53 protein-coding genes and 1 pseudogene (2 of these 54 cut by a window edge) are annotated in these 56,151 nt (G+C 72.2%); 42 read left to right on the top strand and 12 right to left on the bottom strand.

Features of this window, described 5'->3' with window-relative positions:
* Window positions 1-825, top strand: the 3' portion of a protein-coding gene (locus tag ACZ4VA_RS35220) for an NAD(P)H-dependent glycerol-3-phosphate dehydrogenase (protein ID WP_355784670.1). The gene continues 186 nt to the left of window position 1, outside the view; only the last 825 of its 1,011 coding nucleotides appear in the window; its start codon lies off the left edge, out of view; its stop codon occupies window positions 823-825.
* Window positions 826-978: 153 nt separating this feature from the next.
* Window positions 979-2,136, top strand: a complete 1,158-nt coding sequence (locus ACZ4VA_RS35215; protein ID WP_356171914.1) for a D-alanine--D-alanine ligase family protein — start codon at window positions 979-981, stop codon at window positions 2,134-2,136.
* Window positions 2,137-2,152: 16 nt separating this feature from the next.
* On the opposite strand, the gene ACZ4VA_RS35210 is transcribed toward ACZ4VA_RS35215, so the two are convergent.
* Together ACZ4VA_RS35210 and ACZ4VA_RS35205 are read right to left on the bottom strand one after the other, a co-directional pair.
* Window positions 2,153-2,644 carry a DUF3515 domain-containing protein gene (locus ACZ4VA_RS35210; RefSeq protein ID WP_355791001.1) on the bottom strand — a complete coding sequence of 164 codons (492 nt, stop codon included), beginning with the start codon at window positions 2,642-2,644 and terminating at the stop codon, window positions 2,153-2,155.
* 20 nt (window positions 2,645-2,664) lie between these two features.
* Complete coding sequence (locus ACZ4VA_RS35205; RefSeq protein WP_121406178.1) at window positions 2,665-2,898, bottom strand: Lrp/AsnC family transcriptional regulator; 234 nt, start codon at window positions 2,896-2,898, stop codon at window positions 2,665-2,667.
* A 206-nt stretch (window positions 2,899-3,104) separates the two neighbouring features.
* Here ACZ4VA_RS35205 and ACZ4VA_RS35200 point away from each other — a divergent pair, with 206 nt between their 5' ends.
* A complete protein-coding gene (locus ACZ4VA_RS35200) occupies window positions 3,105-4,070 on the top strand; it encodes a thiamine-phosphate kinase (protein WP_355785655.1) in 966 nt (321 codons plus the stop codon).
* A gap of 186 nt (window positions 4,071-4,256) precedes the next feature.
* Here the strand turns inward: ACZ4VA_RS35200 and rpmB are convergent, their stop codons facing one another.
* Window positions 4,257-4,442, bottom strand: a complete 186-nt coding sequence (gene rpmB / locus ACZ4VA_RS35195) for a 50S ribosomal protein L28 (RefSeq protein WP_004924906.1) — start codon at window positions 4,440-4,442, stop codon at window positions 4,257-4,259.
* A 258-nt stretch (window positions 4,443-4,700) separates the two neighbouring features.
* Between rpmB and ACZ4VA_RS35190 the strand changes: the two genes are divergently transcribed.
* Window positions 4,701-6,521 carry a DAK2 domain-containing protein gene (locus ACZ4VA_RS35190; protein ID WP_389391731.1) on the top strand — a complete coding sequence of 607 codons (1,821 nt, stop codon included), beginning with the start codon at window positions 4,701-4,703 and terminating at the stop codon, window positions 6,519-6,521.
* A 9-nt stretch (window positions 6,522-6,530) separates the two neighbouring features.
* Here ACZ4VA_RS35190 and ACZ4VA_RS35185 read toward each other — a convergent pair whose 3' ends face one another.
* Both ACZ4VA_RS35185 and ACZ4VA_RS35180 read right to left on the bottom strand, forming a co-directional pair.
* Window positions 6,531-9,491: a tetratricopeptide repeat protein gene (locus ACZ4VA_RS35185; RefSeq protein ID WP_468083999.1), complete on the bottom strand. Its 2,961-nt coding sequence runs from the start codon at window positions 9,489-9,491 to the stop codon at window positions 6,531-6,533.
* The gene (locus ACZ4VA_RS35180) at window positions 9,488-11,332 is read right to left on the bottom strand and encodes an HSP90 family protein (protein WP_355788533.1); all 1,845 of its coding nucleotides are present in this window, start codon (window positions 11,330-11,332) and stop codon (window positions 9,488-9,490) included. The genes ACZ4VA_RS35185 and ACZ4VA_RS35180 overlap by 4 nt, the downstream gene beginning before the upstream one ends.
* 161 nt (window positions 11,333-11,493) lie before the next feature.
* Between ACZ4VA_RS35180 and recG the strand changes: the two genes are divergently transcribed.
* The 8 genes from recG (at window position 11,494) to mutM (ending at window position 18,861) form a co-directional block, all read left to right on the top strand.
* Window positions 11,494-13,701, top strand: a complete 2,208-nt coding sequence (recG, locus tag ACZ4VA_RS35175; protein WP_355788536.1) for an ATP-dependent DNA helicase RecG — start codon at window positions 11,494-11,496, stop codon at window positions 13,699-13,701.
* Between the two features lie 93 nt (window positions 13,702-13,794).
* The gene (gene rsmD / locus ACZ4VA_RS35170) at window positions 13,795-14,382 is read left to right on the top strand and encodes a 16S rRNA (guanine(966)-N(2))-methyltransferase RsmD (protein ID WP_356243171.1); all 588 of its coding nucleotides are present in this window, start codon (window positions 13,795-13,797) and stop codon (window positions 14,380-14,382) included.
* Window positions 14,383-14,408: 26 nt separating this feature from the next.
* A complete protein-coding gene (gene coaD / locus ACZ4VA_RS35165; RefSeq protein ID WP_355786456.1) occupies window positions 14,409-14,888 on the top strand; it encodes a pantetheine-phosphate adenylyltransferase in 480 nt (159 codons plus the stop codon).
* 110 nt (window positions 14,889-14,998) lie between these two features.
* Window positions 14,999-16,072, top strand: coding sequence for an ATP synthase F0 subunit B (locus ACZ4VA_RS35160; protein ID WP_468083996.1), 1,074 nt, complete (start codon window positions 14,999-15,001; stop codon window positions 16,070-16,072).
* Window positions 16,073-16,206: 134 nt separating this feature from the next.
* The gene (locus ACZ4VA_RS35155) at window positions 16,207-16,860 is read left to right on the top strand and encodes a YceD family protein (RefSeq protein ID WP_355786440.1); all 654 of its coding nucleotides are present in this window, start codon (window positions 16,207-16,209) and stop codon (window positions 16,858-16,860) included.
* Window positions 16,861-16,862: 2 nt separating this feature from the next.
* On the top strand, window positions 16,863-17,036 hold the full coding sequence (rpmF, locus tag ACZ4VA_RS35150) for a 50S ribosomal protein L32 (RefSeq protein ID WP_006139588.1): 174 nt from the start codon (window positions 16,863-16,865) through the stop codon (window positions 17,034-17,036).
* A 19-nt stretch (window positions 17,037-17,055) separates the two neighbouring features.
* Window positions 17,056-17,937 (top strand): ribonuclease III, encoded by an 882-nt coding sequence (gene rnc / locus ACZ4VA_RS35145; RefSeq protein ID WP_355786442.1) that lies wholly within the window; start codon window positions 17,056-17,058, stop codon window positions 17,935-17,937.
* Window positions 17,938-18,000: 63 nt separating this feature from the next.
* On the top strand, window positions 18,001-18,861 hold the full coding sequence (gene mutM / locus ACZ4VA_RS35140) for a bifunctional DNA-formamidopyrimidine glycosylase/DNA-(apurinic or apyrimidinic site) lyase (protein WP_355786444.1): 861 nt from the start codon (window positions 18,001-18,003) through the stop codon (window positions 18,859-18,861).
* A 71-nt stretch (window positions 18,862-18,932) separates the two neighbouring features.
* Here the strand turns inward: mutM and ACZ4VA_RS35135 are convergent, their stop codons facing one another.
* Window positions 18,933-19,358 carry a winged helix-turn-helix transcriptional regulator gene (locus ACZ4VA_RS35135; RefSeq protein WP_355786446.1) on the bottom strand — a complete coding sequence of 142 codons (426 nt, stop codon included), beginning with the start codon at window positions 19,356-19,358 and terminating at the stop codon, window positions 18,933-18,935.
* A 132-nt stretch (window positions 19,359-19,490) separates the two neighbouring features.
* Here ACZ4VA_RS35135 and ACZ4VA_RS35130 point away from each other — a divergent pair, with 132 nt between their 5' ends.
* Together ACZ4VA_RS35130 and ACZ4VA_RS35125 are read left to right on the top strand one after the other, a co-directional pair.
* Complete coding sequence (locus tag ACZ4VA_RS35130) at window positions 19,491-20,078, top strand: flavodoxin family protein (RefSeq protein WP_355786449.1); 588 nt, start codon at window positions 19,491-19,493, stop codon at window positions 20,076-20,078.
* Between the two features lie 185 nt (window positions 20,079-20,263).
* Complete coding sequence (locus ACZ4VA_RS35125; protein ID WP_356171934.1) at window positions 20,264-20,698, top strand: NUDIX hydrolase; 435 nt, start codon at window positions 20,264-20,266, stop codon at window positions 20,696-20,698.
* Between the two features lie 36 nt (window positions 20,699-20,734).
* Here the strand turns inward: ACZ4VA_RS35125 and ACZ4VA_RS35120 are convergent, their stop codons facing one another.
* Window positions 20,735-21,061 (bottom strand): hypothetical protein, encoded by a 327-nt coding sequence (locus tag ACZ4VA_RS35120; RefSeq protein WP_388906767.1) that lies wholly within the window; start codon window positions 21,059-21,061, stop codon window positions 20,735-20,737.
* A 139-nt stretch (window positions 21,062-21,200) separates the two neighbouring features.
* Entirely contained in the window at window positions 21,201-22,151 is a 951-nt protein-coding gene (locus tag ACZ4VA_RS35115; RefSeq protein ID WP_452922562.1) for a CAP domain-containing protein, read from the bottom strand.
* Window positions 22,152-22,293: 142 nt separating this feature from the next.
* Between ACZ4VA_RS35115 and ACZ4VA_RS35110 the strand changes: the two genes are divergently transcribed.
* From ACZ4VA_RS35110 to ACZ4VA_RS35095, 4 genes are all read left to right on the top strand, one after another.
* Window positions 22,294-22,575 (top strand): acylphosphatase, encoded by a 282-nt coding sequence (locus tag ACZ4VA_RS35110; RefSeq protein ID WP_355791120.1) that lies wholly within the window; start codon window positions 22,294-22,296, stop codon window positions 22,573-22,575.
* A 380-nt stretch (window positions 22,576-22,955) separates the two neighbouring features.
* Window positions 22,956-23,156 carry a hypothetical protein gene (locus tag ACZ4VA_RS35105; RefSeq protein WP_355791117.1) on the top strand — a complete coding sequence of 67 codons (201 nt, stop codon included), beginning with the start codon at window positions 22,956-22,958 and terminating at the stop codon, window positions 23,154-23,156.
* A 207-nt stretch (window positions 23,157-23,363) separates the two neighbouring features.
* Window positions 23,364-27,032, top strand: coding sequence for an AAA family ATPase (locus tag ACZ4VA_RS35100; protein ID WP_388906754.1), 3,669 nt, complete (start codon window positions 23,364-23,366; stop codon window positions 27,030-27,032).
* 349 nt (window positions 27,033-27,381) lie between these two features.
* Window positions 27,382-28,794 carry a sugar porter family MFS transporter gene (locus tag ACZ4VA_RS35095; protein ID WP_356171944.1) on the top strand — a complete coding sequence of 471 codons (1,413 nt, stop codon included), beginning with the start codon at window positions 27,382-27,384 and terminating at the stop codon, window positions 28,792-28,794.
* Window positions 28,795-28,871: 77 nt separating this feature from the next.
* Here the strand turns inward: ACZ4VA_RS35095 and ACZ4VA_RS35090 are convergent, their stop codons facing one another.
* Window positions 28,872-29,852, bottom strand: coding sequence for an LLM class flavin-dependent oxidoreductase (locus tag ACZ4VA_RS35090; RefSeq protein WP_356171947.1), 981 nt, complete (start codon window positions 29,850-29,852; stop codon window positions 28,872-28,874).
* A gap of 345 nt (window positions 29,853-30,197) precedes the next feature.
* Here ACZ4VA_RS35090 and ftsY point away from each other — a divergent pair, with 345 nt between their 5' ends.
* On the top strand, window positions 30,198-31,403 hold the full coding sequence (gene ftsY / locus ACZ4VA_RS35085; protein ID WP_356171949.1) for a signal recognition particle-docking protein FtsY: 1,206 nt from the start codon (window positions 30,198-30,200) through the stop codon (window positions 31,401-31,403).
* Window positions 31,404-31,511: 108 nt separating this feature from the next.
* Here ftsY and ACZ4VA_RS35080 read toward each other — a convergent pair whose 3' ends face one another.
* Entirely contained in the window at window positions 31,512-32,174 is a 663-nt protein-coding gene (locus tag ACZ4VA_RS35080; protein WP_355793679.1) for a bifunctional DNA primase/polymerase, read from the bottom strand.
* Window positions 32,175-32,622: 448 nt separating this feature from the next.
* Between ACZ4VA_RS35080 and nsdA the strand changes: the two genes are divergently transcribed.
* The 5 genes from nsdA (at window position 32,623) to ffh (ending at window position 40,327) form a co-directional block, all read left to right on the top strand.
* Window positions 32,623-34,101, top strand: a complete 1,479-nt coding sequence (gene nsdA, locus ACZ4VA_RS35075; protein WP_356171952.1) for a transcriptional repressor NsdA — start codon at window positions 32,623-32,625, stop codon at window positions 34,099-34,101.
* 334 nt (window positions 34,102-34,435) lie between these two features.
* A complete protein-coding gene (locus ACZ4VA_RS35070) occupies window positions 34,436-35,776 on the top strand; it encodes an ammonium transporter (RefSeq protein WP_355790016.1) in 1,341 nt (446 codons plus the stop codon).
* On the top strand, window positions 35,773-36,111 hold the full coding sequence (locus ACZ4VA_RS35065; protein ID WP_142192909.1) for a P-II family nitrogen regulator: 339 nt from the start codon (window positions 35,773-35,775) through the stop codon (window positions 36,109-36,111). Before ACZ4VA_RS35070 ends, ACZ4VA_RS35065 begins: the two co-directional genes overlap by 4 nt.
* Window positions 36,112-36,137: 26 nt before the next feature.
* Window positions 36,138-38,585: a [protein-PII] uridylyltransferase gene (locus tag ACZ4VA_RS35060; RefSeq protein WP_356171956.1), complete on the top strand. Its 2,448-nt coding sequence runs from the start codon at window positions 36,138-36,140 to the stop codon at window positions 38,583-38,585.
* A gap of 194 nt (window positions 38,586-38,779) precedes the next feature.
* Window positions 38,780-40,327 carry a signal recognition particle protein gene (gene ffh / locus ACZ4VA_RS35055; protein WP_355792966.1) on the top strand — a complete coding sequence of 516 codons (1,548 nt, stop codon included), beginning with the start codon at window positions 38,780-38,782 and terminating at the stop codon, window positions 40,325-40,327.
* 117 nt (window positions 40,328-40,444) lie between these two features.
* On the opposite strand, the gene ACZ4VA_RS35050 is transcribed toward ffh, so the two are convergent.
* Complete coding sequence (locus ACZ4VA_RS35050) at window positions 40,445-41,299, bottom strand: methyltransferase domain-containing protein (protein ID WP_355792968.1); 855 nt, start codon at window positions 41,297-41,299, stop codon at window positions 40,445-40,447.
* A gap of 392 nt (window positions 41,300-41,691) precedes the next feature.
* Here ACZ4VA_RS35050 and ACZ4VA_RS35045 point away from each other — a divergent pair.
* The 18 genes and pseudogenes from ACZ4VA_RS35045 to ACZ4VA_RS34960 form a co-directional block, all read left to right on the top strand.
* Window positions 41,692-42,090: pseudogene (locus tag ACZ4VA_RS35045) on the top strand (proline--tRNA ligase); the annotation flags it as partial.
* A gap of 254 nt (window positions 42,091-42,344) precedes the next feature.
* Complete coding sequence (locus tag ACZ4VA_RS35040; RefSeq protein WP_351544937.1) at window positions 42,345-42,941, top strand: hypothetical protein; 597 nt, start codon at window positions 42,345-42,347, stop codon at window positions 42,939-42,941.
* A gap of 579 nt (window positions 42,942-43,520) precedes the next feature.
* Window positions 43,521-43,949: a 30S ribosomal protein S16 gene (rpsP, locus tag ACZ4VA_RS35035; protein WP_355791155.1), complete on the top strand. Its 429-nt coding sequence runs from the start codon at window positions 43,521-43,523 to the stop codon at window positions 43,947-43,949.
* A 2-nt stretch (window positions 43,950-43,951) separates the two neighbouring features.
* Window positions 43,952-44,191, top strand: a complete 240-nt coding sequence (locus ACZ4VA_RS35030) for an RNA-binding protein (protein ID WP_005479813.1) — start codon at window positions 43,952-43,954, stop codon at window positions 44,189-44,191.
* 178 nt (window positions 44,192-44,369) lie between these two features.
* Complete coding sequence (rimM, locus tag ACZ4VA_RS35025; protein WP_355791158.1) at window positions 44,370-44,981, top strand: ribosome maturation factor RimM; 612 nt, start codon at window positions 44,370-44,372, stop codon at window positions 44,979-44,981.
* Window positions 44,981-45,814, top strand: coding sequence for a tRNA (guanosine(37)-N1)-methyltransferase TrmD (trmD, locus tag ACZ4VA_RS35020; RefSeq protein ID WP_355791161.1), 834 nt, complete (start codon window positions 44,981-44,983; stop codon window positions 45,812-45,814). Before rimM ends, trmD begins: the two co-directional genes overlap by 1 nt.
* A gap of 132 nt (window positions 45,815-45,946) precedes the next feature.
* Window positions 45,947-46,297, top strand: a complete 351-nt coding sequence (rplS, locus tag ACZ4VA_RS35015) for a 50S ribosomal protein L19 (RefSeq protein ID WP_007384968.1) — start codon at window positions 45,947-45,949, stop codon at window positions 46,295-46,297.
* 45 nt (window positions 46,298-46,342) lie between these two features.
* On the top strand, window positions 46,343-47,059 hold the full coding sequence (gene lepB, locus ACZ4VA_RS35010) for a signal peptidase I (protein WP_355791164.1): 717 nt from the start codon (window positions 46,343-46,345) through the stop codon (window positions 47,057-47,059).
* Window positions 47,052-48,128, top strand: a complete 1,077-nt coding sequence (gene lepB / locus ACZ4VA_RS35005; protein ID WP_356171968.1) for a signal peptidase I — start codon at window positions 47,052-47,054, stop codon at window positions 48,126-48,128. The genes lepB (ACZ4VA_RS35010) and lepB (ACZ4VA_RS35005) overlap by 8 nt, the downstream gene beginning before the upstream one ends.
* Window positions 48,016-48,972: a signal peptidase I gene (lepB, locus tag ACZ4VA_RS35000; protein ID WP_468083985.1), complete on the top strand. Its 957-nt coding sequence runs from the start codon at window positions 48,016-48,018 to the stop codon at window positions 48,970-48,972. Before lepB (ACZ4VA_RS35005) ends, lepB (ACZ4VA_RS35000) begins: the two co-directional genes overlap by 113 nt.
* A gap of 78 nt (window positions 48,973-49,050) precedes the next feature.
* Window positions 49,051-49,794, top strand: coding sequence for a signal peptidase I (gene lepB, locus ACZ4VA_RS34995; RefSeq protein WP_356243148.1), 744 nt, complete (start codon window positions 49,051-49,053; stop codon window positions 49,792-49,794).
* Window positions 49,784-50,314 (top strand): NUDIX hydrolase, encoded by a 531-nt coding sequence (locus tag ACZ4VA_RS34990; RefSeq protein ID WP_356171971.1) that lies wholly within the window; start codon window positions 49,784-49,786, stop codon window positions 50,312-50,314. The genes lepB (ACZ4VA_RS34995) and ACZ4VA_RS34990 overlap by 11 nt, the downstream gene beginning before the upstream one ends.
* Window positions 50,315-50,369: 55 nt before the next feature.
* Complete coding sequence (locus tag ACZ4VA_RS34985; protein ID WP_003965949.1) at window positions 50,370-50,678, top strand: DUF2469 domain-containing protein; 309 nt, start codon at window positions 50,370-50,372, stop codon at window positions 50,676-50,678.
* 139 nt (window positions 50,679-50,817) lie between these two features.
* Window positions 50,818-51,189 carry a YraN family protein gene (locus tag ACZ4VA_RS34980; RefSeq protein ID WP_388906740.1) on the top strand — a complete coding sequence of 124 codons (372 nt, stop codon included), beginning with the start codon at window positions 50,818-50,820 and terminating at the stop codon, window positions 51,187-51,189.
* Window positions 51,189-52,814: a YifB family Mg chelatase-like AAA ATPase gene (locus ACZ4VA_RS34975; RefSeq protein WP_389391744.1), complete on the top strand. Its 1,626-nt coding sequence runs from the start codon at window positions 51,189-51,191 to the stop codon at window positions 52,812-52,814. Before ACZ4VA_RS34980 ends, ACZ4VA_RS34975 begins: the two co-directional genes overlap by 1 nt.
* The gene (gene dprA, locus ACZ4VA_RS34970) at window positions 52,811-53,956 is read left to right on the top strand and encodes a DNA-processing protein DprA (protein WP_356243138.1); all 1,146 of its coding nucleotides are present in this window, start codon (window positions 52,811-52,813) and stop codon (window positions 53,954-53,956) included. Before ACZ4VA_RS34975 ends, dprA begins: the two co-directional genes overlap by 4 nt.
* Before the next feature lie 271 nt (window positions 53,957-54,227).
* The gene (gene whiG, locus ACZ4VA_RS34965; protein ID WP_355792683.1) at window positions 54,228-55,064 is read left to right on the top strand and encodes an RNA polymerase sigma factor WhiG; all 837 of its coding nucleotides are present in this window, start codon (window positions 54,228-54,230) and stop codon (window positions 55,062-55,064) included.
* Between the two features lie 246 nt (window positions 55,065-55,310).
* Window positions 55,311-55,868 carry a TetR/AcrR family transcriptional regulator gene (locus ACZ4VA_RS34960; protein ID WP_355792680.1) on the top strand — a complete coding sequence of 186 codons (558 nt, stop codon included), beginning with the start codon at window positions 55,311-55,313 and terminating at the stop codon, window positions 55,866-55,868.
* 190 nt (window positions 55,869-56,058) lie between these two features.
* On the opposite strand, the gene ACZ4VA_RS34955 is transcribed toward ACZ4VA_RS34960, so the two are convergent.
* A protein-coding gene (locus ACZ4VA_RS34955) for a murein hydrolase activator EnvC family protein (RefSeq protein WP_388906732.1) crosses the window boundary here: on the bottom strand, window positions 56,059-56,151 show its final stretch. The gene runs 717 nt beyond the window's last position; 93 of the gene's 810 nt are visible here — the last part of the coding sequence; the start codon falls outside the window, past its right edge; the stop codon is at window positions 56,059-56,061.

The following is a 56,151-nucleotide window of genomic DNA, read 5'->3' as shown; positions in this document are numbered from 1 at the left end:
CGCGCCACCACGGACCCCGCCGAGGCCGCGGCCGACGCCGACTTCACCGTGCTCGCCGTGCCCTCGCAGACCCTGCGCGGCAACCTCGCCGAGTGGGTGCCGTTGCTCGCCCCCGACACCGTCCTCGTCTCCCTGATGAAGGGTGTCGAACTCGGCTCCGCCATGCGGATGAGCGAGGTCATCGAGGACGTCGCCAAGGTCGGCGAGGACCGCGTCGCCGTGGTCACCGGGCCCAACCTCGCCCGTGAGATCGCCGCGCGGATGCCGGCCGCCTCCGTGGTCGCCTGCCGCTCCGAGGCCGTCGCCCGGCGCCTCCAGGCCGCCTGCCACACGCCGTACTTCCGCCCGTACACCATCACCGACGTCATCGGCAGCGAACTCGGCGGCGCCGTCAAGAACGTGATCGGACTCGCCGTCGGCATCGCGGACGGCATGGGGCTCGGCGACAACGCCAAGGGCTCGCTGATCACCCGCGGGCTCGCCGAGACCACCCGGCTCGGCCTCGCCATGGGCGCCGACCCGTTCACCTTCTCCGGACTCGCGGGCCTGGGCGACCTGGTGGCCACCTGCTCCTCGCCGCTCTCGCGCAACCACACCTTCGGCACCAACCTCGGCAAGGGCATGACCCTCCAGGAGACCATCGCCGTCACCAGGCAGACCGCCGAGGGCGTCAAGTCCTGCGAATCGGTGCTGGATCTGGCGCGCCGGCACGGGGTCGACATGCCCATCACGGAGACAGTCGTGGGCATCGTCCACGAGGGCAAGCCGCCGGTGGTCGCGCTCAAGGAACTCATGTCGCGCAGCGCCAAACCGGAACGCCGCTGACGCCTCCCCGCACCGCCCGACCTGCCCGCGGCGGCGTGCCGCGACGCTCCGCTGTCGTCGGGGCGACAGTGAGCGACGGCAGGCGGACGGTCTCGGGCAACGCCGCCGTGGGGCGCTGACTCACCGCCTACCACCGGGTACTCTCAACGCGATATGAGCACCGAGAACCTCCCCCAGAGCCCCGAGCAGCCGCCTCGCAAGCCGCGCGTGGCCGTCGTCTTCGGCGGTCGCAGCTCCGAACACGGGATCTCCGTGGTCACGGCCGGCGCGGTCCTGCGCGCCATCGACCGTACGAAGTACGACGTACTGCCGATCGGCATCACCCAGGACGGCCGTTGGGCGCTCACGGCGGACGAGCCGGAACGGATGGCGATCGTCGACCGGCGCCAGCCCAGCGTCGACGAGCTGGCCGACGCCGGCGAGGGCGGCGTGGTGCTCCCCGTCGACCCGGCCAACCGCGAAGTCGTCTACAGCGAGCCGGGTTCGGTCCCCAAGGCCCTCGGCGAGGTCGACGTCGTCTTCCCCGTGCTGCACGGCCCCTACGGCGAGGACGGCACCCTCCAGGGCCTCCTGGAACTCTCCGGCGTGCCCTACGTCGGCGCCGGTGTGCTCGCCTCGGCCGTCGGCCAGGACAAGGAGTACATGAAGCGGGTGTTCACCTCCTTCGGGCTGGAGGTGGGCCCGTACGTGGTGATCCGGCCGCGCGAGTGGGACGGCGACCGCTCCGCCGCCCGCAAGAAGATCATCGATTTCGCCGGCGAGCACGGCTGGCCGCTGTTCGTGAAGCCCGCGCGCGCGGGTTCGTCGATCGGCATCACCAAGGTCGACGACCTCGGCGCTCTGGACGAGGCGATCGAGGAGGCCCGGCGCCACGACCCGAAGATCATCGTGGAGGCGCTGCTGCGCGGCCGCGAGATCGAGTGCGGGGTCCTGGAGTTCGAGGACGGTCCGCGGGCCAGCCTGCCCGCCGAGATCCCGCCGGCCCAGTCGCACGCGTACTACGACTTCGAGGCCAAGTACATCGACTCCACCCCCGGCATCGTGCCCGCCCCGCTGACGCCCGAGCAGACCGCCGACGTCCGGCGGCTCGCGGTCGACGCCTTCGAGGCCGTGTCCTGCGAGGGCCTGGTGCGCGCGGACTTCTTCCTCACCGAGGACGGGAAGTTCGTGATCAACGAGGTCAACACCATGCCCGGCTTCACGCCGATCTCGATGTACCCGAAGATGTGGGAGGCGAGCGGCATCGGCTACCCGGAGCTCGTGGACCTGCTGATCCGGGCGGCGCTGCGGCGGTCCACCGGACTGCGCTGACCGTCCGTCCGCGACGTCAGTCGGCGATCCCCTCGGGGATCGCCTTCTTGACGGGCTTCGCCAGATCGACGAGCGCCCCCGCCCCGTTCTTGGAGTGCTCCGCGCTGAGCCGTACCTCGACGTACGCCCTGCGCAGGCTCGACGTGAAGACGTACGAGCCGTCGTCCCGTTCCTGCACCAGCCAGCCCACGCCGTTGATCACGGTGCTGGACGCCTTCGGATCGAGCATCTCGGCGGGTCGTACGACACCGCAGCGCAGTATGATCGCCGGGCCTCCCCAGCCCGCGGTCAGCGCGGACCGGGGCTCGGGGTCCTCCCGCTCCAGGCCGTCCACCTTTTCCGGCAGCACCTTGTCCAGGTTCCGGCACAGCCGGGCGGCGTTCTCGCCCGGGCTGGGAACCGCGGCGGCTGCGCTGTCGTCTGCTGAGGAGCAGCCGGTGACGGCGATCAACAGGGCGAGCACGGACAGCCCGGGGGCAGCGTTCGGCCGGTGACGGAAGATGTTCACCGGCCAAGGGTAGACGGGGGCTACAGGTGCACGACCGGGCAGGTCAGGGTGCGGGTGATGCCGTCCACTTGCTGGACCTTGGCGACCACCATGCGGCCGAGTTCGTCGACGGTGTCGGCCTGGGCCCGCACGATCACGTCGTACGGCCCTGTCACGTCCTCGGCCTGGATCACCCCCGGGATCTTGCTGATCGATTCGGCGACGGTCGACGCCTTGCCGACCTCCGTCTGGATCAGGATGTACGCCTGTACCACGGAACCTCCAGGGCGGCCACGAGGATCATGTGGGGAAAAGGAACGCCACGGTATCGCGTCGCCGCTCGCCACGGGGAGACCCGCGGGGCCTGGGGCTTGCGCGCCGGGGTGCACGGACTGCACAAGTTGACGGTCAACTCGACCGTACCGAGTACAGAGACGGCTCGCGACCGGGCACCGGCCGCGGCAGAGGGAGCAGTACGACGATGAAGGGCACCGTGGGCGAGTTGGGGGAGTTCGGGCTCATCAGAGAGCTCACGTCGCGTCTTACCACCACCCCGGCGGTCCGGGTCGGTCCCGGTGACGACGCCGCGGTCGTCGCCGCCCCGGACCGCAGGGTCGTGGCGAGCACCGACATCCTCCTGGAGGGGCGGCACTTCCGCCGCGACTGGTCCACGGCGTACGACGTGGGACGCAAGGCGGCCGCGCAGAACCTCGCGGACATCGCCGCGATGGGAGCCGTGCCGACCGCGCTGCTGCTCGGCCTGGTCGTGCCGGCCGAACTGCCCGCCACCTGGCCGTCGGAGCTGATGGACGGGCTGCGCGACGAGTGCCAGGTCGCGGGGGCGGCCGTGGTCGGCGGCGACGTCGTACGGGGCGACACGATCACCGTCGCGATCACGGCGCTCGGCGACCTGCGCAACCACGAGCCCGTGACCCGGGCCGGCGCGCAGCCCGGCGACGTCGTCGCCGTGACGGGCTGGCTGGGCTGGTCGGCGGCCGGGTTCGCCGTGCTGTCCCGCGGCTTCCGCTCGCCGCGCGCGTTCGTGGAGGCGCACCGGCGCCCCGAACCGCCGTACCACGCGGGCCCCGCCGCCGCCGGACTCGGCGCGACCTCGATGACGGACGTCAGCGACGGCCTGATCGCCGACCTCGGGCACATCGCCGAGGCCAGCAAGGTGCGCATCGACGTGCGCTCCGGGGACATCGACATCCCCTCGCAGATGAACGACATCGGGCAGGCCGTCGGCGTCGACCCGATCCAGTGGGTGCTCACCGGCGGCGAGGACCACGCCATCGTGGCGACGTTCCCCCCGGACGTGAAGCTGCCCGCACGCTGGAAGGTGATCGGCGAGGTGCTCAACCCGTCGGCGCTGCCGCAGGTGACGGTCGACGGGGCGCCCTGGACCAACAAGGGCGGCTGGGACCACTTCGGGGACATCGAGTCGTGACGCCGAGGTGCTCATCGCGGGGGCGGTGAGCACCTTTCCGGGCGGCGCCGTGGCCCACGCGCGCGCGGGGACAGCAAAAAGCCGGTCCACTGGGAAGTGGACCGGCTCAGAGCAGCGAACCAGCAGTGGCCGCGCGCGACGGGGATCCCCCCTGCTCGAGCGGAGCCAGAGCGTGGGGAAGTTGCGTCAGCGCGAGACCTTGCCGGCCTTGATGCACGAGGTGCAAGCGTTCACGCGCTTCGGCGTCCCGCCCACCACGGTACGGACGCGCTGGATGTTCGGGTTCCAGCGACGGGGCGTACGGCGGTGCGAGTGCGAGATGTTGTTGCCGAAGCCCGGCCCCTTGCCGCAGACGTCGCAGTTGGCAGCCACGGGTCACTCCAAAGACTTCAGATGCTCTTACGGTGGATCCCGGCATGCCGGGATCAAGATCTAGGATCTGAGTGGCGGTGCCAGGGGGAAGGCCCGATCGGATCGGGCAACCGGAGCAGCATACAACGACTGCGTCCGTACAACGAAACTACCATGGCGGCGCGCGGACCTTCCCCGGCCTCATCAGGGCCCTCTTCCGTCGGGGACCCGTCCTGGGTCTACGCTGCGTCCCACGTCCGGCAGCTCAAGGAGGCGCAGGTGCCGCAGGTGCCGCAGACATTGGACGCATCCGCGGTGCGCACCTGGTGCGGTCTCGCGCTGGAGGCCCTGGGACGGGCCCGCGAGGAGATCGACGCCATCAATGTCTATCCCGTGGCCGACGGTGACACCGGGACGAACCTCTATCTGACCGTCGAGTCGGCGGCCACGGCCGTCGAGGCGGTCTTCGCCGGGCACCACGCGATGTACGTGACGGACCCCGCACGCCAGAAGGGCCACAGCGCCGCGTCGGACCCGGCCGGGCGGCCCAGCCTGGCGGAGGCCGCGCGGGCCATGGCGCACGGCGCCCTGATCGGGGCCCGCGGCAACTCCGGGACGATCCTCGCGCAGCTGCTGCGCGGCATGGCACAGGTGCTCGCCGCCGACAGTGACACCTCTCACACCGACGGACCGGGGCTGCGGCTCGCCCTTCGGCACGCGGCCGACTCCGCCCGCCAGGCCGTCGCCCACCCCGTCGAGGGCACGGTGCTCACCGTCGCCTCGGCCGCCGCCGACGCGGCCACCGGCGCCGAGGGCGACTGCGGGGCGGTCGCGCGGGCGGCGTACGAGGGAGCGCGGGCGGCCCTGGCGGCGACACCGGGGCAGCTGGCCGTCCTGGAGCGGGCGGGAGTGGTCGACGCGGGCGGCCGGGGCCTCGTGGCCGTCCTCGCCGCCCTGGTGCAGACGTTCACCGGTGAGGCGCCCGGGGGAGCGGCGATATCCGTCCTGGCCGTGCGGACGGAGCACGCGCCGGCGGAGGGGGAGGCGCGCGCCGCGGACGACCGCCACGCGCGCGTGGCCGACGACGGCGCCCACGCACGCGTGGCCGTCGGGAGCGGCGACGAGGAGAGCCCCGCCGAGGTGTGCGCGGACGCGACGCCCGACGCCGACGGCCCGGCCTTCGAGGTGATCTACCTGCTGGAGGCGGAGGACGCGGCCGTCGCGCGGCTCAGGGAGCGGCTCGACCGGCTCGGGGACTCCCTCGTCGTGGTCGGCGGCGACGGCCTGTGGAACGTCCACGTGCACGTCGACGACGCCGGCGCCGCCGTCGAGGCGGGCATCGAGGCGGGACGGCCGTACCGGATCCGGATCACCCACTTCGGGCTGGACGACGCTCACACGGCCGGCGGGCGGGCGGTGCGCCCGCCCCGGGAGCGCACCCAGCGGGCCGTCGTAGCGGTCGTGCCCGGCGAGGGCCTGGCGGGCCTGTACGCCGAGGCCGGGGCGACGAGCGTGCTCGCGCGACCGGGGGAGCCGCCCGCCAGCGGTGAGCTGGTCGAGGCGGTACGGCGTGCCCACGCGCGCGAGGTGGTGCTCCTGCCGAACGACCCGGAACTGCGCCACACCGCGGCCGCCGCCGCCGAACAGGCACGCGCGGAGGGCGTCCGGGTCGCCCTGATCCCGACCCGGTCCGCGGTGCAGGGCATCGCCGCGCTCGCCGTCCACGAACCGGACCGCCGTTTCGACGAGGACGTCGTCGCGATGACGTCCGCCGCCGGTGCCACCCGCCATGCGGAGGTCCTGGTCGCCGAGCGGCAGTCCTGGACCATGGCGGGCATCTGCCAGGCCGGCGACATCCTCGGGCTCATCGACGGCGACGTCGCCGTCATCGGCTCCGACCTCGCCGACACCGCCGAGGTCGTGCTGAACCGCATGCTGTCGGCGGGCGGCGAGATGGTCACCCTCGTGCTGGGCGACGAGGCGCCCGAGACCGTCGCCGCCCACCTCGAGGCGTGCGTCCGGGAGTCCTACCTCGCGGTGGACACCGTGGTCTACCGGGGCGGACGCCAGGGAGCGCTGCTGCTCATCGGGGTGGAGTAGCGGCCCTGCCTACTCGGCTCCGGCCATCAGCTCCAGCATCTTCTCCGCCTCGCCCCGCCGCGCCCGCGGCACGTCCCCGTCGAGCCCCTCACAGGCGGCGAGCACCGCACGCGCGCGTGCCCGGGCCGCGGCGGGACGCCCCAGGTCGGCCTCCAGCCACCCGGCGGCGAGTTCGGACCCCGTGCGGGAGTCGAGTCCGTCGGCACCGAGGGACGCGAAGGCCGCGACCGCCCGCGTGACCTGGCCGAGCGCCTCCTCGAACGCCGCGTGCGCGTCGTCCTCGGCCGCGTCGTCCTGGACGGAGCGGGCGATCAGGTCGCCGAACTGGCGGTGCGTCTGCCCGAGTTCGGAGACGAGCCGGACCCGGTCCTCCGCGCCGTCGTCCTCACCCGAGGCACCGGAGTCGGGCGCCGGCAGCTCCTCCAGCGCCAGCTCGCACACGCGTACCGCCTCCGCCATGAGTTCCCGGGCCCCGTCCAGGCCGGCCTCCCCGCGCGCCGCGATCCAGGCGCGGGCCCGCAGCGAGCGGACCAGGCCGTGGACGTTGCCCAGGGACCGCCAGAGGTCACCGGCGCGGGCGTACGCCCGGGCGGCCTCGACGGGCAGGTCCGCGTGACCGAGGGCCTCGGCGGCGAGGTGGGCGAGCATCGCGTGGTCGCGCTGCTCGGGCCAGTGCCGGGCGATGTCGGCGGCCCGCAGCCAGTGCTCGGCCGCCGCCCGGTGCTCGCCCAGCTCGGTGAGGCAGTCGCCGAGCCACCACCGGGTCTGCACGATCGCGCCGTCGCCGTGGGTCTCCGCCGTCAGGTCGGGCAGCGCCGACTCCAGGACCTCCGCGGCCTCCGCCCAACGCCCCTGGGCGAGCAGGAAACCGCCGAGCTGGTGCCGCGCCCAGGCGCCGAGCGTCGGCCCCTCGCCGCCCTCGTCGGCCCAGTGCGCCGCCTCCAGGGCGTGCTCCGCCGCGGGGCCGGGCCGACCGTCGGCGGCGAGGATCTCGGCCAGCTGGAGGTGCAGTTGCGCGTGTCCTACCGCCTCCAGGTAGGGGCCGCCGCCGTCCAGCGCCGCCCGTACCGCCCGCTCCGCCGTCTCCGGGTCGCCGAGGTGCCGCGCGATCCCGGCGAGGCGGGCCTGGTACTCCACGGCGAACCACGGCAGCCCGGCCGCCGTGAACTCCGCGACCGCCCGCTCGTACAGCTCGGCGGCCGCCGGGGCGTCCCCGCTGTGCGCGGCCAGCTCCGCGAGCATGGCCCGCGCCTCCGCGGCCCGGGCGGCGAGCCAGGTCCGGTCGGTGTGCGGCCCCGCGAGCGCAAGCAGCTCCCGCACGGCCGTCCCGGCCTCGGCGGTGGCGGCGCCGGTGTCCCCGACCTCCTCGTCGGCGGCCTCGTGCACGCGCTGCATCAGGATCCGCGCGCGGGCCACCAGGACGGAGGCCGCCTGGCGTACGCCCGTGGCGTCCGCCGCGAGCAGGGCCAGCACCTGCTCGTACGGCTCCCGTACGGCCGCGAGCGCCTCCTCGGTCCGGCCCGTCCCGGCGTGGGCGTACGCGGCACGCGCGCGTGCCGCGAGCGCCTCACCCGGGTCGCCCGCCTCCGCGTACAGGGCGGCGGCCCGTTCGAAGAGCGCCGCGCCCTCCGGGCCCAGGCCCATCGCCTCGTGCTCGGCGATCTCCGCGCGGTCGTGCGGGCCCAGCTCCGCGCCCTCGGCCGCGCGGGCCACCTCGGCCCAGGCCGCGACGGCCTCCGGAGCCATCTCCTCGGACAGCCGCCGCGCCCGCGCGAGCAGCGCGGGCAGGTCCGGCTCGGCGGCCGGCTCCCCGGACGCGGCGACGGCCGCCGCAGGGCGCGGCGCGGGGGCGGGACGGGTGCTGCGTACGCCCAGCGGCAGCCGGTCCACCAGGGGCCGCCGGTCCATGCGGGCGCGGGCGCGCTCACCGACGTACGAGGTGCCGTTGCGCGCGTCGAAGCGGGCGGCCAGCGCGAGGGCCTCCCCGCGCGCGCGGACGGCGAGTTCGGCCGCGGTCCAGGTGCGTCCGGCCGGCCCGGGGACCGGCTGACCGCCGAGCCCCAGCTCGGTCAGCCGGTCCATCAGCAGCGCCACCACCGCCATGAAGTCCAGCCTGCTGCGCGGCTCCCCGGAGTCGGTGAAGTACGCCGGCCGCTCCGCGAGGAGTTCCAGGGCGCGTGCCTCGTTGCCGCTCAGCGCGCAGAACTCGACGTGGTCCGCGTAGGCGCCGCGCATGCTCTCCATGGCGCGCACCAGCCGCAGGCCGCGCAGGTGGTGGGCGCGCGCCTCGTCGAGCCGGCCCAGCCGCAGCAGCGGCAGCAGCGAGGACGCCAGGACCGCGTGCGGCTCGTGGGCGCACGTGTACCGGCCCTCCAGGACCGGCCCCCACATCTCCAGCGCCTGCGCGTCCCCGTGCCGCAGTGCCTGCCACCAGCCCTGGTCGTGCAGCTCGCAGGCGTGGCAGTCGGCCATGCTGTCCCGGTCCGCGGCCAGCCACGCCGTGTACGCGCGCTCGGCCCGCTCCAGGTCGCCGATGTGGTGCGCCACGCTGAACTCGGCGCTGCGCACGGCCCGTTCGGAGTGACCGGCGAGGCGGTAGCGGTGCTCCATCTCGCCGAGCCACTTCTCGATGGAGGCGAGCGGGATGTGCGGCTGGCCCAGCATGCCGGCGGACATCCACTTGAACACCCAGTGCAGGGAGTGGGTCTCGTACTCGTCGAAGTCCTCGGGGTGTTCGTCCCACATGCGCAGCAGGCGCGCGAAGGGGACGAACATCTTGTCCTTCTCGGAGCTGTAGTTGTAGACCTTCAGCTGGTGTCCGAGCGCCTCGATCACGGCGAGCGGGATGTTCAGCTTCTCCGCCTCGGCGAGCAGTTGCTCCGCGCGCGCGTTGCGGGCCGGGCCCTCGGGCTGCTCGTAGTTCTCCGCCATCGCGTGGCGCAGCATGTCGAAGTCCATGACCTGGCTCATCGGCGGTCGTCCTCCCCGGACTCGGTGTGCGTGGCCCATTCGAGGAGGCCGAGGAACGCGCGGTTGAGCAGCGCGGAGTCCGCGGGCCGCAGTGGGCGCTGCGCCATCAGCAGGGCCTGCCCGTAGAGGGACTCGGTGGCCGTGCCGATCAGTTCGGGGTCGCGCAGTGAACTGACCTTGCGGATCAGCGGGTTGAGGTGGTTCAGGACCAGCCGGGCGCGCGGGGCGCTGCCGCGCAGCGAGCCGAGGATGCCCGCCCACAGGTCGTCGGCCTGCTCCTCGGCGTCCGCGCGGGCCTGCTCGTGCCGGGCCGCCCGGTCGTCCAGGTGCAGCGCCGGTACGGACAGGGGGTGGAAGGAGCGCAGGGTGACGTCGCAGCCCAGGGGGTCGAGCTTGGCGCGGGCGGCGGCCAGGAAGCCGGCGAGGGCCAGCTCCTCCGCCGGGTCGACCGTGTCCAGGTGCGCCGTGACGGTGTCCGCGTCCAGCTCGGCGACGACCGTCCCCGGACGCACCGAGGGGAGGGCGGCGACGAGTTCGGCGTCGTACGTGTAGCCGCCGTTGACGACGCCCACGCCCTGCGCGGACGCGATGGGCGCGACCTGCCGGTACTCCTCCACGGTCCGCGTGAAGTGCACCACCGGGTGCCGCTGCGCGAACTCCTCCAGGGACAGCCGTCCGTCGGTGGTCTCGAAGGGCAGCCAGGGCAGCATCGTGCGCAGCATCTCGCTGTCGTGCCGGGCCAGCGACTTCACGCCCAGGTGGTGCACGGACAGGAAGGCCGCGAGCCGCTCCGGGTCGCCCGCGGCGAGCCCGGTCAGCCAGGACCGGATGCGCTCGCCGAGCGCGTCCCGCACGCCCGCCAGCGTCTCGTCCTCGTACAGCGACTCGCGCGAGGCGGTGGGCCGCAGGCTGTCCGTGTCCAGGACGCAGCGCACGAAGAACGCCCAGTCGGGCAGGAGCTGTTCGGCCCGCTCGGTGAGCAGCATGCCCTTGAGGTGGACGCGGTGCCCGGCGCGCTGGGCGGGGCTGACCGCCGACGGGAGCACGTAGGCGACACCGCGGACCCCGGCGAGCGGCACGTCCAGGTCGATCGAGTCCAGCGGCGTGAACCCGAACAGGTCGTGGCAGTGCCGCGCCAGCGCCACCCGCCGGGTCGCGGGGCTCGGGTACGGGCGGTCCCAGGGCGCCGGCAGGTCCGTGACCGCCTCCTCGCCCACCCGGACGTCGTACGGCAGCAGCGACCCGAAGTCCCGGGCCAGCGAGCGCACCCGCTCCTCGGTCAGCCACTCGCCCGCCCCGGCGCGCGCCACCAGGTGCACGGTCGTGCCCGGTTCGGGCCGCGCCGCGTCGGGCAGCGTCCGCACGGTGTACGAACCGTCGTCGGTCGCCGTCCACTCCACGGGCGGCGCCCCGGGCGTACGGGCGCTGCGGCTGACGACGCGGATGCGCTCGGCGACCACGAAGCAGGCCAGCAGACCGATGCCGAACTGCCCCAGGAAGTCGGAACGCGCCGACTCCAGCCCCTCGCGGCGCTTGGAGCTGCGGCCGATGGTCGCGAGGAGGCTGTGCACGTCGGACTCGGTGAGTCCGACGCCGGAGTCCTCCACGCGCAGGGCGCCCCCGTCGCCCTCGACGAACAGCCGGACCGTGGCCGGGGCGTCAGGCTGCTCGGCGCGCCGCGCGGTGATGGCGTCCACGGCGTTCTGCAGCAGCTCGCGCAGATAGACCTTGGGACTCGAGTAGAGGTGATGGGAGAGGAGGTCCACGAGGCCGCGCAGGTCGACCTGGAACGTGTGAGGTGACTGGGGTGCCTGGGATGACTGAGAAGTCTGTGAGTCCATCGTCGCAGCGCCGGTGGGGGGACGGGCGACGGCGCGGGGTCGGGCGGTCCCGGGGCACGGTGACCGCGAACAGGGCGGGCGCGTCATCCTAGGCCGCGAACGACCCGCCTGACCAGCGGATTTCCAGGACGTATGCGGCAATGTCAGTGCCGTGGTGTGCAATGGATCTCGTGCCCGCGCTCGAAGAACCACTGAAGAAGGTGCTCGGTCCCGCCACCGCGAAGGTGATGGCCGAGCATCTCGGCCTGCACACCGTCGGCGACCTGCTGCACCACTATCCCCGCAGGTACGAGGAGCGCGGGCAGCTCACCCACCTCGCCGACCTGCCCATGGACGAGCACGCCACGGTGGTCGCCCAGGTCGCCGACGCCCGCCTGATGACCTTCGCCTCGTCCAAGGCGCCCCGCGGCAAGGGCCAGCGCCTCGAAGTGACGATCACGGACGGCAGCGGCCGCCTCCAGCTCGTCTTCTTCGGCAACGGCGTGCACAAGCCGCACAAGGACCTCCTGCCGGGCACGCGCGCGATGTTCTCCGGCAAGGTCTCCGTCTTCAACCGCCGCCTCCAGCTCGCCCACCCCGCCTACGAGCTGCTGCGCGGCGACGGGGACGAGGCGGCGGAGACGGTCGACACCTGGGCCGGCTCCCTCATCCCCCTCTACCCGGCCACCGCCAAGCTGGAGTCCTGGAAGATCGCGAAGGCCGTGCAGACGGTCCTGCCGAGCGCCCAGGAGGCCGTCGACCCGCTGCCGGACTCCCTCAGGGAGGGCCGCGGCCTGGTCTCCCTCCCCGAGGCCCTCCTCAAGATCCACCGCCCGCACACCAAGGCGGACGTCGAGGACGCCCGCGCCCGCCTGAAGTGGGACGAGGCGTTCGTCCTCCAGGTCGCACTGGCCCGCCGCCGGCACGCGGACGCCCAGCTCCCCGCCGTCGCCCGCAGACCGCGGCCCGACGGCCTGCTCACGGCCTTCGACGCCAAGCTGCCGTTCACCCTCACCGACGGCCAGCGGAAGGTCTCCGCGGAGATCTTCGGCGACCTCGCCACCGAACACCCGATGCACCGGCTCCTCCAGGGAGAGGTCGGTTCCGGAAAGACCCTGGTCGCCCTGCGCGCCATGCTCGCCGTGGTCGACGCGGGGGGCCAGGCGGCGATGCTCGCGCCCACCGAGGTGCTCGCCCAGCAGCACCACCGGTCGATCACGGAGATGATGGGAGAGTTGGCCGAGGGCGGGATGCTCGGCGGCGCCGAGGACTCCACCAAGGTCGTGCTGCTCACCGGCTCCATGGGCACGGCGGCCCGGCGGCAGGCCCTGCTGGACCTGGTCACCGGCGAGGCCGGGATCGTCATCGGCACCCACGCGCTGATCGAGGACAAGGTGCAGTTCCACGACCTGGGCCTGGTCGTGGTGGACGAGCAGCACCGCTTCGGCGTCGAGCAGCGCGACGCCCTGCGCGGCAAGGGCAAGCAGCCCCCGCACCTGCTGGTCATGACCGCCACCCCCATTCCCCGCACGGTGGCGATGACCGTCTTCGGTGACCTGGAGACCTCCGTGCTGGACCAGCTCCCGGCCGGCCGCTCACCCATCGCCAGCCACGTCGTCCCGGCCGCCGACAAACCGCACTTCCTGGCCCGCGCCTGGGAGCGGGTGCGCGAGGAGGTCTCGAACGGCCATCAGGCGTACGTCGTCTGCCCGCGCATCGGCGACGAGGAGGAGGGCAAGGCGAAGAAGAAGTCCCCCGAGGACGACGCCGAGAAGCGCCCGCCGCTCGCCGTCCTGGACATCGCCGACCAGCTCGCCAAAGGCCCGCTCCAGGGACTGCGGGTCGAGGTCCTGCACGGCAGGATGCCCCCCGACGACAAGGACGCCGTGATGCGCCGCTTCGCCGCCGGCGAGACGGACGTCCTCGTCGCGACGACGGTCATCGAGGTCGGGGTCAACGTGCCGAACGCCACCGCCATGGTGATCATGGACGCCGACCGCTTCGGCGTCTCGCAGCTGCACCAGCTGCGCGGCCGGGTCGGCCGCGGCTCCGCACCCGGCCTGTGCCTGCTGGTCAGCGAGATGCCCGAGGCGAGCCCGGCCCGACAGCGGCTGACCGCCGTGGCGTCCACCCTCGACGGCTTCGAGCTCTCCCGCATCGACCTGGAGCAGCGCCGCGAGGGCGACGTCCTCGGCCAGGCCCAGTCCGGTGTCCGCTCCTCGCTGCGCATGCTCACCGTCATCGACGACGAGGAGATCATCGCCGAGGCCCGCGAGGAGGCGGCCGCGGTCGTCGCCGCCGATCCGGAGCTGGAGCGCCTTCCCGGCCTGCGCACCGCGCTGGACGCCCTGCTCGACGAGGAGCGCGAGCAGTACCTGGACAAGGGCTGAGCGAGGTCGGAGCGCGCCGCCGCGGCCTGGGCTGACAGACTGGAGCGGTCACACCCCGCCCGCGAAGGCCCCCACGCACGAAGGACGAAAGAGATGACCCGCGTGATCGCCGGCCGGGCCGGCGGACGCCGTCTGGCCGTCCCGCCGGGCACCGGCACCCGCCCCACCTCCGACCGGGCGCGCGAGGGCCTCTTCTCCACCTGGCAGTCCCTCCTCGGCGGCCCCCTGGACGGCGAGCGCGTCCTCGACCTGTACGCCGGCTCGGGCGCGGTGGGCCTGGAGGCCCTGAGCCGCGGCGCCTCCCACACCCTCCTCGTCGAGGCCGACGTACGGGCGGCCCGGGTGATCCGGGAGAACGTCGCGTCGCTGGCGCTGCCCGGCGCCGAGGTCAGATCGGGCAAAGCGGAGCAGATCATCCGCGGTGCGGCCCCGGCCGACCCCTATGACCTGGTGTTCCTCGATCCGCCGTACGCCGTCTCGGACGACGATCTTCGCGAGATCCTGCTCACACTCCGTACGGAAAGCTGGCTCGCGGACGATGCGCTCGTCACCGTGGAGCGCAGCACCAGAGGCGGCGAATTCGGGTGGCCGGACGGCTTCGAGGCGCTCCGGAGCCGTCGTTACGGCGAGGGAACGTTTTGGTACGGTCGCGCCGCCTCTACGTGCGAAGACGCACGATGACCGGACCGGAGAGCGAGGGACCTCAGTTGCGCCGCGCCGTCTGTCCCGGGTCATTCGACCCGATCACCAACGGACACCTCGACATCATCGCCCGCGCCTCCAAGCTGTACGACGTGGTGCATGTCGCGGTGATGATCAATCAGTCCAAGAAGGGCCTGTTCGAGATCGACGAGCGGATCGACCTGATCCGCCAGGTCACCGCCGAGTTCGGGAACGTCGAGGTCGAGTCCTTCCACGGCCTGCTCGTCGACTTCTGCAAGCAGCGCGACATCCCGGCCATCGTCAAGGGGCTGCGCGCCGTCAGCGACTTCGACTACGAACTCCAGATGGCCCAGATGAACAACGGCCTGTCGGGCGTCGAGACGCTGTTCGTCCCCACGAACCCCACCTACAGCTTCCTGTCCTCCTCCCTGGTCAAGGAAGTGGCGGCCTGGGGCGGCGACGTCTCCCACCTGGTCCCGCCGCTGGTCCTGGAAGCCCTCACCGAGCGCCTCGCGCAGAGCTGAGACGCCCGCCGGGAGCTGACGGCCCGTCACCCGGTGTCGGAGGTGGCGGGAGTGGTCGTACAGTCGACCCGTCCGTCTCCATCACAGCTGTAGAGAGTGGCGAGCACACGGTGGACGTGCAGAAGAAGCTCGATGAGATCGTCGCGTCGGTCTCCGGCGCCCGTTCCATGCCCATGTCGGCCTCGTGCGTGGTCAACCGCGCCGAACTGCTCTCGATGCTCGAAGAGCTGCGCCAGGCCCTGCCGGGCTCGCTGGCCCAGGCCCAGGAGCTGATCGGCGGCCGCGAGCAGCTGGTCGAGCAGGCCCGCCAGGAGGCCGAGCGGATCATCGAGAACGCGCACGCCGAGCGCGGCTCCCTGATCTCCGACACCGAGGTCGCCCGCCGCTCCCAGAACGAGGCCGACCGCATCCTCGCCGAGGCCCGCCAGGAGGCCGAGGAGATCCGCGCCGAGGCCGACGACTACGTCGACTCCAAGCTCGCCAACTTCGAGGTCGTCCTCACCAAGACCCTCGGCTCCGTCGGCCGCGGCCGCGAGAAGCTCCTCGGCACCGGACCCGGCCTCGACGAGCAGGGCTACGAGGACGAGGACGCCCCCGAGCGCAGCCAGGACCCGGAGACGCTGCGCCGCGCCGCGGACGAGTACGTCGGGGTCAAGCTCGGTGCCTTCGAGGCTGTCCTCGCCAAGACCCTGGAGGCCGTCGGCCGGGGCCGCCAGAAGCTGCACGGCCGCATCGCCAGCGACGACCTCGGCTCCCTCACGGACGACGGGACCGCCGTCCAGCACACCAGCGACGCGGACTACCTGGCCGGCCTCGCGGACCTCTCCGACGCCCCCGAGCCCGCCCAGGCCCCCGAGGTGCCGGCCCAGCCGTCCTACCAGCAGCAGCAGGAGGCGTACGCCTACCAGCAGCAGCAGTCGGATCCGTACGGTTACCCGCAGCAGTACGGCCAGCAGGACGCGTACGGCTACCAGCAGGCCGACCCCTACGGCTACCAGCAGCAGGGCTACGACCAGCAGCCCGCGTACGGCCAGGACCAGCAGTCCGCGTACGGGCAGGACCAGGACCAGCAGGCGTACCAGCAGCCGCAGGCCCAGGCCCTCGACGAGACCAGCCTCTTCGACACCGGCATGATCAGCGCGGAGCAGCTGCGGGCCTACGAGCAGGGGCGCGGCGGCCACTGAGGGCCCCGAACGCACCGGATTGGGCCGTGAGCGAATGGTCCAGTATCCTAGCTCTTCGGTCGCGTGTACGTCCGCGATCAGAGCTGCCCGGAAGATCAGGGCGGCGCTCCCCACATCGAAGATCGAAAGCAGGAATGGCTCTGAACGCCCGCCTCGACCACCGCAACCCTCTTGTGTTCGACACACACGAGCTGGGGCGGCGTCCTGGCGCGCTGCAGCGCCTGACCCGTTCGATCGACGCTCCCGCGGATCTGGGCATCCAGGGAGTCATCGGAGTGCCGGAAGGCGCCCCGGTGGAGTTGGACCTCCGCCTGGAGTCGGTCATGGAAGGGGTGCTTGTCACAGGCACCGCCCGTGCATCGGCCAAGGGGGAGTGCGTAAGGTGTCTGGAGCCGCTCGAGCTGGAGCTCGAAGCGGAATTCCAGGAGATGTTCTCGTACCCTGACGCCGATGACCGGGGCCGTGTGAAAGCGGAGCCGGCCGACGACGCCGAGGAAGACGAGGACACTCTCTTCATCGAGGACGGCCTGTTCGACCTCGAGCCCGTGCTGCGGGATGCGGTGGTGCTCGCACTGCCGATGCAGCCGGTGTGCCGGGAAGACTGCCCAGGCCTGTGTTCCGAGTGCGGAGCACGGCTGGCTGACGACCCGGGCCACCACCACGACGCCGTCGACATCCGTTGGGCGGCACTGCAGGGACTCGCCGGTTCACTCGAAGATGGCGAGAAGGACGAGATGAGCGGCGGCGCGCCTCGATCAGCACGCGCCGACGAGAAGCAGGAGAAGTAGCCGTGGCTGTTCCGAAGCGGAAGATGTCGCGCAGCAACACGCGCCACCGCCGGTCGCAGTGGAAGGCTGCGGTCCCCACCCTGGTTGCGTGCGAGCGCTGCCACGAGCCCAAGCTGCAGCACATCGCGTGCCCCGCTTGCGGCACCTACAACAAGCGCCAGGTCCTCGAGGTCTGAGCGGCCGGTGAGAGGTCTGATGTCTGACGCCAAGGCGGATTCAAACGCCAAGAAAAAGGCGGACAACACAGCCTCGTCCCACACGCTTCTGGAAGGGCGGCTCGGCTACAAGCTGGAGTCCGCCCTTCTGGTGCGTGCACTGACGCACCGTTCCTACGCGTACGAGAACGGCGGCCTGCCCACCAACGAGCGCCTGGAGTTCCTCGGGGACTCCGTGCTCGGCCTGGTGGTCACGGACACGCTGTACCGCACCCACCCCGACCTGCCCGAAGGCCAGCTGGCCAAGTTGCGGGCCGCGGTGGTCAACTCGCGTGCGCTGGCGGAGGTGGGCCGCGGGCTCGACCTCGGCTCCTTCATCCGGCTGGGCCGGGGCGAGGAAGGCACGGGCGGCCGGGACAAGGCGTCCATCCTCGCCGACACCCTCGAAGCGGTGATCGGCGCGGTCTACCTCGACCAGGGGCTCGAGGCGGCGGGCGAACTCGTCCACCGGCTCTTCGATCCCCTGATCGAAAAGTCGTCGAATCTGGGTGCCGGCCTGGACTGGAAGACCAGTCTCCAGGAACTCACCGCGACCGAGGGCCTCGGGGTTCCCGAGTACCTGGTCTCGGAGACGGGGCCGGACCACGAGAAGACCTTTACTGCTGCCGCCCGCGTCGGAGGCGTCTCGTACGGCACCGGCACCGGCCGCAGCAAGAAGGAGGCGGAGCAGCAGGCCGCGGAGTCCGCGTGGCGCTCCATCCGCTCCGCCTCGGACGAACGCAAGAAGGCGGCGGCCGAGGCCCAGGCCGAGGTCGCGAAGGCCGAAGCCGAGGCTCAGGCCGCGGACAAGGCCGAATCGGCGGCTGACGAAGCCGTCGAGCACGCCGAGGGGAACGCCGACGCCTCCTCGGCGTCCGCCTGACGAGTCAAACCGAGCGCCCGCCCCTGTCACGGGGGCGGGCGTCATGGTGTGCGGGGAGCAGACATGCCCGAACTGCCCGAGGTCGAGGTCGTCCGGCGAGGACTGGAACGGTGGGTCGCCCACCGCACCGTCGCCGAGGCCCACGTGCTGCACCCGCGTGCCGTACGCCGCCACACCGCGGGCGGCGAGGACTTCGCCCACCGGCTCCAGGGGCAGCGCGTCGGCGTCCCGAGCCGCCGCGGCAAGTACCTGTGGATCCCGCTGGAGACCACCGGCACCGCGGTCCTCGCCCACCTCGGCATGAGCGGCCAGCTGCTCGTACAGCCGCACGAAGCCCCCGACGAGAAGCACCTGCGGATCCGGGTCCGCTTCGCCGACGACCTCGGCACCGAACTGCGCTTCGTCGACCAACGCACCTTCGGCGGGCTCTCGTTGCACGAGACGACCCCCGACGGGCTGCCCGACGTCATCGCCCACATCGCGCGCGACCCCCTCGACCCGCTCTTCGACGACGCGGCGTTCCACGAGGCGCTGCGCCGACGCCGTACGACCATCAAGCGGGCGCTGCTCGACCAGTCGCTGATCAGTGGCGTCGGCAACATCTACGCGGACGAGGCGCTGTGGCGCGCCCGCATCCACTACGAGCGCCCCACGGCCGGCTTCACCCGCCCGCGCACCGCCGAACTCCTCGGCCACGTACGGGACGTGATGAACGCGGCCCTCTCGGTCGGAGGCACCAGCTTCGACAGCCTCTACGTCAACGTGAACGGGGAGTCGGGCTACTTCGACCGCTCGCTCGACGCGTACGGACGTGAGGGCCTGCCCTGCCGGCGCTGTGCCACGCCGATGCGGAGGCGCGCCTGGATGAACCGGTCCAGCTACTTCTGCCCCAAGTGCCAGCGGGCGCCACGCGTCACGGTCTGAACGGCGCGGGGGAGCCGGGCTCCGCGTGAGCGACGCGAGTCGACGGGCCCCGTCGGCACGCGTGCCGACTCTCAGACGGCTGTGGCGCCGCGCGTCTCGTCGTAACGCCCGCGCGCTTCCAGTACGTCGTCCATGCGGCCCTCCACGAAGTGGATGAGCGTCAGCAGGCGCTCGGCGACCTCGCGGCCCAGCGGCGTCAGTTCGTAGTCCACGCGCGGCGGGTTGGTCGGCTGGGCCTCGCGGTGCACCAGACCGTCCCGCTCCAGGGCGTGCAGCGTCTGGGACAGCATCTTCTCGCTCACGCCGTCGACGCGGCGGCGCAGTTCGTTGAAGCGGAACGAGCCCTCGTGCAGCGCCCCGAGCGTGAGCGCGCCCCAGCGGCCGGTGACGTGCTCCAGCGTGCCCCGGGACGGGCAGCTGCGGGCGAACACGTCGTACGCGAGGCCCGGGGACTCGACGCCTTCCGCGGCCTTGGCTGCCTGCGCGATGGATTCCATGGAGTCAGCATACTGCGCCGCAGCGCTAACTGGTCGGTTGCGCTAACTAGAAGTTAGTGCTTTCCTTTCGTCATCGCCGAGGAGCGGCGCCGATCCCGGCCGCTCCCGTCTCCCTCACCACAGGAGCCCATCGTGACGACCCCTGTTGTCTCCATCGCCTACCACTCCGGGTACGGCCACACCGCCGTCCTCGCCGAGGCCGTCCGTGCCGGCGCCGCCGACGCCGGAGCGGAGGTCCACCTGGTCAAGGTCGACGAGATCACCGAGGAGCAGTGGGCGCTGCTCGACGCCTCGGACGCGATCGTCTTCGGCTCGCCCACGTACATGGGCACCGCGTCCGGCGCCTTCCACGCGTTCGCCGAGGAGTCCTCGAAGCGCTGGTTCGGGCAGGACTGGAAGGACAAGCTGGCGGCCGGCTTCACCAACTCCGCGTCCAAGAGCGGCGACAAGCTGCACACGCTCCAGTTCTTCCAGACGCTCGCCGCGCAGCACGGCATGAACTGGGTGAGCCTCGGCCTGCTCCCCGGCTGGAACAGCAGCACCGCCTCCGAGAACGACCTCAACCGCCTCGGCTTCTTCGCCGGCGCCGCCGCCCAGTCCAACAACGACCAGGGCCCGGAGGGCGTCCACAAGTCCGACGTCGCGACGGCGGAGCACCTGGGCCGCCGGGTCGCGCAGACGGCGCGAGTCTTCGCCCTGGGCCGCACGGCAGCCGCGTGACGCGCGCGGGCGGGGGGCCTCGGTAGGGGGTGCCCCGCCTCACGTCGCGGATGCGGGGGCGGGCCCGGGGGCCGCGATACGCGGGAGCTTGCGGCCCCGGAGTCCGACCTCGGTCCGACCGGGCCCGGGGCCTAGGGCGGCGGGACTGCTACCGCCCGGCACGGGGCCGGGCCTACCTTCGGCCCATGAAGGTCCGTCACAACGTTCGCGCGGTCCTGTTCGATGACGGTTGCCTGGTCTTCCTGCGCCGGGGATGGCCGGGCGGCTCCCCGTACTGGACGACCGTGGGTGGAGGGGTCGAGCCCGGCGACGCCGACCTCGAAGCGGCTCTGCGCCGTGAAGTCATGGAAGAGATCGGCGCCACGATCGGCCCCGCCACCGAGTTCCTGACGCTGACCGAACCGGGCGAGAAGGTCACTGTGGTCCAGCACTACTTCCGGGCGGACGTGCTGGACACGGATGCGAGCCGCCGCGGGGGCCCCGAACTCGACGATCCCGACCTGGGCGACTTCGCACCGGTCCGGGTCGCCCTGGACGCGTCCGCCGTGGCAGCGCTCGAACTGCATCCACCCGAACTCGCCGACTACCTGCGTGAGGAGGCGAAGGGGTGGGGGGTCTGACGGGTCCGGACGGTCGCCGACGGTCTCGGGACCGTCTCACAGTTCGACGCGGGACTCACCGTCGCCTCGGCGAAGCACCACGTGCGCCGGCCTGAACGGCAGGTCGCGAAGGGTGGGCTCCATCGCCTTGAACAGGCGATCCGCGTCCGGCCCGTAGGCGTAGAGCGCGGCCTCGCCCTGCCCGAACTCGTTGCCGTCGAACTCTCCGGCTCCGGCTTCCCCGACCGCCACGGTCAGGGCGTCCTCGGCCTCGTAGATCCGTTCGCGCTGATCGGCGTCGCCGAAACCGTCGGCGGCAAGGCGGAAGCGGGCGATGACGGCGTGCTCTTCGTCCCCGTCACAAGGAGCTGTGGGCGTCTCCACGCCGGACACGCTCTCACCGGGCTCCGACATCCCGCCCGGCTCTGGAAGACGGACCAGGCCGCCGCGCCCGGAGGAAAGCCTGCGGTCGGCCCGGATGCGGCAGGGGCCGCAGGGGTCCGGGCCGTGTTCCGCGGGTGGCTCAGTAGCCGAAGTCCTGCGTCCACCAAGGGCCGCCGGAGCCGAAGTGGGCGCCTACTCCCAGGGTCTTGAAGTCGCAGTTCAGTATGTTGGCGCGGTGGCCGGGGCTGTTCATCCAGGCTTCCATGACCGCCTCGGCGGTGGCCTGGCCCCGGGCTATGTTCTCGCCGCCCAGGTCGGTGATGCCGGCCTTCGCCGCCCGGTCCCAGGGCGAGGCCCCGCTCGGGTCGGTGTGGTCGAAGAAGCCGCGCGTGGCCATGTCCTCGCTGAACGCGGCGGCCAGCTCGGACAGCCCGCTGTTGGCCGCCACCGGGCTGCAGCCGACCTTGGCCCGCTCCTCGTTGACGAGCTTCAGCACGGCGGTCTCGGCGGCCGTCTCGGCCGACACGTTCGCCGGGGCGGGCTTCCTGGGCGCCTTCGTGGCGGCCTGGCCGGGCTTCTTCGTCGCCTGCGACTTGCCGGGCTTCTCGGAAGGCTTCTCGGACGGCGTCGCCGACGGCTTCTCGGCCGTCTTGGACGGAGCGGCGGAGGGCGAGGCGGAGCGCTGGGCGTCACGGCTCGTGCCGGTGTCCTCGCGGTCCTCCGCGGCGGCGGTCGAGCCGCCCTGCTCGGTCTCCAGGCCGGACGGGGAGTCGGCGGCCTGGACCTTGTCCGAGGCGTTGCCACCGCCGACCGAGTAGTTGTCGCTGCCCGGCAGCACGCCGGCGGCCACCGCGACGGTGCCCAGCGCGACGGCCGCGGAGACCCCGAGCAGACCGGTACGCACCGGCGCCCCGGCCTTCTTCTTGCGGTGCGAGCGCGCGGCGGCGTTCTGCGGGAGGTCGGCCACTGCGGCGTAGCCGTACAGGTTCTCCGGCCCGTAGCTCTCCGTGTGTACCCGGTGCGTGTCCGTGACACCGGTGGCGCGGCCCGTGGCGGCGGCGCCGGCGGCGGAGCGTCGGTGGCGTCCCATCTCCTGGCCTTCCTCGTCCTTGCGGTCACCATCACTCACTCGAACGAGTGAGTTTCACATGAGACTCATTGGGTCGGGACGGTACCCCATGGCGCAGGGGGAGGAAGTGCTCCGAGGGACATTGTCCGGTTAGCGTGCACTCATGAACGAGGATGTGCGGCTCGTCGCATGGGTGCGCGGCAGGGTCCAGGGAGTGGGTTTCCGCTGGTTCACGCGTGCCAGGGCCCTGGAGATCGGCGGGCTGAGTGGTTTTGCTCTCAATTTGGAGGACGGACGCGTCCAGGTGGTCGCCGAGGGCCCCCGCAAGGCGTGCGACGGACTCCTGGAGTGGCTCCGCGGGGACGACACACCCGGGCGCGTGGACGGAGTCACTGAGATATGGGACACGCCCCGCGGCATCTACGACGGTTTCGCCATCCGCTGACGGAGACGCCGGCGACCCCGGCGAAGCGGCGTCCCGGCGCCGCCACCGGAGCCCGTCCGGAGCGGGAATGACCTGGTGGTTGCCAAGAACGGCTCGTCATGGCAGGCTCCGCCATTGACGTTGATCTCCACGCCCTGAGGGCCCCGCAGGAGTCGTCGCGCCGCCCGGTCGGGGCCGCGTGCCCCCGGGTCGCCCGCCGATACGGGGCGTGATCGTGTTGACCGTCAAACTTTTTGGTGAGACTCTGAAAGCCCCGCGCACCTTAGCTGTTTGGCATGTAGGAACGGCAGCAGAACTCAAGAGTGTCAAGCATCGCGGGTGCGATTCCCTCACGACCCACACCGCTTCGGTCGGTCACTCAGTGTGGAGGACCATCCATCATGGCAAAGGCGCTTCTCGGTTACGTCGGCGGCTCCGACCCGCGGCTCATCGCCGAGATGCGACGGCTCCAGCAGCGCGTCCAGGACCTCGAATCCGAGCTCGTACGGATTCAGGCCGAGAAGGACGCGCTCGCGGCTGCCGCTTCTCACGACTCCTTTGAGAGCATCGACGTACCCCAGGCGGAGCCTGCGCTCACCTGATCGCTGGGCCGCACTACGACAGCAGTGGTCGAAGCAGTACCGGTCGGCCGCCGCGCTGTCAGAATTGCAAGGGACGCCTCTCCGGCGTCCCTTCTTCTTGCCCCCCACGCACCCCCACTCTCTTAACGGATGGTGTGCCCTGCACGTTCATGGGTGAAACCGCGCGTTCATGGAGTGAGACGGGCGCGAAAGGTAGAGTCCGGCGGCGTGCACCTCAAGGCCCTGACCCTCCGCGGGTTCAAATCGTTCGCCTCGGCGACCACGCTGCGGTTCGAGCCGGGCATCACCTGTGTCGTGGGCCCCAACGGCTCGGGCAAGTCCAACGTCGTGGACGCGCTGAGCTGGGTCATGGGCGAGCAGGGCGCGAAGTCGCTGCGCGGCGGCAAGATGGAGGACGTCATCTTCGCCGGCACCACCGGGCGCCCGCCGCTCGGCCGGGCCGAGGTGTCCCTGACCATCGACAACTCCGACGGGGCCCTCCCCATCGAGTACGCCGAGGTCACCATCACGCGGATCATGTTCCGCAACGGCGGCAGCGAGTACCAGATCAACGGCGACACCTGCCGCCTCCTCGACATCCAGGAACTGCTCTCCGACTCCGGCATCGGCCGCGAGATGCACGTCATCGTCGGCCAGGGCCAGCTCGACTCCGTCCTGCACGCCGACCCCATGGGGCGGCGCGCCTTCATCGAGGAGGCCGCCGGCGTCCTCAAGCACCGCAAGCGCAAGGAGAAGGCGCTGCGGAAGCTGGACGCGATGAAGGCGAACCTCGCGCGCGTGCAGGACCTCACCGACGAACTCCGCAGACAGCTGAAGCCGCTGGGACGCCAGGCCGCCGTCGCCCGCCGCGCCGCCGTCATCCAGGCCGACCTGCGGGACGCGCGGCTGCGGCTGCTCGCCGACGACCTCGTACGGCTGCGCCAGGCGCTCCGGGCCGAGATCGCCGACGAAGCGGCCCTCAAGGAACGCAAGGAGAGCGCCGAGGCCGAACTGAAGAAGGCCCTTCAGCGCGAGTCCCTGCTGGAGGACGGGGTCCGGCGGCTCGCCCCGCGCCTCCAGCGCGCCCAGCAGACCTGGTACGAACTCTCCCAGCTCGCCGAGCGGGTGCGCGGCACCGTCTCGCTGGCCGACGCGCGCGTGAAGAGCGCCACGTCCGCTCCCGCCGAGGAACGGCGCGGGCGCGACCCCGAGGACCTGGAGCGCGAGGCCGCCCGGATCCGCGAGCAGGAGGCCGAGCTCGAAGCGGCCCTGGAGGCGGCCCAGCACGCCCTGGAGGACACCGTCGCGCACCGGGCGGAGCTGGAGCGGGAGCTCGCCGTCGAGGAACGCCGCCTCAGGGACGTCGCCCGCGCCATCGCCGACCGGCGTGAGGGTCTCGCCCGGCTCAACGGCCAGGTCAACGCCGCCCGTTCGCGGGCCGCGTCCGCCCAGGCCGAGATCGACCGCCTGGCCGCCGGCCGCGACGAGGCGCAGGAGCGGGCGGTCGCGGCGCAGGAGGAGTACGAGCAGCTGAAGGCGGAGGTCGACGGCCTCGACGCGGGCGACCAGGAACTGGCCGAACGGCACGAGGCGGCCAAGGCCGCCCTCGCCGAGGCGGAGGCCGACCTCACGGCCGCCCGCGAGGCGCTCACGACGGCGGAACGCAGACGCGCCGCCACCCAGGCCCGCCGCGACGCCCTCGCCCTCGGGCTGCGCCGCAAGGACGGCACGGGCGCGCTGCTCGGCGCGAAGGACCGGCTGGGCGGCCTGCTCGGCCCCGCCGCCGAACTGCTCAACGTCGCCCCCGGACACGAGGTCGCCCTCGCCGCGGCCTTCGGCGCCGCGGCGGACGCCATCGCCGTGACCACGCCGGCCTCGGCCGCGGAGGCCATCCGCCTGCTGCGCAAACAGGACGCCGGTCGCGCGGCCCTGCTGCTCGCGGGCGCCCCCGAGGAACCGCCGGCGGGCGACGCCGCGCGCGCGGACGTACTGCGGGACGGTGCCGCGGACGGCACCGGAGAGCCGTCCCCCGTGGACTCCGGTGGGCGGGAGGCCGCGGTGGCCGGTGCCGACGAGGACGCGATCCGGCACGGCGGACCGCCGTACGCCGCCGATCTCGTCCGGGGGCCCGCCGAGCTGATGCCCGCCGTGCGGCGGCTGCTGCGCGGGATCGTCGTCGTCGGCACGCTGGAGGACGCCGAGGACCTGGTGTACGCCCGTCCCGAGCTGACCGCGGTGACCGCCGAGGGTGACCTGCTGGGCGCGCACTTCGCGCAGGGCGGCTCCGCCGGGGCACCGAGTCTGCTGGAGGTGCAGGCGTCCGTCGACGAGGCCGCGGCGGAGCTGGAAGAGCTCGCCGTACGGTGCGACGAACTCGGCGAGGCGCAGCGCCGCGCCACCGCACTGCGGGCGGAACGGGCCGCGCTGGTCGAGGAGTTGGGGGAGCGGCGACGGGCCGCCGAGCGCGAGAAGTCGTCCGTCGCGCAGCAGCTCGGCCGGCTGGCCGGGCAGGCGCGCGGAGCCGCCGGGGAGGCCGAGCGCAGCGCCGCGGCGACCGCGCGGGCGCAGGAAGCGCTCGACCGGGCCGTGGAGGAGGCGGAGGAACTCGCCGAGCGACTGGCCGTCGCCGAGGAGCTGCCGGTGGAGGAGGAACCGGACACCTCCGTACGGGACCGGCTCGCGGCAGACGGCGCCAACGCGCGGCAGACCGAGATGGAGGCCCGGCTCCAGGTGCGTACGCACGAGGAGCGGGTCAAGGGGCTCGCCGGGCGGGCCGACGGACTCGACCGGGCCGCACGGGCCGAACGCGAGGCACGCGCGCGTGCCGAGCAGCGGCGGGCCCGGCTGCGGCACGAGGCGGCGGTCGCCGGTGCCGTGGCGTCCGGCGCACGCCAGCTCCTGGCGCACGTCGAGGTCTCCCTCGCCCGCGCCGAGGAGGAGCGCACCGCCGCCGACGCCGCCAAGGCCCGGTACGAGCGGGAGCTCGCCGAGGCACGCAGCACCGGCCGGGAGCTGAAGGGGGAGCTCGACAAGCTCACCGACTCGGTGCACCGCGGCGAGGTGCTCGGCGCGGAGAAGCGGCTGCGGATCGAGCAGCTGGAGTCGAAGGCGCTGGAGGAGCTCGGGGTCGAGCCGGAGGGGCTCGTCGCCGAGTACGGACCGCAGCAGCTCGTGCCGCCCTCCCTCCCGGCCGAGGGCGAGGAGCTGCCCGAGGATCCCGAGCACCCGCGCAACCGGCCCCGGCCGTTCCACCGGGCCGAGCAGGAGAAGCGGCTCAAGGCCGCCGAACGGGCGTACCAGCAGCTCGGCAAGGTCAATCCGCTCGCGCTGGAGGAGTTCGCCGCGCTGGAGGAGCGCCACCAGTTCCTCAGCGAGCAGCTGGAGGACCTCAAGAAGACGCGCGCCGATCTCCTCCAGGTGGTGAAGGAGGTGGACGAGCGCGTCGAGCAGGTGTTCACCGAGGCCTACCGGGACACGGCCCGCGAGTTCGAGGGCGTCTTCAGCCGGCTCTTCCCCGGCGGGGACGGGCGGCTGATCCTGACCGACCCCGACAACATGCTCACCACGGGTGTGGACGTCGAGGCGCGTCCCCCGGGCAAGAAGGTCAAGCGCCTGAGCCTGCTGTCGGGCGGCGAGCGGTCGCTGACCGCCGTCGCGCTGCTCGTGTCGATCTTCAAGGCGCGGCCCAGCCCCTTCTACGTCATGGACGAGGTCGAGGCGGCGCTCGACGACACCAACCTCCAGCGGCTGATCCGGATCATGCAGGAGCTCCAGGAGGCGTCGCAGCTCATCGTGATCACGCACCAGAAGCGCACGATGGAGGTCGCCGACGCGCTGTACGGCGTCTCGATGCAGGGCGACGGCGTCTCGAAGGTCATCAGCCAGCGCCTGCGCTGAACCCGGCGCCGCGCGGACGAAGCCCGCCCGCCGAAGGCGGAACCACGGTGCCGTCCGCCTCCCGCGGCCCCTCCACCATGTCGCGCCCCGCCACCCCGCTTGTCCTCGGCGCCTCGGGGTAGACGAACCATGCCGTCGGATTGAGTTCAACTCTTGAATGCAAGTCCGGCACGTGCAGGGAAAAAATTCACAGCAAGCGACTATTGACTTCGAAACTTGAAGGCATAGGCTCTGCAACGTTGTTTTTACCTTCAGGTGGTGGGCGGCGCGAAGGTGTGCGCCACTGGTAGGACCACTGAAGGGCTCGCCCCCACCCCCGGCAGTGAGGCCGGTGGCCCGAGGAGTTCACGTGACCAGCACAGCGCAGGCGTCAGGAGCCAGGACGGCTCACCCCGATCATCTCGGGCACGTCATCTTCATCGCGGCGGCGGCCGCGATGGGCGGCTTCCTGTTCGGCTACGACAGTGCTGTCATCAACGGCGCCGTCGAGGCTATCCGCAGCCGCTACGACGTCGGCTCCGCGGCCCTGGCCCAGGTCATCGCCATCGCGCTGATCGGCTGTGCCATCGGCGCCGCGACCGCGGGCCGCATCGCGGACCGCATCGGCCGCATCCGCTGCATGCAGATCTCCGCCGTGCTGTTCACCGTCAGCGCCATCGGGTCCGCGCTGCCCTTCGCCCTGTGGGACCTGGCCTTCTGGCGCGTGGTCGGCGGCTTCGCCATCGGCATGGCCTCCGTGATCGGCCCGGCCTACATCGCCGAGGTCGCGCCCGCCGCCTACCGCGGACGGCTCGGCTCCTTCCAGCAGGCCGCGATCGTCATCGGCATCGCGATCTCCCAGCTGGTCAACTGGGGCATCCTGAACGCCGCCGACGGCGACCAGCGCGGTGAGCTGCTCGGCCTGGAGGCCTGGCAGGTCATGCTCGGCGTGATGGTCGTGCCCGCCGTCCTCTACGGCCTGCTGTCCTTCGCGATCCCCGAGTCGCCGCGCTACCTGATCTCCGCCGGCAAGGACGCCCGCGCCCGCGAGGTGCTCGCCGAGGTGGAGGGCAAGGACGTCGACCTGGACGCCCGCGTCGCCGAGATCGAGCTCGCCATGAAGCGCGAGCACAAGTCGACCTTCAAGGACCTGCTCGGCGGCAAGTTCTTCTTCCTGCCGATCGTCTGGATCGGTATCGGCCTCTCGGTCTTCCAGCAGTTCGTCGGCATCAACGTGGCGTTCTACTACTCCTCCACGCTGTGGCAGTCCGTCGGCGTCGACCCCTCGCAGTCGTTCTTCTACTCGTTCACGACGTCGATCATCAACATCATCGGCACCGTGATCGCCATGATCTTCGTGGACCGGGTCGGCCGCAGGCCCCTCGCGCTCATCGGTTCCGCCGGTATGGTCGTCGGTCTCGCCCTGGAGGCCTGGGCCTTCTCGTTCGACCTGGTCGACGGCAAGCTGCCGGCCACCCAGGGCTGGGTCGCCCTGATCGCCGCCCACGTCTTCGTGCTCTTCTTCGCCCTCTCCTGGGGTGTCGTCGTCTGGGTCTTCCTCGGCGAGATGTTCCCGAACCGGATCCGCGCCGCCGCGCTCGGCGTCGCCGCCTCCGCGCAGTGGATCGCCAACTGGGCCATCACCGCGAGCTTCCCGTCGCTGGCCGACTGGAACCTCTCCGCGACCTACGTGATCTACACGATCTTCGCCGCGCTCTCCATCCCCTTCGTGCTCAAGTTCGTGAAGGAGACCAAGGGCAAGGCCCTGGAGGAGATGGGCTGACCGCCCCGAGTCTCGGGGGGAGTGGCCAAGTCCCCGCTGCCCCTCTCCCCGTATCCGTGAAGGCGTACCGCCCCGGCTCAGACCGCGAGGTCAGTGAGCCGGGGCAGTACGTTCTCGCAGAACAGGTGCAGGCTGCGCCAGCCCTCGTCCACGGGCATCCCGCCCGACAGCGGGTGCAGCACGTGGGTGTCCAGCCGCTGCGCCACGCACTCGTCGGGCGTGAGGATCCGGTACACGCCCTCCCCGCGCAGCTCCTCGACGGTCGTCGCCCCCGACTTCACCGCCGAGCGGATGCCGCCGGACTGCCAGGAGGCGTACGTCCGCGCCTCGTGCAGGAAGTGCTCGCCGTACTCCGCCCACACCTGGTCCGGGTCCTCGGCGATGTGCAGCAGGGGTGTCACGGCGGACGGCATCATGGTCCAGCCCTCGGTGCCGTACTCGGCCAGCCGGTCCTTGTAGTACGCCTCCAGCTCCGGCAGGTGCGCGCTCGGGAAGAACGGCAGCCCCAGCCGGGCGGCCCGTCGCGCCGCCGCCTTCGAGGAACCGCCGACCAGCAACAGGGGATGCGGGTCGGAGTACGGCCGCGGGGTGACCCGAACCGTACGGCCCCGGTACGTGAACTCCTCGCCGGTCCACGCCTTCAGCACCGTCTCCAGGAGCTCGTCCTGGAGGGCGCCGCGCCGCTTCCAGTCCACGTCGAAGAGGGCGTACTCCTCGGGCCGGTAGCCGATGCCGGCCACCGTCACCAGACGGCCGCCGCTCAGCAGGTCCAGTACGGCGATGTCCTCGGCGAGCCGCAGCGGATCGTGCAGCGGGCCGATCACCGCCGAGACGGTGACCGCGAGGCGCCGCGTCGCGCCGAGCACCGCCCCCGCGAAGGTGAACGGGGAGGGCAGCCAGTTGTTGGCGACGCCGTGGTGTTCCTCGGTCTGCACGGTGCTGATCCCGCGGTCGTCGGCATACGCGGCCATCTCGACCGCCGCCCGGTATCGGGCGCTCAGCGACGCGGGCGTGGCGTCTGGCTCGACGAGGTTGAAGCGTACGACCGTGACGGGCATGGAGAAGTCCCCCTTCGCCGGGCGGGCGGGGTGCCGGTGCAGGGGGACGTTAGCTGACGGGGCGTCAGACGGCCAGGGGTGCGCGTCGCCGCTCGCGTACCCGCCACGGCACTCGTGTCTGTTTCTCGCCGCGCCGCGCCTCGCACCCGTACGCGTCGGCCCGGGTCCTCCCGGCCGCCGGGGCGGCGGCGCGCCCGGGACGGCGGGGGAGCCGGGCACCGGGACCGGCGGCCCCGATCGGCGGCCCGGCACGGCACCGGCTGGCGGGACGCCGCGGGGCCCGGCGCCCGGGCGGGCGTCACAGGCTGGGCTCCCCGGAGGGCCATGGCCGATACTGAGGAGGTTATGGAAACCGTCATCCTTGCTGTAGTCATCGCCGTGGTCGTGATCGGCGCGCTCGGCGGGCTCGTCGTCGGCAGCCGCAAGCGCAAGCAGCTGCCCCCGCCGCCGCCCTCCACGCCCGACATCACCGCCCCTCCGGCCGAACCGCACGTCGGCGACGAGGCCGAGACACCGCGCGACGAGTCGCGCAGAACCATCGAGGAGGTGGACCTTCCGGACCGCTCGGCCTCGGCGCCCGTCGCCGTCGAGGAGCCCCCGACGGTCGCACCCCCGATCGAGATCCCGGAGCCGACCGCCGGACGCCTCGTGCGGCTGCGTGCCCGGCTCTCCCGCTCGCAGAACGCGCTGGGCAAGGGGCTGCTCACGCTCCTCGCGCGCGAGCACCTCGACGAGGACACCTGGGAGGAGATCGAGGACACCCTGCTCACCGCCGACGTCGGCGTGCAGCCCACGCAGGAGCTGGTCGAGCGGCTGCGTGAGCGCGTGAAGGTGCTCGGCACGCGCACGCCCGAGGAGCTCCGCGGCCTGCTGCGCGAGGAGCTGCTCACGCTCCTCGTCCCCGAGTTCGACCGCGCGGTCAAGACCGACTCGAACCTGGACACCCCGGGCATCGTGATGGTCGTCGGGGTGAACGGCACCGGCAAGACCACCACCACCGGCAAGCTCGCCCGGGTGCTCGTCGCCGACGGCAGGAACGTGGTGCTGGGCGCGGCCGACACCTTCCGTGCCGCCGCCGCCGACCAGCTCCAGACCTGGGGCGAGCGCGTCGGCGCCCGCACCGTGCGCGGTCCCGAGGGCGGCGACCCCGCCTCCGTGGCCTTCGACTCGGTCAAGGAGGGCATCGAGACCGGCGCCGACGTCGTCCTCATCGACACCGCCGGGCGTCTGCACACCAAGACCGGCCTCATGGACGAGCTCGGCAAGGTCAAGCGCGTCGTCGAGAAGCACGCGCCGCTCGACGAGGTGCTGCTCGTCCTCGACGCGACGACCGGGCAGAACGGTCTCGTGCAGGCCCGGGTCTTCGCGGAGGTCGTGGACATCACGGGCATCGTGCTGACCAAGCTCGACGGCACCGCCAAGGGCGGCATCGTCATCGCCGTCCAGCGCGAGCTGGGCGTGCCGGTCAAGCTGGTGGGCCTCGGCGAGGGCGCGGACGACCTGGCGCCGTTCGAGCCGGAGGCGTTCGTTGACGCCCTTATCGGAGAGTGACCACCCGCTGAGACCGGCGGGTGGACAGGACGCACCCGCCTCGGCAGGTGCGCGGAGAAGCGCCCGTCCCCAGGCTGCGGTGGGGGACGGGCGCTTCGCTGTGCGGTCCTAGACGCGTGAGCGGTGGGCCACGTACGCCAGGGTCCCCAGGAGCAGCCTTGCCTGTGGCGGCCGGGTCGCCGAGTCCAGCGCGGGCGGGCGCAGCCAGCGGACCGGGCCGAGGCCCCCGCGGTCGGAGGGCGGGGCGGTGACGTACGTACCGGGGCCGAGGCCGTGCAGGTCGAGGTCCGCGTCGTCCCAGCCCATGCGGTAGAGCAACCGGGGCAGTTCGGCGGCGGCGCCCGGGGCGACGAAGAAGTGGGCGCGGCCGTCGGGGGAGGCCGTCACGGGCCCGAGGGGGAGCCCCATCCGTTCGAGCCGGGCGAGGGCGCGGCGCCCGGCCGCCTCGGCGACCTCGATCACGTCGAAGGCGCGCCCCGCCTTCAGCATCACGGCGGCGCCGGGGAACTCGCCCCAGATGTCGGAGACCTCGTCGAGGGTGGCGCCCGCCGGGATCACCGGGGCGAAGTCCAGGGGGTGCGCTCCGGGGGCGGGGCAGTCCGCCTTGCCGCAGGAGCAGACGCCGGCCGCGGCGCGGGCGCCGGGCACCACGTCCCAGCCCCAGAGTCCGGTGAACTCGGCCACGGCGGTGCACTCCGAGGAGCGCCCGCGGCGCCGAGCGCCGGGCCGGATTTCGCGCATCCCGCGAGTGCCGCCGATCGTGAAGCCCATGCCCCCTCCAACGGGTCCAGCGCGCCGGTGGTTACGAAGCGAATCCGGATTGTGACTCTCTGTTTCGCTGCTTCCCGGCTTCCGCGTGTTCCAGGCAGCGCGTGGAAGTACTCAGGGTGGCGCGCTCGTCTCCGTGCGCCCCTGAATGCACCCCTCCGCCCGGCACTTCTCGTCCTGTGTCAAGTGAATCGCGTGAAGGCCACCGGTAGTTCATTCGAAGGGGTGGCGAATGGTGGCGTTTCCGGGATCGCCATGGCTGGACGGGTGATCGTAGGATTACTTTGAGTGCACAAGCCCCGGGGATGCGCGCACTCGTGGGTATGCCGGAGGCAACTCGGCTTCCCGTTCGAAGGGTGACAACTGCCGGACGCGCGGCGGTGTTTACCGGCATTCTGATAGGGCTTGGCGCACGCAGCGTACAAGTGGTCTGAGGGATGGGGGCGTTCCAGTGGGCGGCAACGGCGGAGGCGCGACGAACGCTGAGAAGCGCCCCAACGACATGCTCGGCTCGTGGTTCGTGCGCAGCGGCTGGTCGAAGGGCGAGCTCGCCCGGCAAGTCAACCGCAGGGCACGCCAGTTGGGGGCCAGCCACATCTCCACCGACACCTCGCGCGTACGCCGCTGGCTGGACGGTGAGAACCCCCGGGAGCCGATCCCGCGCATCCTCTCCGAGCTGTTCTCGGAGCGGTTCGGGTGCGTCGTCGCCGTCGAGGACCTGGGCCTGCGCACCGCCCACCAGTCACCGTCCGTGTCGGGGGTCGACCTGCCCTGGACGGGCCCGCAGACGGTGGCGCTCATCAGCGAGTTCTCGCGCAGCGACCTGATGCTGGCGCGGCGCGGCTTCCTCGGCAGCTCACTGGCCCTCGCCGCCGGACCCACCCTGATCGAGCCCATGCAGCGCTGGCTGGTGCCCAGTCCGACGGCGCCGCGCCCCGAGCCCGAGCCGGCCGCCTCCGCGCGCCGCGGCAACCGCCTGTCCAAGCCCGAGCTGGACCTGCTGGAATCGACCACCGTGATGTTCCGGCAGTGGGACGCCCAGTGCGGCGGCGGCCTGCGCCGCAAGGCGGTGGTCGGCCAGCTGCACGAGGTGACGGACCTGCTCCAGGAGCCGCAGCCCGAGGCCACGAACAGGCGCCTGTTCAAGGTCGCGGCCGAACTCGCCGAGCTGGCGGGCTGGATGAGCTACGACGTGGGGCTCCAGCCGACCGCGCAGAAGTACTTCGTGCTCGCGCTGCACGCGGCCAAGGAGGCCGGCGACAAGCCCCTCGGCTCGTACATCCTCTCCAGCATGAGCCGCCAGATGATCCACCTCGGGCGGCCCGACGACGCGCTCGAACTCGTCCATCTCGCGCAGTACGGAAGCCGCGACTGCGCGAGCCCGCGCACCCAGGCCATGCTGTATGCGATGGAGGCCCGCGCCTACGCCAACATGGGGCAGCCCGGCAAGTGCAAGCGGGCCGTCAGGATGGCCGAGGACACCTTCGCCGACATACACGAATGGGACGACCCGGACCCCGACTGGATCCGCTTCTTCTCCGAGGCCGAGCTGTACGGGGAGAACTCGCACTCCTACCGCGACCTCGCCTATGTCGCCGGCCGCAGCCCCACCTACGCCTCGCTGGCCGAGCCGCTGATGCAGCGGGCAGTCGACCTCTTCGCCAAGGACTCCGAGCACCAGCGGTCGTACGCACTCAACCTGATCGGCCTGGCGACGGTGCACCTGCTCCAGCGCGAGCCCGAGCGGGGTGCGGTCCTGGCCAAGCAGGCGATGGTGAGCGCCAAGAAGGTGCGTTCCGAGCGGGTGAACACCCGTATCCGGAAGACCGTCGACACGGCCGTACGCGATTTCGGTGAGCTCGCCGAGATCATCGACCTCACCGACCAGCTCGCCGTCGACCTGCCCGAGACCGTCGAGGCGGCGGTCTGACCCGGGCCGCGCGAGCGGCCCCGCCCCGTACCCCGGCCGCGGCCGGCCGTCCCGAACTGCCCGACTCGGCTCCCCCATGCCAGGTCATCGGACGGCCGGTCGCGGCCGGCCCACTGCCCGCGACAGAAGGTTGCGCCACGATAACGATCGCCCGGCCCGGCATCAGGCAGTTCATGGACGCGTAACACACAAGGTGCCTTCGTCACTGCGGCGAAACATCGAGGGGCGTCGACGGAAACCGCGCTGCGTCAATCTCATGGCGCATAACCGGCCCACCCCTCATACCGCTCAGGCTTCGCCCGCACGGGGCCGTACCAACGACGAGGAGACGCCGATGGCATCAGCCATCATGCTTGCGGCGGACGCACCGAAGCTGTCGTCCGCCAACACAGGCTTCATGCTCATCTGTTCCGCCCTGGTGATGCTCATGACACCGGGCCTGGCCTTCTTCTACGGAGGCATGGTCCGCGTCAAGAGCACCCTGAACATGCTGATGATGAGCTTCATCAGCCTCGGGATCGTCACCATCCTGTGGGTGCTCTACGGCTTCTCGCTCGCCTTCGGCACCGACTCCGGCAGCGTCATCGGATGGTCGTCCGACTACGTCGGCTTCAGCGGCATCGGCCTGACCGAGCTGTGGGACGGCTACACCATCCCGGTCTACGTCTTCGCCGTCTTCCAGCTGATGTTCGCGATCATCACGCCCGCCCTGATCAGCGGTGCCCTCGCGGACCGCGTGAAGTTCACCGCCTGGGCGCTGTTCATCACCCTCTGGGTCACGATCGTGTACTTCCCCGTCGCCCACTGGGTGTGGGGCACCGGCGGCTGGGCGTTCGAGCTCGGCGTCATCGACTTCGCCGGCGGTACGGCGGTCCACATCAACGCGGGCGCCGCGGCACTCGGCGTGATCCTCGTCATCGGCAAGCGGGTCGGCTTCAAGAAGGACCCGATGCGCCCGCACAGCCTGCCGCTGGTCATGCTCGGCTCCGGTCTGCTGTGGTTCGGCTGGTTCGGCTTCAACGCCGGCTCGTGGCTCGGCAACGACGACGGCGTCGGCGCGCTGATGTTCGTCAACACGCAGGTCGCCACCGCCGCCGCGATGCTGGCCTGGCTGGCCTACGAGAAGATCCGCCACGGCGCGTTCACCACCCTCGGTGCCGCCTCCGGCGCGGTCGCCGGTCTGGTCGCGATCACCCCGTCCGGCGGAGCGGTCTCCCCGCTCGGCGCGATCGCCGTCGGCGCCATCGCCGGTGTGCTGTGCGCCATGGCCGTCGGCCTCAAGTACAAGCTCGGCTACGACGACTCGCTCGACGTCGTCGGTGTCCACCTCGTCGGCGGTGTCGTGGGCTCCCTGCTCATCGGCTTCTTCGCCAGCGGCGGCGGCCAGTCCGACGTCCAGGGCCTCTTCTACGGCGGCGGCCTCGACCAGTTCTGGAAGCAGTGCGCCGGTGTCTTCGCCGTCCTCGGCTACTCCCTGGTGGTCTCCGCGATCCTCGCCTTCCTGATCGACAAGACCATCGGGATGCGCGTCGCGGACGACGAGGAGGTGGCCGGCATCGACCAGGCCGAACACGCCGAGACCGCATACGACTTCAGCGGCGCCGGCGGCGGTCTGGACCGGACCGCCGTGGCCGCCCCGGTCCAGGACAGCGCGAGCAAGAAGGTGGACGCATGAAGCTCATCACCGCCGTCGTGAAGCCTCACCGGCTCGACGAGATCAAGGAGGCCCTCCAGGCCTTCGGCGTGCACGGTCTCACCGTCACCGAGGCCAGCGGCTACGGTCGGCAGCGGGGACACACCGAGGTCTACCGTGGTGCCGAGTACACCGTCGACCTGGTCCCCAAGATCCGCATCGAGGTGCTGGTCGAGGACGACGACGCCGAACAGCTCATCGACGTCGTCGTGAAGGCCGCCCGCACCGGCAAGATCGGTGACGGCAAGGTCTGGTCCGTCCCGGTCGACACCGCCGTCCGCGTCCGGACCGGCGAGCGCGGCCCGGACGCGCTGTAGAAGCGAAGAAAGACAGGAGTCGCTGGGTGACGAGTACGGACATGCGCACGGATGCAGAGGACTCGGGACCCAGCGGCTACGCGGCGGCCCGGCTGCGCCTCCTCCAGGAGGGGGCGCGGTCCGGGCCGCCGCGCCGTGCGGCCCTCGCCGAACTGACGGACGACTGGCTCACCGGCCTGTTCGACGCCGGCGCCGCGGGGCTGCGCGGTGTCTCCCTCGTCGCCGTCGGCGGCTACGGCCGCGGCGAGCTCTCCCCGCGCAGCGACCTCGACCTGCTGCTCCTGCACGACGGCGGGGACGCCAAGGAGATCGCCGCCCTGGCCGACCGCATCTGGTACCCGGTCTGGGACCTCGGCCTCGCCCTCGACCACTCCGTGCGCACGCCCGCCGAGGCCCGCAGGACGGCGGGCGAGGACCTCAAGGTCCAGCTCGGCCTGCTCGACGCCCGCCACCTCGCCGGCGACCTCGGCCTGACCGCCGGACTGCGTACGGCCGTACTCGCCGACTGGCGCAACCAGGCGCCCAAACGCCTGCCCGAACTCCAGGAGCTGTGCGCCGAACGCGCCGAACGGCAGGGCGAACTCCAGTACCTCCTGGAGCCGGACCTCAAGGAGGCCCGCGGCGGGCTCAGGGACGCCACGGCCCTGCGCGCCGTCGCCGCGTCCTGGCTCGCCGACGCCCCCCGCGAAGGGCTCGCCGACGCCCGGCGCAGGCTCCTCGACGTACGCGACGCGCTGCACCTCGCCACCGGCCGCGCCACCGACCGCCTCGCCCTCCAGGAACAGGACCAGGTCGCCGCCGAACTCGGCCTGCTCGACGCCGACACCCTGCTGCGCCAGGTGTACGAGGCGGCGCGCGTCGTCTCGTACGCCAGCGACGTCACCTGGCGCGAGGTGGGCCGCGTGCTCAGGTCGCGGGCCGTCCGGCCGCGCCTGCGCGCCATGCTCGGCGGCGCCAAGCCCACCGCCGAGCGCTCCCCGCTCGCCGAGGGCGTGGTGGAACAGGACGGCGAGGTCGTCCTCGCCCGCGCCGCCCGGCCCGAGCGCGATCCCGTGCTCCCGCTGCGCGCCGCCGCGGCGGCCGCCCAGTCCGGACTCCCGCTCTCCCTGCACGCCGTTCGCCGGATGGCCGCCGTCGCCCGCCCGCTGCCGACGCCCTGGCCGGCCGAGGCCCGCGAACAGCTGGTGACCCTGCTCGGTTCGGGCCGACCGACCATCGAGGTCTGGGAGGCGCTGGAGGCCGAGGGACTCATCACCCGGCTGCTGCCCGACTGGGAGCGGGTGCGCTGCCGGCCGCAGCGCAACGCCGTCCACATCTGGACCGTCGACCGCCACCTCATCGAGACCGCCGTCCGCGCCTCCGAACTGACCCGCCGCGTCGGCCGCCCCGACCTGCTGCTCGTCGCCGCGCTGCTGCACGACATCGGCAAGGGCTGGCCCGGCGACCACTCGGTGGCGGGCGAGATCATCGCCAAGGACGTCGCCGCCCGCATCGGCTTCGACCGCGCCGAGGTCGCCGTCCTCGCCACCCTGGTCCGCCACCACCTGCTGCTCGTCGAGACCGCCACCCGGCGCGACCTGGAGGACCCCGCCACCGTGCGCTCGGTCGCCGAGGCCGTCGGCTCGCAGGGCACCCTCGAACTGCTGCACGCGCTCACCGAGGCCGACGCGCTGGCCACCGGACCGGCCGCATGGTCGTCCTGGCGCGGATCCCTCGTCGCCGACCTGGTGAAACGCGTCGCCGCCGTACTCGCCGGGGACGCCCCCGAGGAACCGGACGACGCCGCGCCCACCGCCGAGCAGGAGCGGCTCGCCATCGAGGCGTTCCGCACCGGCGGACCCGTCCTCGCCCTGCGCGCGCAGACGGAGGCACCGGCCGAGGAGGAACCCTCCGGCGACCCGGAACCGCTCGGCGTGGAACTGCTCATCGCCGTCCCCGACCAGCCCGAGGTGCTGCCCGCCGTGGCCGGTGTCCTCGCCATGCACCGGCTGACCGTCCGCACCGCCGAGCTGCGGGCCCTGGACCTGTCCGAGTCCGTGCAGGGCTCCGTCCTGCTGCTCAACTGGCGGGTCGCCGCCGAGTACGGCTCCCTGCCGCAGGCCGCCCGGCTGCGCGCCGACCTCGTCCGCGCCCTGGAGGGCTCCCTGGACATCGCGGGCCGGCTCGCCGAGCGGGACGCCGCCTACCCGCGGCGCCGCGGGACGGTCGCGCCGCCCGCCCGGGTCACGGTCGCCCCCGCCGCCTCCCGGCACGCCACGGTCATCGAGGTCCGCGCCCACGACGCCCCCGGCCTGCTGCACCGCATCGGCCGGGCGCTGGAGAAGGCGAACGTACGCGTGCGCAGCATGCACGTGTCCACCCTGGGCGCCAACGCCGTGGACGCCTTCTACGTCACCGGCACCGAGGGCACGCCCCTGCCCGGCGAGGAGGCGGCCACGGTGGCCAGGGCCCTGGAGGAGACCTTGCGCGCCTAGGGAACCGGGGCGTGCCGCGGGTTCGCGCGGGGGAGTGGACCGGGCCCGCGGAGCCGTCCCGGAGGGGGTACGGCCGCGTTCGTACGATGGCGCAGACAGTCTCGTACGAACGCGGTGGAGACCCCACCGCGCCCGGCCGGATACCCTGGAGGGCGATTCCCATCGCCCCCGACCCCTGAGGACAGACGAGCGCCGTGTTCGATACTCTCTCCGATCGCCTCTCAGCGACGTTCAAGAACCTGCGGGGCAAGGGCCGGCTGTCCGAAGCTGACATCGACGCCACCGCACGCGAGATCCGTATCGCGCTCCTCGAAGCCGACGTGGCGCTGCCGGTCGTGCGGACCTTCATCAAGAACGTCAAGGAGCGCGCCCTCGGCTCCGAGGTCTCCAAGGCGCTGAACCCCGCCCAGCAGGTCCTCAAGATCGTCAACGACGAGCTGGTCACGATCCTCGGCGGCGAGACCCGGCGCCTGCGCTTCGCCAAGAACCCGCCCACCGTGATCATGCTCGCGGGCCTCCAGGGTGCCGGTAAGACCACGCTCGCCGGAAAGCTCGGCAAGTGGCTCAAGGACCAGGGGCACTCCCCGATCCTGGTGGCCGCCGACCTCCAGCGCCCGAACGCGGTCAACCAGCTCAGCGTCGTCGCCGAGCGCGCCGGCGTCGCGGTCTACGCCCCGGAGCCGGGCAACGGCGTCGGCGACCCGGTCAAGGTCGCCAAGGACTCCATCGAGTTCGCGAAGACGAAGGTCCACGACATCGTCATCGTGGACACCGCCGGCCGCCTCGGCATCGACCAGGAGCTGATGCAGCAGGCCGCGGACATCCGCGACGCGGTCTCGCCCGACGAGATCCTCTTCGTCGTCGACGCCATGATCGGCCAGGACGCGGTCAACACCGCCGAGTCCTTCCGCGACGGTGTCGGCTTCGACGGCGTGGTCCTGTCCAAGCTCGACGGCGACGCCCGCGGTGGTGCCGCGCTGTCGATCGCGTCCGTGACCGGCAAGCCGATCATGTTCGCGTCGAACGGCGAGAAGCTGGACGACTTCGACGCCTTCCACCCCGACCGGATGGCCTCCCGCATCCTCGACATGGGTGACCTGCTCACCCTGATCGAGCAGGCGGAGAAGACGTTCAGTCAGGAAGAGGCCGAGAAGATGGCCTCGAAGCTGGCGTCCAAGAAGGGCCAGGACTTCACGCTCGACGACTTCCTGGCGCAGATGGAGCAGGTCAGGAAGATGGGCAGCATCTCCAAGCTGCTCGGCATGCTTCCCGGCATGGGCCAGATCAAGGACCAGATCAACAACCTGGACGAGCGTGACGTCGACCGCACGGCCGCGATCATCAAGTCGATGACGCCGGCCGAGCGCCAGGAGCCGACGATCATCAACGGCTCGCGCCGCGCCCGTATCGCCAAGGGTTCCGGTACCGAGGTCAGCGCCGTCAAGAACCTGGTCGAGCGGTTCTTCGAGGCCCGCAAGATGATGTCCCGCATGGCGCAGGGCGGCGGCATGCCGGGGATGCCCGGGATGCCGGGCATGGGCGGCGGTCCCGGCCGCGCCAAGAAGAAGCAGAAGCAGGCCAAGGGCAAGCAGCGCTCCGGCAACCCGATGAAGCGCAGGCAGCAGGAGCTGGAGGAGGCGCAGCGCCGCGAGGCCGGCCCCCAGCCCGGCGGCGCCTTCGGTCTGCCGCAGCAGGCCCAGGACTTCGAACTGCCCGACGAGTTCAAGAAGTTCATGGGCTGACGGTCCTACTCCGCAGCACGGCCGCCGTACGCCACCGGGGGCGCCCCACGACAGGGGCGCCCCCGGTGGCGTACCCGCGGCTGCCCGGCCGGGCGGCACGCGGGCCGTCCGCTCACCTCACGGGACGCGGGCGATCAGATAGCGGAAGACGTTGGTCATCCACACCGTGCCGTCCTTCCGGCGGTGCGGATGGAGCGCCTCCGTCAGCTCCTTGTCGACCTGCACCCGGTCGGTCGCGGCGATCGCGGCGTCGAACAGCCCGGTCGACACCAGTCCCCGCACCGCGTTGCCCACATCGGCGTACCCGAAGGGGCAGGCCACCCGCCCCGATCCGTCCGGCCGCAGCCCGGCCCGCTGGGCGACCTCCTCCAGGTCGTCGCGCCGGGCGGGGCGCCAGCCGCTCCTGCGCGGCCGCGGTTCGGCCAGTTCGGTGGCCACCCGCAGCACGGAGGACGTGGTGCACCGCTCCGGCGGACCCCAGCCGGCCAGCACGACGGACGCGCCGTGCCCGGCGAGCGGCGCCGCCGTCTCCAGCAGTTCCCCGAGCCCTTCGGAGTCCCCGGCCACACAGCCGATCGGCTCGAACGCCGTCACCACGGTGTACGCGGGGGAGTCCCCGTCGCCCAGGTCGGCCGGGCCCCCTTCGACGAGCCGGGCCTCGCCACGCGCACGCGTGCCCCTCGTCTCCGGCAGCATCCGTTCCCGCGCCAGCGCCAGCCGTTCGGCCGAGGAGTCCACACCGGTGACGGAGGCACCCCGCGACGCCGCCATCAGCAGCGCCAGGCCCGCCCCGCAGCCGAGGCCGAGCAGCCGCGTCCCGTCACCCACTTCGAGTCGCTCGTAGACGGCCTCGTAGAGCGGGACCAGCATCCGCTCCTGGATCTCGGCCCAGTCACGCGCGCGTGCACACCGATCGACGCGAGGAGGGTGTCCCGCGTGAGCCGGCTGCTGCCGCACGAGCGTAGGTGTCATCGAAAGCGCCCCAATCCGCCGAGAGTTGTCGCCGTGCCCCGTTTCCATGGCCCCCGTGCAGTGCGCTCGCACTCCCCCCGTATGCCAGATAACTCCGCGCTCGTCCCGGCGTCCAGGGGTTGCGGGCCTTTGCTTGCGTACCGTCCGCACACGCCGTCGTACTCCGTCGGATCCACGTGCGCGCGAGGTTTGGGCCACGCCGCGGCGGGCCACCGCCGTGGCTTGCGCGGCATGGCGGAGGCCCCGTTCTCCCGTCCCGGGTGGGCGACTTGGCGATGCGGCCGCGGGCTCCTGCGCACCACCGGGGGCTCCTCACCCCGCATGGCGGGTGGCCTGATCGTGTCGTACGGCGATGACAGCGGGTCGCCGGTGCCGCCGCGCCGCGCCCCGTCCGGAGCGTCGTCCTCGCCGTCAAGGAGGACGACGCGGTTCCGGCCAAGGTCCGCGAGACCGGCGACCGGTTGCGGCCGCCGGGCGTGCGCGTCCACGTCGGCGACCGCACGGACACCCCGTTCAGGCACCACACCGCCGGTCCCGCTCGACGTTCCCCGGACCGGTGCCGGCCGTCCTGGAGGAGGACCAGGCGCTGCTCCTCGAAAGTCCCGCACGGCGGACGGGTCCACCGTCGCGGCGGGCGGCCGGCCCGCATCCCACGGACCGACCTGGGCGAAGAGGGCGAGGTCCGGCTCGCCGGGCGCCCGGTGACCGTACGGTGGGCGGTGGCGGAGGACGGGTCGGTGCCGGACGCCGACCGCGCACCCGGTAACGTCACCCCCGTGGCGCGTGCCTTCCCGCCCGCCACGGAGCGCGGCCGAAAGGCCCCTTGCGCATCTGATGACGTCGGGTGCCCCGGCGTACGGAGCCCGTGTACGGGCCGAGACGTACGCGTGGCTACGTACCGGCTGGAGGCGAACTGTGAGGCTTCTCCGCAGATCAGCGCACCCGCCCTCGTCAGGACGCATCAGCGGCAACTGACGGGTACGTGCAAATTATTTGGGATGCCCCGGAATAGGAACACAGAGGCACCTCGGCTCGTTGTCACGACGTGAGCACGACACCACCTGTTCTCGCCGCAGAGCTGGCAGGGGCGTGGGCCGACATTCAGCGGCACCACCCCGAGCTGCCGGATCTCGCCGCGCCCGAATCCCTGATCGGGGAGTCGTCGTCCGCCTGCGGACACGAACTCTCCTTCGAGCGACTGCTTCACGAGGCAGTCCACGGCATCGCCGCCGCACGCGGAGTCCGCGACACCTCGCGCGCCGGCCGGTACCACAACCGCAGATTCCTCGCCATCGCGGAGGAGCTGGGCCTGGACCACCCCGAGGAGCCGCATCCCAGCAGCGGCTTCTCGCTGGTCACGCTCAACCCCGAAGCGAAGCGGCGCTACCGCCCGACCATCGAGCGGCTCCAGCGCGCCCTGAAGGCGCACTCGGCGGCGACCGCCGCGGACACGGCCCGCAGTTTCCGGGGCCCGGCCGCCCGGCACGGCTCGTCCGGGGGAGGAGTCCGGGTCAAGGCGGTCTGCGACTGCGGGCGCAACGTCCGCGTCGTCCCGTCGGTCCTGGCGCAGGCCCCCATCGTGTGCGGGGGGTGCGGCAAACCCTTCCGGATCCCGGAGGTCGTGGGCGCGGCGGCGGGCTGAGCCCCGCGTCCCGCGCTGGCGTGCCGCACGGGGCGGTACGGCCGGGCGCGGGAGCGCCTCGCAGCGCCGGGTCGCGGTCGGCTACCAGCGGCGAGCGGCGGCACCTCGTGGGTGCCGGGTCGCACGGCGGGGCCGGTTCCGTCCCGGCACCGGGCTGCCCGCGGCGGGCGGGCGACACGGCTCCGGCGACGGGAGCTGCGGCGCGGGACGAGCGGGCAATGCTCCGGGTTGGTCCGGGGCCTGGCGAGGTGTGCCGCGGGGTCGCCTGCGGGACGCGGTGCGACGGGGGGCGGGTGCGACGCGGTCAGGTCCGCGTCGGCCGGGTCAACCGTGGCGGCCGGGTCGGGCCGAGGCACGGGCGGGTGTGCGCCGGCCGGGGCGCGGTCCGGTGTGCGCGGGGTGCGTCGCCGTGGGTGAAGCCGGGTCCCGGGGATGTGGCACAATGGCTAGCTGTACTCGACAGTCGCATAGGACCCCTCTCTCCTCCGGCTGACGCGTCCATCGGGCACTCGGGTACCGCAACCCCACGCGGCAATCTCGCCGTGCCCAACCACGTCAAGACCAGGAGACACCACTTCCGTGGCAGTCAAGATCAAGCTGAAGCGTCTGGGCAAGATCCGTTCGCCTCACTACCGCATCGTCGTCGCCGACTCCCGTACCCGCCGTGACGGCCGGGCCATCGAGGAGATCGGCCTGTACCACCCGGTGCAGAACCCCTCGCGCATCGAGGTCGACTCCGAGCGTGCGCAGTACTGGCTGGGTGTCGGCGCGCAGCCGACCGAGCCCGTCCTCGCCATTCTCAAGCTGACCGGCGACTGGCAGAAGTACAAGGGCGAGCCCGCCCCGGCGCCGCTGCTCGTGGCCGAGCCGAAGGCGACCCGCCCGTCGTTCGACGCCCTCGGTGGCGACGACGAGGGCAAGGGTGAGGCCATCACCCAGAAGAAGAAGGCTGAGAAGAAGGACGACGCCGCGGCCGAGTCCTCTTCGTCTGAGTCGACCGAGGCCTGAGCATGCTCGAGGAGGCTCTCGAGCACCTCGTCAAGGGCATCGTCGACAACCCCGACGATGTGCAGGTCGCCTCGCGTGACCTGCGCCGCGGACGCGTGCTCGAGGTCCGGGTCCACCCGGACGACCTCGGCAAGGTGATCGGTCGCAACGGCCGCACCGCGCGCGCTCTGCGCACCGTCGTGGGCGCCATCGGCGGCCGCGGTGTCCGCGTCGACCTCGTCGACGTGGACCACGTCCGCTGATCAGCAGACAGCACCGGCTCGGGCCGGGGAAGGCCTATCCGGCCGTCCCCGGCCCGTAGTCGTCTGCGCCCCACACCATCCGCCGCACGCGGACGACGGGTACGCCTCCCCGTACTCGCGCGGGCGGACCACAGACACGCACCACAGGCCGCAGGCACACGACAGGAGATCGAAAGAAGTGCAGCTGGTAGTCGCTCGCGTCGGCCGTGCCCACGGCATCAAGGGCGAGGTCACCGTCGAGGTACGCACCGACGAGCCGGAGCTCAGGCTGGCGCCCGGCGCCGTCCTCGCCACGGACCCCGCCTCCACCGGTCCGCTGACCATCGAGACGGGCCGTGTGCACAGCGGCCGTCTGCTGCTGCGCTTCGAGGGCGTACGCGACCGGAACGCCGCCGAGGCGCTGCGCAACACCCTCCTCATCGCCGAGGTCGACCCGGACGAGAAGCCCGAGGACCCGGACGAGTACTACGACCACCAGCTCATGGACCTGGACGTCTTCACCGCGGACGGCACCGAGGTCGGACGGATCACCGAGATCTCGCACCTGCCCTCCCAGGACCTGTTCGTCGTGGAGCGGCCCGACGGCACCGAGGTGCTGATCCCGTTCGTCGAGGAGATCGTCACCGAGATCGACCTCGCCGAACAGCGGGCCGTCATCGACCCGCCGCCGGGACTCATCGACGACCGCGCCGAGATCGCCTCGGCCAGGGACGCCTCCGAGGACGGCGACGCCCCTGAGCCGGAGAGCGCGTCCGGCGAAGAGGACGGCACCACCGGGAAAGACGCCTGATGCGGCTCGACGTCGTCACGATCTTCCCCGAGTACCTGGAACCCCTGAACGTCTCCCTCGTCGGCAAGGCACGCGCGCGGGGACAGCTCAACGTGCACGTGCACGACCTGCGGGAGTGGACGTACGACCGGCACAACACCGTCGACGACACCCCGTACGGCGGCGGCCCCGGCATGGTCATGAAGACCGGACCCTGGGGCGACGCCCTGGACTCCGTCCTCGCCGACGGCTACGAGACGGGCTCCCACGGACCCGTCCTCGTCGTGCCCACCCCCAGCGGGCGCCCCTTCACCCAGGAACTCGCCGTCGAGCTCTCCGAGCGGCCCTGGCTGGTCTTCACGCCCGCCCGCTACGAGGGCATCGACCGCCGCGTCATCGACGAGTACGCGACCCGCATGCCCGTCTACGAGGTCTCCATCGGCGACTACGTGCTCGCCGGCGGCGAGGCGGCCGTCCTCGTCGTCACGGAGGCCGTCGCCCGGCTGCTGCCCGGCGTCCTCGGCAACGCGGAGTCCCACCGGGACGACTCCTTCGCGCCCGGGGCGATGGCCAACCTCCTGGAGGGGCCCGTCTACACCAAGCCGCCCGAGTGGCGCGGCCGGGACATCCCCGACGTGCTCGTCAGCGGTCACCACGGCCGCATCGCGCGCTGGCGGCGCGACGAGGCACTGCGCCGGACGACCGCGAACCGGCCTGACCTGATCGAGCGCTGCGCCCCCTCGGCCTTCGACAAGAAGGACCGGGAGATGCTCTCCATCCTGGGCTGGTCACCGGACCCGGACGGGGAGCCGCAGGGCCGATTTTGGCGCAGGCGCCCGGCCGTGGAAGAATAGGCCGCTGCTGTACGTCGTCCGGCGCGCGCCCCTGCCACAGGGGGACACGACGCCCGCCCCGACGCGGCGGCCCACCTTCTGGAAATCAACGTCCGTTGATGACCTGTGGCATCAACGAAGAAAGCAGACGAAATGTCTCACCTGCTCGACACCGTCGACAGCGCCTCGCTGCGCACCGACATCCCGGCCTTCCGCCCGGGTGACACCGTCAACGTCCACGTCCGCGTCATCGAGGGCAACCGCTCCCGTGTGCAGCAGTTCAAGGGCGTAGTCATCCGCCGCCAGGGCGCCGGTGTCCGCGAGACCTTCACGGTCCGCAAGGTCTCCTTCTCCGTCGGCGTCGAGCGCACCTTCCCGGTGCACACCCCGATCGTCGAGAAGATCGAGCTCGTCACCCGCGGTGACGTGCGTCGCGCCAAGCTCTACTACCTCCGTGAGCTGCGCGGCAAGGCCGCGAAGATCAAGGAGAAGCGCGACAACTGAGCTCGCGCACGGGGTCACGGAGCGGCCGGATAGCATCTGGCCTCGATGGACACCGAAGCACAGCCTGTGGAGCGCGACCGCTCCTCCCGCCCTTGTGATTCCGAGGAGATCTCGGACACGGAGGGCCGGGAGGGGCGGTCGCGTTCTGCGTTGCCGGACCGGATCGCGGGACGGCTCCCGGGCGGCCGCATCACCCTCACCCTGCTCGTCTGCCTGCTGTTCCTGCTGCTCCTCGCCACCTTCGTGATGCAGCCGTTCCAGATTCCGAGCGGTTCCATGGAGCGGGGATTGAGGATCGGGGACCGCGTTCTCGTAAATAAGTTGGCGTACCGTTTCGGTGCCGAGCCGCGGCGGGGCGATGTCGTGGTGTTCGACGGCACCGGTTACTTCGGGGACGCCGACTACGTGAAGCGCGTCGTCGGGGTGGGCGGCGACCACGTGGTCTGCTGCGACAAGGAGGGGAGGGTCGAGGTGAACGGCCGGTCGGTCGACGAGTCGGCGTTCCTCTTTCCGGGGGACCGTCCGTCCGACGTGCCCTTCGACGTCATGGTGCCCGACGGGACCCTGTTCCTGCTCGGCGACCACCGCGGCGACTCCAGCGACTCCCGCGACCACCTGGGCTCGCCGGGCGGCGGCATGATCCCGGTCGGCGACGTCATCGGCCGGGCCGACTGGATCGCCTGGCCCGCCGGCCACTGGACCCGGCTGGAGCGCCCCGGCGCCTACGCGCGCGTGCCCGCCACGGACGGTGCCCATGGGTAACCGCGGGAAACCCCGCGGCGCCCCCGGCAGCGCCGCCGACAACCTGCTGCCCACCGGCTCCCGGCGGGCCGGCGGCGCCGCCCGCCCCGGCCGCGCCGAGCGACGCAGACTGGCCCGCAAGGTCAAGCGGCGCAGGCGCCGCTCCGCCATCAAGGAGATCCCGCTCCTCGTGGGCGTGGCCGTCCTCATAGCGCTGGTCCTGAAGACGTTCCTGGTGCAGGCGTTCGTGATCCCGTCGGGTTCCATGGAGAACACGATCCAGATCGGCGACCGCGTCCTCGTCGACAAGCTCACGCCCTGGTTCGGCTCCAAGCCCCAGCGCGGTGACGTCGTCGTCTTCAAGGACCCGGGCAACTGGCTGGAAGGCGAGCAGACCGCCAAGAAGGACGACCCGATCGTCGTCAAGCAGGTCAAGGAAGGGCTCACCTTCATCGGGCTGCTGCCCTCCGACAACGACAAGGACCTGATCAAGCGGGTCGTCGCGGTCGGGGGTGACACCGTCAAGTGCTGCGACAAGCAGGGCCGGGTGACCGTCAACGGGATGCCGCTCGACGAGCCGTACATCCACCCCGACAACAAGCCCTCCTCGTTCGCGTTCTCGGTCACCGTGCCGAAGGGCCGCCTCTGGGTGATGGGCGACCACCGGGCCAACTCGGCCGACTCCCGCTACCACCGCACCGAGAAATACGGCGGCACCGTCTCCGAGAAGTCGGTCGTCGGCCGGGCCATGGTCATCGCCTGGCCCGTCGGCCACTGGACCCGCCTGAAGGAACCGGACACGTATGCCTCCGTGCCGACTGGGTCGACCACCGCTCTCGGCCCTTCGCATAGGGTGGCTCCCGCGGATCGATACGGATTGATCCCGCTCCCGAGCCCTGCGGAACTCCCGCTCGTTATGGGAGTGGTGGGCCTGCGCCGGATGCGACGCGGGCGGCGGCACGGACTGAGGAGTGGATGTGGGGGACTTGGCGGTCGGCGCACGATCCGGACACGAGGGCCCGGAGGAGCGACCGGAGCGGCCCGGCGATGCGGCTTCCCCGGCAGACGACGTCGCAGGCTCCGGGAGTGAGTCCGCGGACGACAGCGGCACGCGCGCGCAGGACGGCGGGAGCGACGGGCAGGACCGGCCCAGGAAGCAGCGCTCCTTCTGGAAGGAGCTCCCCCTCCTCATCGGCATCGCCCTGGTTTTGGCGCTGCTGATCAAGACCTTCCTGGTGCAGGCGTTCTCGATCCCCTCGGACTCGATGCAGAACACCCTCCAGCAGGGCGACCGGGTCCTGGTCGACAAGCTGACCCCCTGGTTCGGCTCCGAGCCGGAGCGCGGCGAGGTCGTCGTCTTCCACGACCCCGACAACTGGCTGGCGGGCGAGCCGACGCCGAACCCGAACGTCGTGCAGAAGGCCCTCAGCTGGATCGGCCTGATGCCCTCGGCCGAGGAGAAGGACCTGATCAAGCGGGTCATCGGGGTCGCCGGCGACACCGTCGAGTGCAAGGGCAGCGGCCCGCTCAAGGTGAACGGCAAGGCGCTGAACGAGGAGGCGTACGTCTTCGCCGGGAACACCCCGTGCAGCGTCGACGACCAGGGCGGCCAGTTCAAGGTGAAGGTGCCCAAGGGCAAAATCTGGGTCATGGGCGACCACCGCCAGAACTCGCTGGACTCCCGCTACCACCAGCAGGACGAGAACAAGGGCTTCGTGCCGGTGGGCAACGTGGTCGGCCGCGCCATCGTGATCGCCTGGCCCCCCACCCGCTGGGCCACCCTGCCGATTCCCGACACCTTCGACCAGAACCTGAGCGCCGCCGTGGCTCCCGGGGCGCTCGGCCTCGCGGGCGCCGCTCCGCTGGTGCTGTGGCGCCGCCGCCGTCTCACGGCCGCGGGCTCGAGGGTTTCTGGGCGGCGTACCGCCGGGTAGGGTGCCGTCCCAGATCGCCGATCTTCCGCGGCCCGCACCGGGCCGCGAGATCGATTCTCCGAGTTGGGGAGCACTGGGATGAGCAGGACGACAGGTCGTACGGACGAGGGCCACGGACGGCTCGGCAGCACGCTGTCGGGACTGGCCGTGGCCCTCGGCTGTGTGCTCTTCCTCGGGGGATTCGTCTGGGGCGCGATCGTCTACCAGCCGTACACCGTGCCGACGGAGTCCATGACGCCGACCATCGCGGCCGGTGACCGCGTCCTGGCCGAGCGGATCGACGGCGGTGACATCCGGCGCGGTGACGTGGTCGTCTTCAAGCAGAAGACCTGGGGCGACATGCCCATGGTCAAGCGGGTCGTGGCGGTCGGCGGGGACACGGTCGCCTGCTGCACCGACGACCGGCTGACGGTCAACGGCAAGCGGATCGAGGAACCGTATCTGCCCAAGGGCCAGGCCGCCGAGTCGAAGAAGATACCGGCGATCGAGGTCCCGAAGGGGCGGCTGTTCCTGCTCGGTGACGAGCGCAGCGGCTCCCTGGACTCGACGGCCCATCTCACCGAGGCCTTCAACGGCACGGTGCCGCGCAGCGCGGTGAAGGGGCGGGTGGACGCCGTGGTCTGGCCGATGAACGGCATGCTGGAGCGGCCCAGCGGCTTCGAGGCCCTCGGCACGATCTCCTCGCCCGGCCCGCTGCGGTTGGTGCTCGCCGCAGTGGTGGCCGGTGCGGTGCTCGTCCTCGGAGGCGCCGCCTACGGCCCCGTCGCCAAGCGCGCCGGCCGGCGGGGCCGGGCCCGGACGGAGCTCGCCGGTGCCCGCTGAGCCGTCGCACGGCGGACCGGCGCAGGACGCGTACGAGGGCGGGCTGCGCAAGGTCGCCCGGGTGGTGCTGCTGGACCCGCGGGACCGCATCCTGCTGCTGCACGGGCACGAACCCGAGGACCCGGCCGACGACTGGTGGTTCACGCCCGGCGGCGGCCTGGAGGGCGCGGAGACGCGCGAGGAGGCCGCTCTGCGGGAACTCGCCGAGGAGACCGGCATCACCGAGGTCGAACTGGGTCCGGTGCTGTGGCGGCGGAGGTGCTCCTTTCCGTTCGCCGGACGCCGCTGGGACCAGGACGAGTGGTACTTCCTGGCCCGTACGGCCCAGACGGCGACCGTCGCCGCGGGGCTGACGGAACTGGAACGGCGCAGTGTCGCCGGAGCGCGCTGGTGGACGTGCCGGGAACTGACCGAGGCACATGAGACGGTGTATCCGACCAGACTCGCCGGGCTGCTGCGCAGGCTGCTCGACGAAGGCCCCCCGGCCAGACCCGAGGTCCTCGACACCGAAATCGTCTAGGGGCTCGCGGGGCTGGCGCACAATGGGGGGACGCACGGCTGAAGGGGAACATGCCATGAGCGCCGAGGACCTCGAAAAGTACGAGACCGAGATGGAGCTGAAGCTCTACCGGGAGTACCGCGATGTCGTCGGTCTGTTCAAATACGTGATCGAGACCGAACGGCGCTTCTACCTCACCAACGACTACGAGATGCAGGTGCACTCGGTCCAGGGTGAGGTCTTTTTTGAGGTGTCCATGGCGGACGCCTGGGTGTGGGACATGTACCGGCCTGCTCGGTTCGTGAAGCAGGTGCGGGTCCTCACCTTCAAGGACGTGAACATCGAGGAGCTGAACAAGAGCGACCTGGAGCTGCCCGGCGGCTGAACGCGGGGCTGAGCTCCCGGCGGGGCCGGTGGGGGTCGCTCGTGTGGGTGACGCAGTTGTCCACAATCGAGCGGCCGTCCACCAAGATCCAACAGGGGACCGCCGCGGCCGCAGTGTGGGTGCCGGAGGTGGTGCCCACATGAACACGCATACGGCACGCGGCGCACTCGGCAGGTACGGCGAGGACCTCGCCGCACGACGGCTGACCGAGACCGGAATGACCGTCCTGGCGCGCAACTGGCGCGCCGGCCGGACCGGTGAGATCGACATCGTGGCCCGCGACGGCGACGCGCTCGTCGTCTGCGAGGTCAAGACCCGCAGGGCGGGTGCCTTCGAGCACCCGATGGCGGCCGTGACGCCGGTGAAGGCGGGACGGCTGCGCAGCCTGGCCGAGTGCTGGGTCCAGGAGCACGGCGGAGCACCGCCCGGCGGGGTCCGCATCGACCTCGTCGGCGTCGTCCTGCCCGACCGCGGCGCCCCCGTCGTGGAGCACGTGCGGGGGGTGGCCTGATGGGATTCGCGCGTACGTGTGCGGTGGCCCTGGTCGGCGTGGAGGGCGTCGTCGTCGAGGTGCAGGCCGATCTGGAACCGGGCGTCGCGGCCTTCACCCTGGTCGGCCTGCCCGACAAGAGCCTCACCGAGAGCCGGGACCGGGTGCGGGCCGCCGTGGTGAACTCCGGCAGCGCCTGGCCGCAGAAGAAGCTCACGGTCGGCCTGAGTCCCGCGTCCGTCCCCAAGGGCGGTTCGGGCTTCGACCTGGCCGTCGCCTGCGCGGTGCTGGGAGCCGCCGAGCGGATCGACCCCCGGGTGCTCGCGGACATCGTGATGGTCGGTGAGCTGGGACTCGACGGACGGGTGCGCCCGGTCCGCGGCGTGCTGCCCGCGGTCCTCGCCGCCGCCGACGCGGGCTACGAGCAAGTGGTCGTCCCGGAGTGCGCCGCGGCCGAGGCCTCCCTCGTCCCCGGGATCTCCGTGCTCGGCGTCCGCAGCCTGCGCCAGCTCATCGCCGTCCTCACCGACGAGCCGGTGCCCGACGAGACCCCGGACGAGCTGGGCAGGCCGGACCCTCTGCTGGCCGGCCTGCGCGTACCCGGCACGGGCGAGGCCACCGGGCTGTGCGGCATCGCCGTGCCCGAGCACGACCAGGGCCACGACCTGGCCGACGTGGTCGGCCAGCTGTCGGCGCGCACGGCGATGGAGGTCGCCGCCGCGGGCGGCCACCACGTCTACCTGCAAGGACCCCCGGGCGCGGGGAAGACGATGCTGGCCGAGCGGATGCCCGCCATCCTGCCCCGCCTGAGCCGGCAGGAGTCCCTGGAGGTGACGGCGATCCACTCCGTGGCGGGTCTCCTCCCGCCGGGCCGGCCGCTCGTGGACGTCCCGCCCTACTGCGCGCCCCACCACTCCGCGACCATGCAGTCGCTCGTCGGCGGCGGAAAGGGGCTGGCGCGGCCCGGAGCGGTCTCGCTGTCGCATCGCGGGGTGCTCTTCCTGGACGAGGCGCCGGAGTTCAGCGGCTTCGTCCTCGACGCGCTGCGCCAGCCCCTGGAGGCGGGGCACGTGGTGATCGCCCGGAGCGCGGGCGTGGTGCGCTTCCCGGCGAAGTTCCTCATGGTCCTCGCGGCCAATCCCTGCCCCTGCGGGCGCTTCAGCGTGAGCGGCGATCACTGCGAGTGCCCGCCCTCGGCCATCCGCCGCTACCAGTCCCGGCTCTCCGGGCCACTCCTCGACCGGGTCGACCTGCGCGTGGAGGTCGAGGCGGTCACCCGTTCCGAACTGACCGCGCTCGGCGCGCGCGGCGAGACGACGCGCACCGTCGCCGACCGGGTGCGCGCGGCGCGTGAGCGGTGTGTGGCCCGCCTCACCGGGACCCCGTGGCACACCAACAGCGAGGTGCCGGGACGGGAGCTGCGCGGTCGCTGGCAGGCCGTACCGGGAGCCATGGACGAGGCCGAGCGGGGACTGGAGCGCGGGATGCTGACCGCCCGCGGCCTGGACCGGGTGCTCCGCGTGGCCTGGACCGTCGCCGACCTGTCGGGCCACGACCGGCCGGACGCCGACGACGTCGCCCTGGCCCTGCAACTGCGCACCGGCGTCCCCCGGGGCGTGCCGATGATGATCGGCGCCCGGTCGTGACGGACGAGGAGCGGCTCGCCCGGGTCACCCTCTCCCGGGTCCTGGAACCGGGCGACGAGACGGGCGGGCGCTGGGTGCGGGAGTACGGCGCCGTGGCGGTGGCCCGCCGCCTGGTGGACGGTGGGGACCCGCTGCCGGGAGTCACGTACACGCGGTGGGAGGGGCTGCGGGGCCGAGCCGCCCTCGTGCGCCCGGAGCGGGATCTGGAGCGCGCCGGGGAGGCCGGAGTGCGCTACGTGTGCCCCGGTGACGGCGAGTGGCCCGCACAGCTCGACGACCTCGGGGACGGCCGACCCACCGGACTGTGGGTGCGGGGCCGACCCAGCCTGCGGATGTGGGCGCTGCGGTCCGTCGCGGTCGTGGGCGCCCGGGCCTGTACCGAGTACGGGGCGCACATGGCGGCGACCCTGGGCGCGGAGCTCGCCGAGCGCGGCTGGGTGGTCGTCTCGGGCGGCGCGTACGGGGTGGACGGCGCCGCGCACCGGGGCGCGCTGGGGGCGGGCGGTGCCACCGTCGCCGTGCTGGCCTGCGGCGTGGACCGCCCCTACCCGCGCGGCCACACCCAGTTGATCACCAGGATCGCCGAACAGGGCCTGGTCGTCGGGGAGTTGCCGCCCGGCGATCACCCGACGCCCAGCAGATTCATCCAGCGGAACAGGATCATCGCCGCACTCACCCGGGGCACGGTCGTCGTGGAGGCCGCGTACCGCAGCGGCGCCCTGGTCACGGCCCGGGCCGCGCTCAGGCTCGGCCGGTTCGCGATGGGGGTCCCGGGGCCCGCCACCAGCGGCCTGTCGGCGGGCGTCCACGAACTCCTGCGCGGAGAGGCGGTCCTGGTCAGTGACGCCGGGGAAGTGGTCGAGCTGGTCGGGGACATGGGCGAGCTGGCCCCGGAGCGGCGGGGGCCCGTGCTGCCGCGCGACCTGCTGGACCCGGCGGCCCGGCTTGTGCTGTCCGCGCTGCCCGGCCGGGGCACCGCCACCGCGGACGTGATCGCGCGCGGCGCGGGCACGACGGGGGACGACGCGATCGGGAGACTGTACGAACTCCGAGCACTTGGTTTCGTCGAACGACACGGCGACGGCTGGAAGTTGACACGCCAGGCGATGATCTCCGTTCACGAAGGTCACGGTCGGTGTTGACCGGGTGCGTTCGGCCGTCCGGGCGATCCCCGACAGCCTTGGCAATTCCCATAGTTGACGTCTCCAGGTGATCACACAGTGCGACGGACGAGCCCCGGAGCGGGCCCGGGCGACCCGCGTTCGCGTGCGGGTGATCCCCGGTCCTTCGCTCACTGCGACACCTCAGTCACGCTACGCTCACAAGGATCCCGACGCAGACACTGCAACTCGACATCAGACCGACGCTCACCCAGGCACACCCAGTTCACGGCAGAACGGCACAAGGCGACGAATGCCCCAGCACACCTCCGGGTCTGACCGGACGGCGGTTCCCCCCGCCGCCCGCGGCAGCGTGCGCCCGCCCGCACCCTCGACGGTCGAGGAGCTGTGGCGGTCGTACAAGGCGACGGGGGACGAGCGCCTGCGGGAGCAGCTGATCCTGCACTACTCGCCCCTGGTGAAGTACGTGGCGGGGCGGGTCAGCGTCGGGCTGCCGGCCAACGTGGAGCAGGCGGACTTCGTCTCGTCCGGGGTGTTCGGGCTGATCGACGCCATCGAGAAGTTCGACATCGAGCGGGAGATCAAGTTCGAGACGTACGCGATCACGCGGATCCGCGGAGCGATGATCGACGAGCTGCGTGCGCTCGACTGGATCCCCCGTTCGGTGCGGCAGAAGGCGCGCAGCGTGGAGCGGGCGTACGCGACGCTGGAGGCCCGGCTCAGACGTACGCCGTCCGAGGGCGAGGTCGCCTCGGAGATGGGTGTCGGGGTCGACGAACTGCACGCCGTGTTCAGCCAGTTGTCGCTGGCGAACGTGGTCGCCCTGGAGGAGCTGCTGCATGTCGGGGGCGAGGGCGGCGGCCGCCTCAGCCTCATGGACACCCTGGAGGACACGGCCGCCGACAATCCCGTGGAGGTCGCCGAGGACCGGGAGCTGCGGCGGTTTCTGGCCAGGGCGATCAACACGCTGCCCGACCGGGAGAAGACCGTGGTCACCCTCTACTACTACGAGGGCCTCACGCTCGCCGAGATCGGCAACGTCCTCGGGGTGACCGAGAGCCGGGTGAGCCAGATCCACACCAAGTCCGTGCTCCAGCTGCGCGCGAAACTGGCGAGCTTCGGCCGCTGACACGACGCTGACACGGGGGCGCGGGGACGGGCCGGCGTCGCGGCCACCGCTGAGCTGAATCGTCCCTCCTCCCGGCCCGGTCCGGGGGCCGTGGGCACTGGAGGCCCCTCCTCGGCACCCCTACCGTGTCCGGCTCGGCGGAGGGCGTGCCGGAGGTCTGTGCTCGGCCGGGTGGGCGGAAGTGACTCCCGTCCTCGGCGGTCCGTCCGTAAAGTGGTTGACGTGCCAAGGATTCGAGCGGCCTCCGTGGCCGAGCACCGGTCGATGCAGCGAGCCGCCCTGCTGGACGCGGCGCGGTCCCTGCTGTCCGAGGGCGGGACGGAGGCGCTGAGCTTCCCCGCTCTCGCCGAGCGGACGGGACTGGCCCGGTCCTCCGTCTACGAGTACTTCCGGTCCCGTGCGGCCGTCGTCCAGGAACTCTGCGAGGTCGACTTCCCCGTCTGGGCGGCCGAGGTGGAGGCCGCGATGGCCGCGGCGGATGGGCCCGAGGGCAAGGTGGAGGCGTACGTCCGGAGGCAGCTGGCCCTCGTCGGCGACCGACGCCACCGGGCCGTGGTCGCCATCTCCGCGAGCGAGCTGGACGCGGGCGCCCGCGAGAAGATCCGCGCGGCGCACGGCGGGCTCGTCGCGATGATCGGGGAGGCGCTGCGGGCCATGGGGCACACGGAGCCGCGCCTCGCGGCCATGCTGCTTCAGGGGATCGTGGACGCCGCCGTACGGCGCATCGAGCTGGGGGCGGCCGAGGATCCCGACGCGATCACCGACGCGGCGGTCGCGATGGCGCTGCGGGGCGTTCGCGGCTGACGGGGTTTTCCGGGAGTTTCGGAGGCTCGTAGGGGTGCGTAATCCTCTGTGAGCTGGGGGTGGGCGGGGCGGCCCTGGCCGTTCGTTCGTGAGGTGGCTGGACGGCGGGCAGCGGACGGCGGGCGGAGATGCTGTCGGTGCCTGTCGGTAGCTGGGCCGCCGGTTGCCTCTCCGGTCACCCTGGCGGCGGTCATGGGACCGGGAGCAGGCGGGGTGGGCCTGCGCGCAAGAGCCAGGGTGGCAGCAGCGAGAGCGGATTCACGTAGGTGCCGCCGCGCAGGAG

Source organism: Streptomyces sp. NPDC028308 (genome assembly GCF_055565855.1).
The sequence above is the reverse complement of the archived record's forward strand: the minus strand, read 5'-3'. Positions and strand labels throughout refer to the sequence as shown.

Excerpts from the sequence above, each read along its gene's own strand:
- trmD (WP_355791161.1), top strand. The coding sequence starts at position 44,981 with ATGCGGCTCGACGTCGTCACGATCTTCCCCGAGTACCTGGAACCCCTG.
- rsmD (WP_356243171.1), top strand. The coding sequence starts at position 13,795 with ATGACCCGCGTGATCGCCGGCCGGGCCGGCGGACGCCGTCTGGCCGTC.
- ACZ4VA_RS35125 (WP_356171934.1), top strand. The coding sequence starts at position 20,264 with ATGAAGGTCCGTCACAACGTTCGCGCGGTCCTGTTCGATGACGGTTGC.
- ACZ4VA_RS35110 (WP_355791120.1), top strand. The coding sequence starts at position 22,294 with ATGAACGAGGATGTGCGGCTCGTCGCATGGGTGCGCGGCAGGGTCCAG.
- ACZ4VA_RS35215 (WP_356171914.1), top strand. The coding sequence starts at position 979 with ATGAGCACCGAGAACCTCCCCCAGAGCCCCGAGCAGCCGCCTCGCAAG.
- recG (WP_355788536.1), top strand. The coding sequence starts at position 11,494 with ATGGATCTCGTGCCCGCGCTCGAAGAACCACTGAAGAAGGTGCTCGGT.
- ACZ4VA_RS35090 (WP_356171947.1), bottom strand. The coding sequence starts at position 29,852 with ATGCCCGTCACGGTCGTACGCTTCAACCTCGTCGAGCCAGACGCCACG.
- ACZ4VA_RS35200 (WP_355785655.1), top strand. The coding sequence starts at position 3,105 with ATGAAGGGCACCGTGGGCGAGTTGGGGGAGTTCGGGCTCATCAGAGAG.
- ACZ4VA_RS35030 (WP_005479813.1), top strand. The coding sequence starts at position 43,952 with ATGCTCGAGGAGGCTCTCGAGCACCTCGTCAAGGGCATCGTCGACAAC.
- ACZ4VA_RS35050 (WP_355792968.1), bottom strand. The coding sequence starts at position 41,299 with ATGACACCTACGCTCGTGCGGCAGCAGCCGGCTCACGCGGGACACCCT.
- ACZ4VA_RS35185 (WP_468083999.1), bottom strand. The coding sequence starts at position 9,491 with ATGAGCCAGGTCATGGACTTCGACATGCTGCGCCACGCGATGGCGGAG.
- whiG (WP_355792683.1), top strand. The coding sequence starts at position 54,228 with ATGCCCCAGCACACCTCCGGGTCTGACCGGACGGCGGTTCCCCCCGCC.
- ACZ4VA_RS35080 (WP_355793679.1), bottom strand. The coding sequence starts at position 32,174 with ATGGGCTTCACGATCGGCGGCACTCGCGGGATGCGCGAAATCCGGCCC.
- ACZ4VA_RS35065 (WP_142192909.1), top strand. The coding sequence starts at position 35,773 with ATGAAGCTCATCACCGCCGTCGTGAAGCCTCACCGGCTCGACGAGATC.
- lepB (WP_355791164.1), top strand. The coding sequence starts at position 46,343 with ATGGACACCGAAGCACAGCCTGTGGAGCGCGACCGCTCCTCCCGCCCT.
- ACZ4VA_RS35180 (WP_355788533.1), bottom strand. The coding sequence starts at position 11,332 with ATGGACTCACAGACTTCTCAGTCATCCCAGGCACCCCAGTCACCTCAC.
- ACZ4VA_RS35155 (WP_355786440.1), top strand. The coding sequence starts at position 16,207 with ATGGCTCTGAACGCCCGCCTCGACCACCGCAACCCTCTTGTGTTCGAC.
- ACZ4VA_RS35135 (WP_355786446.1), bottom strand. The coding sequence starts at position 19,358 with ATGGAATCCATCGCGCAGGCAGCCAAGGCCGCGGAAGGCGTCGAGTCC.
- ftsY (WP_356171949.1), top strand. The coding sequence starts at position 30,198 with ATGGAAACCGTCATCCTTGCTGTAGTCATCGCCGTGGTCGTGATCGGC.
- lepB (WP_356171968.1), top strand. The coding sequence starts at position 47,052 with ATGGGTAACCGCGGGAAACCCCGCGGCGCCCCCGGCAGCGCCGCCGAC.
- mutM (WP_355786444.1), top strand. The coding sequence starts at position 18,001 with ATGCCCGAACTGCCCGAGGTCGAGGTCGTCCGGCGAGGACTGGAACGG.
- rplS (WP_007384968.1), top strand. The coding sequence starts at position 45,947 with ATGTCTCACCTGCTCGACACCGTCGACAGCGCCTCGCTGCGCACCGAC.
- ACZ4VA_RS34985 (WP_003965949.1), top strand. The coding sequence starts at position 50,370 with ATGAGCGCCGAGGACCTCGAAAAGTACGAGACCGAGATGGAGCTGAAG.
- lepB (WP_356243148.1), top strand. The coding sequence starts at position 49,051 with ATGAGCAGGACGACAGGTCGTACGGACGAGGGCCACGGACGGCTCGGC.
- ACZ4VA_RS34980 (WP_388906740.1), top strand. The coding sequence starts at position 50,818 with ATGAACACGCATACGGCACGCGGCGCACTCGGCAGGTACGGCGAGGAC.
- ACZ4VA_RS35105 (WP_355791117.1), top strand. The coding sequence starts at position 22,956 with ATGGCAAAGGCGCTTCTCGGTTACGTCGGCGGCTCCGACCCGCGGCTC.
- ACZ4VA_RS35070 (WP_355790016.1), top strand. The coding sequence starts at position 34,436 with ATGGCATCAGCCATCATGCTTGCGGCGGACGCACCGAAGCTGTCGTCC.
- ACZ4VA_RS35115 (WP_452922562.1), bottom strand. The coding sequence starts at position 22,151 with ATGGGACGCCACCGACGCTCCGCCGCCGGCGCCGCCGCCACGGGCCGC.
- rnc (WP_355786442.1), top strand. The coding sequence starts at position 17,056 with ATGTCTGACGCCAAGGCGGATTCAAACGCCAAGAAAAAGGCGGACAAC.
- ACZ4VA_RS34975 (WP_389391744.1), top strand. The coding sequence starts at position 51,189 with ATGGGATTCGCGCGTACGTGTGCGGTGGCCCTGGTCGGCGTGGAGGGC.